This is a genomic window from Paenibacillus kyungheensis (genome assembly GCF_028606985.1).
Taxonomy (GTDB): domain Bacteria; phylum Bacillota; class Bacilli; order Paenibacillales; family Paenibacillaceae; genus Saccharibacillus; species Saccharibacillus kyungheensis.
In genome coordinates, this window is the sequence record NZ_CP117416.1 from 720,001 (window position 1) to 777,671 (window position 57,671).

46 protein-coding genes, 7 tRNA genes, 2 rRNA genes, 1 pseudogene and 1 riboswitch (2 of these 57 only partly in view) are annotated in these 57,671 nt (G+C 39.3%); of the genes and pseudogenes, 53 read left to right on the plus strand and 3 right to left on the minus strand.

Features of this window, described 5'->3' with window-relative positions:
- From PQ456_RS03195 to PQ456_RS03235, 9 genes are all read left to right on the plus strand, one after another.
- A 23S ribosomal RNA gene (locus tag PQ456_RS03195) occupies positions 1–1,621 on the plus strand; it begins 1,302 nt to the left of the window's first position.
- 64 nt (positions 1,622–1,685) lie between these two features.
- Positions 1,686–1,802 (plus strand): 5S ribosomal RNA (gene rrf, locus PQ456_RS03200).
- 101 nt (positions 1,803–1,903) lie between these two features.
- A tRNA-Glu gene (locus tag PQ456_RS03205) sits at positions 1,904–1,975 on the plus strand.
- 16 nt (positions 1,976–1,991) lie between these two features.
- Positions 1,992–2,067 (plus strand) — tRNA-Thr (locus PQ456_RS03210).
- A gap of 30 nt (positions 2,068–2,097) precedes the next feature.
- A tRNA-His gene (locus tag PQ456_RS03215) sits at positions 2,098–2,170 on the plus strand.
- A gap of 98 nt (positions 2,171–2,268) precedes the next feature.
- A tRNA-Lys gene (locus tag PQ456_RS03220) sits at positions 2,269–2,344 on the plus strand.
- 13 nt (positions 2,345–2,357) lie between these two features.
- Positions 2,358–2,439: transfer RNA gene (locus PQ456_RS03225), tRNA-Leu, on the plus strand.
- A gap of 8 nt (positions 2,440–2,447) precedes the next feature.
- Positions 2,448–2,522: transfer RNA gene (locus PQ456_RS03230), tRNA-Gly, on the plus strand.
- Between the two features lie 161 nt (positions 2,523–2,683).
- A tRNA-Gly gene (locus PQ456_RS03235) sits at positions 2,684–2,754 on the plus strand.
- 250 nt (positions 2,755–3,004) lie between these two features.
- On the opposite strand, the gene PQ456_RS03240 is transcribed toward PQ456_RS03235, so the two are convergent.
- Positions 3,005–3,991: a ketoacyl-ACP synthase III gene (locus PQ456_RS03240; protein WP_273616226.1), complete on the minus strand. Its 987-nt coding sequence runs from the start codon at positions 3,989–3,991 to the stop codon at positions 3,005–3,007.
- 516 nt (positions 3,992–4,507) lie between these two features.
- Here PQ456_RS03240 and PQ456_RS03245 point away from each other — a divergent pair.
- Complete coding sequence (locus PQ456_RS03245) at positions 4,508–5,701, plus strand: GNAT family N-acetyltransferase (protein ID WP_273614833.1); 1,194 nt, start codon at positions 4,508–4,510, stop codon at positions 5,699–5,701.
- Positions 5,702–6,183: 482 nt separating this feature from the next.
- Here PQ456_RS03245 and PQ456_RS03250 read toward each other — a convergent pair whose 3' ends face one another.
- Positions 6,184–7,761, minus strand: a complete 1,578-nt coding sequence (locus tag PQ456_RS03250) for an amidase family protein (RefSeq protein ID WP_420540658.1) — start codon at positions 7,759–7,761, stop codon at positions 6,184–6,186.
- Between the two features lie 324 nt (positions 7,762–8,085).
- Between PQ456_RS03250 and PQ456_RS03255 the strand changes: the two genes are divergently transcribed.
- The 4 genes from PQ456_RS03255 to PQ456_RS03270 all read left to right on the plus strand — a co-directional run bounded on the left by PQ456_RS03255 (position 8,086) and on the right by PQ456_RS03270 (position 14,070).
- Positions 8,086–9,147, plus strand: a complete 1,062-nt coding sequence (locus PQ456_RS03255) for a Gfo/Idh/MocA family protein (RefSeq protein ID WP_273614835.1) — start codon at positions 8,086–8,088, stop codon at positions 9,145–9,147.
- 281 nt (positions 9,148–9,428) lie between these two features.
- Positions 9,429–11,588, plus strand: coding sequence for a DNA topoisomerase III (locus PQ456_RS03260; protein WP_273614836.1), 2,160 nt, complete (start codon positions 9,429–9,431; stop codon positions 11,586–11,588).
- A gap of 156 nt (positions 11,589–11,744) precedes the next feature.
- Positions 11,745–13,346, plus strand: coding sequence for a maltose/glucose-specific PTS transporter subunit IIC (locus PQ456_RS03265; protein WP_273614837.1), 1,602 nt, complete (start codon positions 11,745–11,747; stop codon positions 13,344–13,346).
- A 7-nt stretch (positions 13,347–13,353) separates the two neighbouring features.
- A complete protein-coding gene (locus PQ456_RS03270; protein ID WP_273614838.1) occupies positions 13,354–14,070 on the plus strand; it encodes an N-acetylmannosamine-6-phosphate 2-epimerase in 717 nt (238 codons plus the stop codon).
- Positions 14,071–14,169: 99 nt separating this feature from the next.
- On the opposite strand, the gene PQ456_RS03275 is transcribed toward PQ456_RS03270, so the two are convergent.
- Entirely contained in the window at positions 14,170–14,979 is an 810-nt protein-coding gene (locus tag PQ456_RS03275) for a MurR/RpiR family transcriptional regulator (protein ID WP_273614839.1), read from the minus strand.
- A 292-nt stretch (positions 14,980–15,271) separates the two neighbouring features.
- On the opposite strand from PQ456_RS03275, the gene PQ456_RS03280 reads away from it, so the two are divergent.
- The 39 genes and pseudogenes from PQ456_RS03280 to PQ456_RS03470 form a co-directional block, all read left to right on the plus strand.
- Complete coding sequence (locus PQ456_RS03280; RefSeq protein ID WP_273614840.1) at positions 15,272–17,476, plus strand: alpha-galactosidase; 2,205 nt, start codon at positions 15,272–15,274, stop codon at positions 17,474–17,476.
- Positions 17,477–17,519: 43 nt separating this feature from the next.
- On the plus strand, positions 17,520–17,801 hold the full coding sequence (locus PQ456_RS03285) for a DUF1294 domain-containing protein (protein WP_273614841.1): 282 nt from the start codon (positions 17,520–17,522) through the stop codon (positions 17,799–17,801).
- A gap of 264 nt (positions 17,802–18,065) precedes the next feature.
- On the plus strand, positions 18,066–18,506 hold the full coding sequence (locus PQ456_RS03290) for a universal stress protein (RefSeq protein WP_204825660.1): 441 nt from the start codon (positions 18,066–18,068) through the stop codon (positions 18,504–18,506).
- Positions 18,507–18,749: 243 nt separating this feature from the next.
- Positions 18,750–18,851, plus strand: a riboswitch (purine riboswitch).
- A gap of 264 nt (positions 18,852–19,115) precedes the next feature.
- Positions 19,116–19,601, plus strand: a complete 486-nt coding sequence (purE, locus tag PQ456_RS03295; RefSeq protein WP_273614842.1) for a 5-(carboxyamino)imidazole ribonucleotide mutase — start codon at positions 19,116–19,118, stop codon at positions 19,599–19,601.
- Positions 19,598–20,767, plus strand: a complete 1,170-nt coding sequence (gene purK, locus PQ456_RS03300) for a 5-(carboxyamino)imidazole ribonucleotide synthase (protein WP_273614843.1) — start codon at positions 19,598–19,600, stop codon at positions 20,765–20,767. Before purE ends, purK begins: the two co-directional genes overlap by 4 nt.
- A gap of 4 nt (positions 20,768–20,771) precedes the next feature.
- A complete protein-coding gene (purB, locus tag PQ456_RS03305) occupies positions 20,772–22,067 on the plus strand; it encodes an adenylosuccinate lyase (RefSeq protein WP_204825657.1) in 1,296 nt (431 codons plus the stop codon).
- A 19-nt stretch (positions 22,068–22,086) separates the two neighbouring features.
- Positions 22,087–22,980 (plus strand): phosphoribosylaminoimidazolesuccinocarboxamide synthase, encoded by an 894-nt coding sequence (locus tag PQ456_RS03310; protein ID WP_273614844.1) that lies wholly within the window; start codon positions 22,087–22,089, stop codon positions 22,978–22,980.
- 702 nt (positions 22,981–23,682) lie between these two features.
- On the plus strand, positions 23,683–23,928 hold the full coding sequence (purS, locus tag PQ456_RS03315; protein ID WP_069328921.1) for a phosphoribosylformylglycinamidine synthase subunit PurS: 246 nt from the start codon (positions 23,683–23,685) through the stop codon (positions 23,926–23,928).
- A gap of 4 nt (positions 23,929–23,932) precedes the next feature.
- Positions 23,933–24,622: a phosphoribosylformylglycinamidine synthase subunit PurQ gene (purQ, locus tag PQ456_RS03320; RefSeq protein WP_204825655.1), complete on the plus strand. Its 690-nt coding sequence runs from the start codon at positions 23,933–23,935 to the stop codon at positions 24,620–24,622.
- Positions 24,600–26,846, plus strand: coding sequence for a phosphoribosylformylglycinamidine synthase subunit PurL (gene purL / locus PQ456_RS03325; RefSeq protein ID WP_273614845.1), 2,247 nt, complete (start codon positions 24,600–24,602; stop codon positions 26,844–26,846). Before purQ ends, purL begins: the two co-directional genes overlap by 23 nt.
- Complete coding sequence (gene purF, locus PQ456_RS03330; RefSeq protein WP_069328924.1) at positions 26,831–28,309, plus strand: amidophosphoribosyltransferase; 1,479 nt, start codon at positions 26,831–26,833, stop codon at positions 28,307–28,309. The genes purL and purF overlap by 16 nt, the downstream gene beginning before the upstream one ends.
- 1,132 nt (positions 28,310–29,441) lie before the next feature.
- On the plus strand, positions 29,442–30,485 hold the full coding sequence (gene purM, locus PQ456_RS03335; RefSeq protein WP_273614846.1) for a phosphoribosylformylglycinamidine cyclo-ligase: 1,044 nt from the start codon (positions 29,442–29,444) through the stop codon (positions 30,483–30,485).
- Positions 30,485–31,108 carry a phosphoribosylglycinamide formyltransferase gene (purN, locus tag PQ456_RS03340; RefSeq protein WP_273614847.1) on the plus strand — a complete coding sequence of 208 codons (624 nt, stop codon included), beginning with the start codon at positions 30,485–30,487 and terminating at the stop codon, positions 31,106–31,108. Before purM ends, purN begins: the two co-directional genes overlap by 1 nt.
- Before the next feature lie 35 nt (positions 31,109–31,143).
- Entirely contained in the window at positions 31,144–32,691 is a 1,548-nt protein-coding gene (purH, locus tag PQ456_RS03345; protein WP_273614848.1) for a bifunctional phosphoribosylaminoimidazolecarboxamide formyltransferase/IMP cyclohydrolase, read from the plus strand.
- A 339-nt stretch (positions 32,692–33,030) separates the two neighbouring features.
- Entirely contained in the window at positions 33,031–34,305 is a 1,275-nt protein-coding gene (purD, locus tag PQ456_RS03350) for a phosphoribosylamine--glycine ligase (protein WP_273614849.1), read from the plus strand.
- A 326-nt stretch (positions 34,306–34,631) separates the two neighbouring features.
- Positions 34,632–35,390 (plus strand): RHS repeat domain-containing protein, encoded by a 759-nt coding sequence (locus PQ456_RS03355; RefSeq protein ID WP_273614850.1) that lies wholly within the window; start codon positions 34,632–34,634, stop codon positions 35,388–35,390.
- On the plus strand, positions 35,390–43,951 hold the full coding sequence (locus tag PQ456_RS03360) for an RHS repeat-associated core domain-containing protein (protein WP_273614851.1): 8,562 nt from the start codon (positions 35,390–35,392) through the stop codon (positions 43,949–43,951). The genes PQ456_RS03355 and PQ456_RS03360 overlap by 1 nt, the downstream gene beginning before the upstream one ends.
- An 11-nt stretch (positions 43,952–43,962) precedes the next feature.
- Positions 43,963–44,565: a hypothetical protein gene (locus tag PQ456_RS03365; protein WP_273614852.1), complete on the plus strand. Its 603-nt coding sequence runs from the start codon at positions 43,963–43,965 to the stop codon at positions 44,563–44,565.
- A gap of 1,114 nt (positions 44,566–45,679) precedes the next feature.
- Positions 45,680–46,144, plus strand: a pseudogene (locus PQ456_RS03370) (zincin-like metallopeptidase toxin domain-containing protein).
- A 12-nt stretch (positions 46,145–46,156) separates the two neighbouring features.
- Entirely contained in the window at positions 46,157–46,336 is a 180-nt protein-coding gene (locus PQ456_RS03375; protein WP_273614853.1) for a hypothetical protein, read from the plus strand.
- 47 nt (positions 46,337–46,383) lie between these two features.
- Positions 46,384–46,554 (plus strand): hypothetical protein, encoded by a 171-nt coding sequence (locus PQ456_RS03380; RefSeq protein WP_273614854.1) that lies wholly within the window; start codon positions 46,384–46,386, stop codon positions 46,552–46,554.
- A 328-nt stretch (positions 46,555–46,882) separates the two neighbouring features.
- A complete protein-coding gene (locus tag PQ456_RS03385) occupies positions 46,883–47,161 on the plus strand; it encodes a pre-toxin TG domain-containing protein (protein WP_273614855.1) in 279 nt (92 codons plus the stop codon).
- 157 nt (positions 47,162–47,318) lie between these two features.
- Positions 47,319–47,609, plus strand: a complete 291-nt coding sequence (locus PQ456_RS03390; RefSeq protein ID WP_273614856.1) for a hypothetical protein — start codon at positions 47,319–47,321, stop codon at positions 47,607–47,609.
- 26 nt (positions 47,610–47,635) lie between these two features.
- Positions 47,636–48,028 (plus strand): hypothetical protein, encoded by a 393-nt coding sequence (locus PQ456_RS03395; protein WP_273616227.1) that lies wholly within the window; start codon positions 47,636–47,638, stop codon positions 48,026–48,028.
- A gap of 387 nt (positions 48,029–48,415) precedes the next feature.
- Positions 48,416–48,937 carry a pre-toxin TG domain-containing protein gene (locus PQ456_RS03400; RefSeq protein ID WP_273614857.1) on the plus strand — a complete coding sequence of 174 codons (522 nt, stop codon included), beginning with the start codon at positions 48,416–48,418 and terminating at the stop codon, positions 48,935–48,937.
- Between the two features lie 377 nt (positions 48,938–49,314).
- Entirely contained in the window at positions 49,315–49,824 is a 510-nt protein-coding gene (locus tag PQ456_RS03405) for a ubiquitin-activating E1 family protein (protein WP_273614858.1), read from the plus strand.
- Positions 49,825–50,014: 190 nt separating this feature from the next.
- Entirely contained in the window at positions 50,015–50,587 is a 573-nt protein-coding gene (locus PQ456_RS03410) for a hypothetical protein (RefSeq protein WP_273614859.1), read from the plus strand.
- Positions 50,588–50,599: 12 nt separating this feature from the next.
- Complete coding sequence (locus PQ456_RS03415; RefSeq protein WP_273614860.1) at positions 50,600–50,821, plus strand: hypothetical protein; 222 nt, start codon at positions 50,600–50,602, stop codon at positions 50,819–50,821.
- 307 nt (positions 50,822–51,128) lie between these two features.
- Complete coding sequence (locus PQ456_RS03420) at positions 51,129–51,599, plus strand: hypothetical protein (RefSeq protein WP_273614861.1); 471 nt, start codon at positions 51,129–51,131, stop codon at positions 51,597–51,599.
- A 157-nt stretch (positions 51,600–51,756) separates the two neighbouring features.
- A complete protein-coding gene (locus PQ456_RS03425) occupies positions 51,757–52,707 on the plus strand; it encodes an RHS repeat-associated core domain-containing protein (protein WP_273616228.1) in 951 nt (316 codons plus the stop codon).
- A gap of 14 nt (positions 52,708–52,721) precedes the next feature.
- The gene (locus tag PQ456_RS03430) at positions 52,722–53,093 is read left to right on the plus strand and encodes a hypothetical protein (RefSeq protein ID WP_273614862.1); all 372 of its coding nucleotides are present in this window, start codon (positions 52,722–52,724) and stop codon (positions 53,091–53,093) included.
- Between the two features lie 194 nt (positions 53,094–53,287).
- A complete protein-coding gene (locus tag PQ456_RS03435; protein ID WP_273614863.1) occupies positions 53,288–54,142 on the plus strand; it encodes an RHS repeat-associated core domain-containing protein in 855 nt (284 codons plus the stop codon).
- A 338-nt stretch (positions 54,143–54,480) separates the two neighbouring features.
- Positions 54,481–54,687: a hypothetical protein gene (locus PQ456_RS03440; RefSeq protein WP_273614864.1), complete on the plus strand. Its 207-nt coding sequence runs from the start codon at positions 54,481–54,483 to the stop codon at positions 54,685–54,687.
- 269 nt (positions 54,688–54,956) lie between these two features.
- Positions 54,957–55,277: an RHS repeat-associated core domain-containing protein gene (locus tag PQ456_RS03445; RefSeq protein WP_273614865.1), complete on the plus strand. Its 321-nt coding sequence runs from the start codon at positions 54,957–54,959 to the stop codon at positions 55,275–55,277.
- 75 nt (positions 55,278–55,352) lie between these two features.
- Positions 55,353–55,703, plus strand: a complete 351-nt coding sequence (locus PQ456_RS03450; protein WP_273614866.1) for a CdiA family toxin C-terminal domain-containing protein — start codon at positions 55,353–55,355, stop codon at positions 55,701–55,703.
- Between the two features lie 57 nt (positions 55,704–55,760).
- Positions 55,761–55,940, plus strand: coding sequence for a hypothetical protein (locus tag PQ456_RS03455; protein WP_273614867.1), 180 nt, complete (start codon positions 55,761–55,763; stop codon positions 55,938–55,940).
- A gap of 135 nt (positions 55,941–56,075) precedes the next feature.
- On the plus strand, positions 56,076–56,546 hold the full coding sequence (locus tag PQ456_RS03460) for a hypothetical protein (RefSeq protein WP_273614868.1): 471 nt from the start codon (positions 56,076–56,078) through the stop codon (positions 56,544–56,546).
- Positions 56,547–56,601: 55 nt separating this feature from the next.
- Positions 56,602–57,102: a hypothetical protein gene (locus tag PQ456_RS03465; protein ID WP_273614869.1), complete on the plus strand. Its 501-nt coding sequence runs from the start codon at positions 56,602–56,604 to the stop codon at positions 57,100–57,102.
- A 92-nt stretch (positions 57,103–57,194) separates the two neighbouring features.
- Positions 57,195–57,671: the 5' portion of a GNAT family N-acetyltransferase gene (locus tag PQ456_RS03470; RefSeq protein ID WP_273614870.1), read on the plus strand. Its footprint extends 63 nt past the window's final position; the window shows 477 of its 540 coding nt (coding positions 1–477); it begins with the start codon at positions 57,195–57,197; its stop codon lies off the right edge, out of view.

Genomic DNA, 57,671 nt, shown 5'->3' on the forward strand with positions numbered 1-57,671 from the left:
TATGAGTAACGAAAAGATCAGTGAGAATCTGATCCGCCGAAAACCCAAGGATTCCTGAGGAAGGCTCGTCCTCTCAGGGTAAGTCGGGACCTAAGGCGAGGCCGAAAGGCGTAGTCGACGGACAACAGGTTGAAATTCCTGTACCACCGAAAGCCGTTATGAGCAATGGGATGACGCAGGAGGATAGTGACGCGGACTGATGGATGTCCGTTCAAGCAGTGAGGCTGGTATGTAGGCAAATCCGCATACCCCAAGGCCAGGCTGTGATGAGGAGCGAAAATTATAGTAGCGAAGGTCATGATTTCACACTGCCAAGAAAAGTCTCTAGCCAGGAAGCAGGTGCCCGTACCGCAAACCGACACAGGTGGGTGAGAAGAGAATTCTAAGGCGCGCGGAAGAACTCTCGTTAAGGAACTCGGCAAAATGACCCCGTAACTTCGGGAGAAGGGGTGCCCCGGTAGTGTGAATAGCACGAGGGGGCCGCAGTGAAAAGGCCCAAGCGACTGTTTAGCAAAAACACAGGTCTGTGCGAAGCCGCAAGGCGAAGTATACGGGCTGACGCCTGCCCGGTGCTGGAAGGTTAAGGGGAGTGGTTAGCGCAAGCGAAGCTATGAACCGAAGCCCCAGTAAACGGCGGCCGTAACTATAACGGTCCTAAGGTAGCGAAATTCCTTGTCAGGTAAATTCTGACCCGCACGAATGGCGTAACGATTTGGGCGCTGTCTCAACGAGAGATCCGGTGAAATTTTAATACCTGTGAAGATGCAGGTTACCCGCGACAAGACGGAAAGACCCCATGGAGCTTTACTGCAACTTGATATTGAACTGGGGTGCGATTTGTACAGGATAGGTGGGAGCCGTAGACATCGGAGCGCAAGCTTCGGTTGAGGCGCCGTTGGGATACCACCCTGATCGCATTTGAGTTCTAACCTCGTACCGTGATCCGGTACAGGGACCGTGTCAGGTGGGCAGTTTGACTGGGGCGGTCGCCTCCTAAAGTGTAACGGAGGCGCCCTAAGGTTCCCTCAGAATGGTTGGAAATCATTCGAAGAGTGTAAAGGCATAAGGGAGCTTGACTGCGAGACAGACACGTCGAGCAGGGACGAAAGTCGGGCTTAGTGATCCGGTGGTACCGCATGGAAGGGCCATCGCTCAACGGATAAAAGCTACCCTGGGGATAACAGGCTTATCTCCCCCAAGAGTCCACATCGACGGGGAGGTTTGGCACCTCGATGTCGGCTCATCGCATCCTGGGGCTGAAGTAGGTCCCAAGGGTTGGGCTGTTCGCCCATTAAAGCGGTACGCGAGCTGGGTTCAGAACGTCGTGAGACAGTTCGGTCCCTATCTGTCGTGGGCGTAGGAAATTTGAGAGGAGCTGTCCTTAGTACGAGAGGACCGGGATGGACGCACCGCTGGTGTACCAGTTGTTCCGCCAGGAGCATCGCTGGGTAGCTACGTGCGGAAGGGATAAGCGCTGAAAGCATCTAAGCGTGAAGCCCCCCTCAAGATGAGATTTCCCAGTATGTAAGACCCCTTGTAGACGACGAGGTTGATAGGTTGGGGGTGGAAGTGCCGCAAGGCATGGAGCTGACCAATACTAATCGGTCGAGGGCTTATCCAAATAAGCTAACACGCGATGGTTTTCGTTTTCGGATTCAGTTTTCAGGGAGCAACACACCTGCCTGTTTGGTAATGATGGCGGAGGGGTTCCACACGTACCCATCCCGAACACGACCGTTAAGCCCTCCAGCGCCGATGGTACTTGGACCGCAGGGTCCTGGGAGAGTAGGACGTTGCCAAGCAAAATAGTTTTATCCCTTCGGGGTTTTTTTTTCGCCGAAGGGTTAAGATTGATTTTAATAGGTTGAAGCGTATGAAAAGTTACGCTGTTACTTTTTTAAGCGGCCCGTTGGTCAAGTGGTTAAGACACCTCCCTTTCACGGAGGTAACAGGGGTTCGAGTCCCCTACGGGTCATTAACATATACACTATGCCGGTGTAGCTCAGTTGGTAGAGCAACTGACTTGTAATCAGTAGGTCGGGGGTTCAAATCCTCTCGCCGGCACCATTTATTTTTAATATTAATTTGATTGCTATGGCGGTCGTGGCGAAGGGGTTAACGCACCGGACTGTGACTCCGGCATTCGTGGGTTCAAGTCCCATCGGTCGCCCTTTATAATCTTATAAAGAATTAGCTTGATATTAGTATTAAAATGATGTAAAATGTAATATGTATGTTAAATCAATACTATTACTGCCTAAATTGTATGAGTCATTAGCTCAGTCGGTAGAGCACCTGACTTTTAATCAGGGTGTCGAAGGTTCGAGCCCTTCATGACTCACCATTTTTCTTAATATGCGCGTGTGGCGGAATTGGCAGACGCACTAGACTTAGGATCTAGCGTCTCACGACGTGGGGGTTCAAGTCCCTCCACGCGCATAGATTTTGCGGACGTGGCTCAGCGGTAGAGCATCGCCTTGCCAAGGCGAGGGTCGTGGGTTCGATTCCCATCGTCCGCTCCAATCTTTATTCAGTGTAGAGCGTATATATTATATACGTTTTTATTCTACGCTTTAATTCATATAACAACTATATTTGTTTATAGTTGGCATGTGTAAGATTTGATTAACATGGTTATTCAGGTTTTATAATATACCTGATGTTAACCATATCCTCTTAATCCGCGGGTGTAGTTCAATGGTAGAACTTCAGCCTTCCAAGCTGATAGCGTGGGTTCGATTCCCATCACCCGCTTTATAAAAAAGGATGTCTGCATTGTGCAGGCATCCTTTTTAGTTTTCTATTAATTTAATAGGCTAAAGAATGCGATAAGTGATAAAGGATTATGGATATAGGTTGAATAGTATTGGATAAAAAAGAAACAGCACAGAAGTAACTCTTATTCTGTACTGTTTCTTTTTATATTACTTTGTTTTTTTATATTGCTTTGTATGCATTTCAAATATATTTTAAACATATTTAGCTAGGTATTAGTTTTAAAAGATTATTTTAAATTCCAGCGTAAAATCATACCCATTTGGGTGAGTCCTGCACCAAAACCATATAGTAATACGGTATTTCCATTTTTTAATTTATGATCATCTCTTCCTAATTGCAAAGCTAGAGGAATTGAAGCAGAAGAAGTGTTGCCGTACCATTCAGCACTGGTAAGTGTATGGTCTAGAGAAAATCCTGTTTTTTCGCAAATCGAATCGATCATTTTGAGATTAGCGCTATGTGGAACGAACCAATTAATATCGGTAAGGGATTGATTGGTCTGATCTAAAAGGTTTTGAATACCTTTTGGTACTGTACGTACAGCCCATTTATAGACTTCACGACCATTTTGTACGATTTTTCCATTGCCAAGCATCGCTTGATTATTGATTTGATCGGATAATCCGGTGCGGTATACATGTTCTCCACCAGAACCATCGCTATCCATAAAAGTTCCTAGAAAGCTAGGTTGTTCTGGATCGTATTCGACTAAGGCTGCACCGGCACCATCACCGAATAAAATACATGTGCTGCGATCGGTATAATCTGTTATTTTGCTCATCGTTTCACTAGCAATCACTAGAATTTTGCGATGAAGACCTGATGTGATAAAGCTATTGGCTACATGAAGTGCATATACAAAGCCAGCACAAGTAGCATTGAGATCTAGTGCACCAGCACCTTTGATATTGAAATAAGATTGAATTTGAGTAGCTGTACTTGGAAATACATAATCTGAAGTTGTGGTAGCCACAATAATGAGTTCTACATCTTCCAAAGTACCTGGATAAGTTTTCTGTAGATTTTTGACTGCTTCTATTCCGAGTGTAGATGTGAATTGTTGCTCATTAGCAATACGGCGTTCTCTTATCCCTGTACGTTGAACAATCCATTCGTCAGATGTATCGACTAGCTGTTCAAGATCAGTGTTAGTTAAACGTTTGTCGGGGACATAAGTTCCTAATGCTGTAAGACGAGCTGTTGAATGATTGATAAAGATCACCTCTATATATGATTTGAATGATGTGTATATACTGGAGTAGTTGATAATTTGGTAAGATGCTGATTATCTTGTAATACAATGACTATATAAACCGATTGGATTGACAGAGTTAGATTATGATAGGATATTTTATAAAAAGGCAGCATAATGATTGTATTTAATCTTTTTAATACTAGGTTATAGTACCAGGTACTAATTCATTTTAAATATAACCTATTTGAACAATATTGTAAATCGATTATTGATTTTGGGATGACTAAGTGATGTTGATATAGCTCGATTGGTTTTGAGGTAATAGTAAATGTTATAATGGAAGCATATGGAGTTATCATACCATACAGAATCATATTGTTTAAATCATGAGAAAAGTATATTTTAAATGATATGCTTTATTTTGTTTGTATGGACTGTTTTATAATTGAAGTAGTATATAAGTTATACTATGTGGAAAGTGCTAATGATTCAGATCTGACGTAATTTATCATTTTCAGTGAGGTGACTATAGTAATGGATATTAGACAATTAACAGTAGAAGATTTTGATGCACGAGCGGAATTAGGAATGTATGCTTTTCAATATCGCAGATCTGCAGAAGAACTGGAAAAAGAAAAACAAGGTTTTAAACCAGAACGAACATGGGGACTTTTTGAAGAAGAGCAATTGAGTGCTCAACTTACACTTTTACCATTACAGACGTACATACACGGGCAAGTTTTTGATATGGGTGGGATTGCAGGTGTTGCGACCTGGCCTGAGAAAAGAAGACAGGGATTGGTTGCGAAGTTATTAGATCATACACTGCAACAAATGAATGAAGCAGGGCAATCGATATCCTTTTTGCATCCGTTTCATTTTCCATTTTATCGTAAGTTTGGCTGGGAGACTTATATTGAATATCGTCAATATACTATTCCTACGAATAAGCTACCTGCTAAAGTTCAAGTTGAAGGTACAATAAAACGTGGTATTCGTGATTTGGAAATTTTTAATGCTGTTTATGAAAAATATGCTTCTAATTATAATGGAACACTGGTAAGAGATACCGAGCGTTGGGAACGAAAATTAGTACCGAATAGTGATTTGTTTACCGCTGTTTATTATAATCCTCAAGATCAAGCTTGTGGTTATCTTATTTATGAGATCAAAGATCAGAAAATGAATATTAAAGAATTGGTATCTCTTGATGAACGTTCACGCCAAGCACTATGGACTTTTATTTCTAACCACGATTCAATGGTGACTGAAGTCAATGTGCAAGCACCGATCGATGATTCGTTGTCGTATCTGTTGAATGATCCACGTATTGAGCAACAGATTGTTCCTTATTTTATGGCGAGAATAGTTAATGTTAAAACGTTTCTTGAGCAATATCCATTTACGGTTGGTAAAGTAGAATCGTTATCGATCCGGGTGAATGATGCGACAGCAGAGTGGAACAATGGGATCTGGGATGTGCTTATTAATGATGAAGGTAAAGCGAAAGTGAGTCGGCGTGAAGCTTTGCCCGAAGGTTTGCAACAAGATCTCTGGGATCATAGTGATATTGATACAGATATTCAAGCATTAACTGTAGCATTGATGGGGTATAAACGTCCGCTAGCTTTATGTAGTTGGGGGAAATGGAAAGGCAAGTTAGAAGCTGTTCATATTTTGGAATCACGGATTCCTTTTACTACCACACATTTGATGGACTTTTTCTAAGCACATGTGAATGGGTGGAGTATTAGTGATGTACGTATAGAGTGATTTTTTAGAATGAATGCTTTAATTGGTGGAAGTTCTTATAAAACGTGAAAGCAAATGAATAGTGATACTGTAAAGGAATCATACAGTTCAAATCGTAAATATAAACAGTATGATCTTTACAATGATAATTAAGCTGAGAAAGCTTATCTCTCTACTGAAGTGCATTATACACTTTGTAGAGGATAAGCTTTTTTTTGAATATAATTGTGCATTTGCACTATTCGAGTATACTTTTGATGACTGAATGACTGAATGACTGAATGACTGAATGACTGAATGACTGAATGACTGAATGACTGAATGACTGAATGACTGAATGACTGAATGACTGAATGACTGAATGACTGAATGACTGAATGACTGAATGACTGAATGACTGAATGACTGAATGACCGAGTTAGATTATATCGATTATATGAAAAATTTAAAAAAGATAATTATGGTGTTAATGTAGGAGCTTGACGATGATGAGTACCTTGTTCATAGCTATATGCTAATTTGATCAATGTGCTTTCATCAAATGGTCTACCTAAAAATTCAATTCCTACCGGCAATTTCTGATTGGTGAATCCAGCAGGAACTGTAATCGCAGGGAAGCCGGAAAAAGGGCTTAACCGATTATTGTCACCTGATACTTGTTCTTCACCGATCGTAGCTGCTGGTTGGGTAGTCGTCGGATAGATAATCGCATCTAGATTCTGGTCTGCCATTACTTTTAAAAGAGATTCGCGTGTGACCTTAGTACGGTTGAGTACGATATCTTTATATTCTTGAGTATCAAGTGTGGCTACAGTGTTACGTTTTTGCATCGCTTCAGCTTGCTTGGGATCAAATTGATTGGATGCTAGAATTTCGGTCAGATTATGATAAGGTGCATCTTCTCCTAAGCTCGCCAGGTAATCATTGATTTGAAATTTAAATTCGTAACCACTAAGGCTAGGGTATTTCATAATTTGTTGTAAGTTAGGAATTTGGATAGGAACCGGTGTAGCTCCTAATCGCTTTATATCATCGACAGCCGTGTAGACCACTTGGGTGACTGATTTTTCACTGTCTTTTGTATTATTGAACAATTCTGTGGCTATACCGATACGAGCTCCTTGCAGACCATCTGCTTGTAATGAATCGGTATAATTCGCAGGGATATGTCCAACGCTATAAGCTGTAGCAATATCGTCTGCATCATAGCCAGCAGTAGCTTGTAATAATATCGCTGCATCTTCTACTGTGCGTGCGATCGGCCCGCCGACATCTTGAGTAAGAGCGAGTGGAATAATACCATCACGACTGCTTAATCCTACCGTAGGACGAATACCGACCAGATTGTTAAATGCAGATGGAATACGAATAGATCCACCTGTATCTGTTCCTAGACCTGCCGCTGCAAAGTTAGCAGCGATAGCAGCTCCTGTTCCACCGCTCGAACCGCCCGGGTAATGATCGAGTGCATAAGGATTCAGCGTCTGCCCTCCAAGTGAGCTCGAAGTAGTAATTCCAAATGCAAATTCATGCAGATTGGATTTGGCTAAAATGATAGCACCTGCTGCTTTGAGCATAGCGATCTGATCAGCGTCTTGATCTGGAATCGAATTTTGAAGACAGACACAACCTGCTGTTGTAGGCATATCGGCTGTATCGAAATTGTCTTTTACAATAATCGGTATACCATGTAAAGGCCCGCGTGCTCCTGTCGTAGCACGTTCTTTGTCTAATTGAGCTGCAATTTCAAGTGCTTTGGGATTAATCGTAAGAATAGCATTAAGCTTGATCCCTTGATCATCATATTTAGCAATTCGATCTAAGTATTGTTGTACAAGCTGAACAGAAGTCAGACGACCTTCTTTCATAGCTGATTGCATCTGAGCAATCGTTGCTTCTGTAATCACAAAAGGTTCATTGGTTCCTGGAGAGCCAGCAGCTTGAACAGAAGAGGTAACACCGTATGTACTGAATGGAGCAACAATTAACGCAATAACTGTAAACCACATAACAATTACTTTTTGATACTTTTTCATATGTTGGATATTAGACAAATAACTTCACTCCTTTGTAAGATATCATCGATTATTGTTGATACATGTAATTAATTATGTATTTTAGTGTTAAAAAAGATAACATGTCAATACAAAAGATCAAATAGGCTTAGATTAGAATATAAAATAATGATTAAAATGATACATATTTAACTGTTCTTTTAAAGAAAATTCGGTACATTAACAAGGAGCAGATAAAATTAATATTTGTGCAAAAGAAATGTGATGTTGCAGTTAAAAGTTTGGTAGAATAAAATGGTAATGGCTTAAATGGAATTATAATCCAGTATAGAAAGAGGAATCAACATGGCAAACAAGTCGGTATACAATTTGGTCATCGTAGGCTATGGCGGAATGGGAAGTTATCATGGGCAATTGATTGAGAAAGTACCTGCACTTGAAGTAACTGGTGTGTACGATATCGTAGACTATCGGATGGAACTTGCTGGACAACATGGTTATCATGCTTATGAAAGTATGGGAGCGGTTTTATCAGATGAAAATGTTGATATTGTATTGATTGCTACTCCTAACGATGTACATAAAGAATTATCGATTCAGGCTTTACGTGCAGGCAAGCATGTTATTTGTGAGAAACCTGTAACGATCAACAGTGCGGATCTGCTAGACATTGTCAAAGTAGCAGAAGAAACCGGTCAGACATTTACAGTACATCAAAATCGTCGCTGGGATGAAGATTTCTTGATTATTCGTGATATGTTTGAAAAACGGGCTGTTGGAGATGTGTTTCATGTGGAATCACGTGTACAAGGAGCTAATGGTATTCCAGGAGATTGGAGACAGCTCAAAGCTTATGGCGGCGGCATGTTGCTTGATTGGGGAGTGCATTTACTAGATCAGCTATTATTGCTTACCGATAGTAAGATCGAAAGTGTCCATGCTCAGTTGAGTACCATTTTGGATACAGAAGTAGATGATGGATTTACAACAACGATTCGTTTTAAAGATGGGTTAACAGCAGTTGTAGAAGTCGGTACAACTAACTATGTTAAATTACCACGCTGGTATGTAAAAGGAACCGAAGGAACAGCAATTATTCAAGATTGGGATCTAAGCGGGGAGATCGTTACCCGTAATACAGAAGTGGAAAAAGTAGAACCCAAACCGATTCAAGCAGGTCGTGGATTGACCAAAACGATGGCTCCACCTTCTGAAGAGTCTACAATTCGTAAATCGATTGAACCGATCCAAAACCCGCCAGAAGAGTTCTATGTGAACTTTTTGTCTGTGATCGAAGGCTCTGCGCAATCGGCTGTACCTAATGAACAAGTACATCGAGTGTTAGTGCTGATCGAGACGATTTTTGAAGCGGCTGAAAAAGATGCAGTGATTCATAAAGAATTTTAAAAATAGATAGGTAGAAATGAATTACACAAAAAGCGGGTATTCTATAGTGAAATATAGATATCGGCTTTTTTGTGATATCCAAGTGGACTGTACATATAGTGTTCTATCATAAGAATTGGATCAGCACATAAGGTCGTGTAATAACCTTAATATTTATTTGAAAAGTGTTACAATATATAGATGTGTATATCGACGTCTGATTGCAACGAATACACAGGAGAAAAATAACCGTAAATAAATGATACACAAATATATACAAGAAAGTGAAAGGAATGAATTATATGAAGCAAGTGGTATTAGCTGAAAAGCCTTCAGTTGCAAGAGAAATCGCGCGTGTGATGGGAAGCCATCAGAAACATAAAGGGTATATGGAAGGCCCTAAATATATAGTAACCTGGGCGCTTGGACATCTAGTCGGTCTAGCAGAGCCGGAAGATTATGATACTCGTTATCAGAAATGGAATCTAGACGATTTGCCGATTTTGCCGCAAAAGATGACGTTAAAAGTACTGCGAGAAAGTAGTCATCAATACAAAATTGTACAGCATCTTCTGAGACGAAATGATGTGCAAGGATTGATCGTAGCTACCGATGCTGCACGTGAAGGAGAATTGTTAGCACGCTGGATTATTCAGATGGCAAAATGGAATAAACCTTTTCAAAGATTATGGATATCTTCTCAGACTGACAAAGCGATCCGTGAAGGATTTGCAAAATTGCGTCCGGGTAAAGAATTTGACCGTCTGTACGAATCGGCTCGTTGCCGGGCAGAAGCCGATTGGATGGTTGGTCTGAATATTACCAGAGCATTAACTTGTAAATTCGATGCTCAATTATCAGCAGGACGTGTGCAGACACCGTCACTGGGGATGATGATGAAGCGTGAGAATGAGATTAAAGATTTTCGCTCTCAAGATTATCATACATTGCAGATTGATCTAGGTGATCTACAAGCAGAATGGCGGAATGCTCAAGGAGACGGACGAATTTTTGAACAACAGAATGTACAGCAGTTAGAGCAGTCTTTGGCAGGCAAGCAAGCGAAGATTGTATCGGTCAAAAAGAATGAACGCCAAGAACCTCATCCACTAGCGTATGATCTGACAGAGTTACAGCGTGATGCGAATAAAAAATATGGATTTTCTGCTAAGCATACGTCTAATGTATTGCAAAAGTTATATGAGCAACACAAAATCGTCACGTATCCGCGTACCGATTCACGTTATTTGTCTTCAGATATGACAGATACATTCAAAGAACGTTTATCCAGTGTAGCGGTAGGTCCATATGCGCCACTAGCACGTCCTTTATTACGTAATGCACTTAAAATTGATAAACGGATTGTAGATGATAGCAAAATTAGTGATCATCATGCGATTATCCCTACAGAAGAAATAGTATCTTTGAACGCACTTACAACCGATGAGCGTAAATTGTATGATCTGATTGCGCGCCGTTTTATCAGTTTATTTTATTCACCTGCTACTTATGATACGGTTCAAGTGATTATTGAAGCCGCAGGAGAGCAGTTTTATGCCAAAGGGGTTACGATCAAAGATTCAGGTTGGCGTGTTGTATATGGTGATCAGTGGAATGAAGAAGATGAGGATGAAGAAACCGATTCACATCATCGTTCATCAGAGCGTGGAGCAGATCACCGGGGAACGCAGAAATTGCCTGAACTCAAACAAGGGGAATCGAAAATGATTGCTCGCTGTATTGTTAAAGCAGGTCGTACGATGCCTCCTAAACGATATACAGAAGCCGCTCTGTTATCACAAATGGAAAAACATAGTCTGGGTACGCCAGCAACTAGAGCAGATATTATTGAAAAATTAGTTTCTTCCGATACGATCGAACGCAAAGGCAATCATCTGCATCCTACAGGAAAAGGCGCACAATTGATCGAATTGGTGTCGCCTGAACTGCGGACGCCTGAATTGACAGCACGTTGGGAACAGCAGTTAGAAAAAATTGCTCGTGGACAAGGGCAACCGGCTCCATTTTTACAAGAGATTCGTCAGATGGCGCAATCGATGGTCGATGGTGTGAAAAAGAGTGATGTGAATTATAAGCCACACAATGTCTCTTCCAGTCATTGCCCTGAATGTGGAACACGAATGTTAGAGAAAAAATCGAAACGTGGCACATTCCTGATCTGTCCAAGTGAAGATTGTAGTTATCGTCGTTCGACTGAAAAGCAGTTATCAAATCGTCGCTGTCCACAGTGTCATAAAAAAATGGAAATCAAAGACGGCAAAGCTGGAAAGTATGTACAATGTCTCGGTTGTGGAATTACCGAAACGTTAAATAAAGACGGCGGTCGCCCGGTTAACAAACGTGAACAGCAAAAGTTAGTGAAGCAATTTGAAAAGAAAGAATCGTTTGGTTCAAGTCTAGGTGATTTGCTAAAAGCCGCTTTGGAAGAGAAAAAAGAATAGAGATAACCTAATAACACAATTGAGAGCTCTTTAGCCGTAACATTAGCTAAAGAGCTTTTTGGTATGCAATGGCAACTATTTTCTTAAAATAATCGTTGACGAAAATATTTTCATAATCTATATTTAAAAGAAAATATTTTCAGGTGGTGTAACTAAATGAAAACTTTTTTCGAGAAGGCACAACGGTTTGGTAAATCTTTTATGCTCCCAATTGCTGTATTACCAGCAGCAGGATTACTGCTAGGCATAGGGGGAGCACTCTCTAATCCGAATACAGTGAGTACATATCCTGTACTACAGATTAGCTGGTTGCAGTATATTTTCAAAGTGATGAGTAGTGCAGGAGATATTACGTTTAGCAATCTAGCATTGATTTTTGCGATCGGGGTAGCGGTTGGACTGGCACGCTCGGATAAAGGAACAGCAGGGTTGGCAGCGGCACTGGCGTATCTAGTGATGAATGCTTCGATCAATGCGATGTTGATCAATAGTAATCAACTGGTTACTGAAAATATGGCGGCAGCCGGTCAAGGTATGATTCTAGGGATACAATCGTTACAGACAGGTGTGCTAGGCGGTATTATTATCGGCTTGGTGACAGCAGGTCTTCATAATCGATATAACAAAATTGAGTTACCTCAATTTCTAGGATTTTTCGGTGGTTCTCGGTTTATCCCGATCGTTTCTTCATTTGCAGCAATATTTGTAGGATTGTTGTTATTTCTAGTATGGCCAACAATTCAATTAGGGATTACCAAGTTAGGTGGAATCGTAGATGCGACCGGATATGTAGGCACATTATTTTATGGATTCTTTCTACGGATGTTAGGGCCGCTTGGATTGCATCATATTTTTTACCTCCCTTTCTGGCAAACCGGACTTGGTGGTACAATGGAAGTATCTGGTAAGATAGTGGAAGGAACCCAGAACATTTTCTTTGCTCAATTAGGTGACCCTTCGACTGAAAAATATTTCTCAGGTACATCGCGCTTTATGTCAGGACGCTTTATTACAATGATGTTCGGATTGTTGGGAGCTGCATTAGCGATCTATCATACTGCACGTCCAGAACGCAAAAAGGTTGTCGGTGGATTAATGTTATCAGCGGCGTTGACGTCTTTTTTGACAGGAATTACGGAACCATTGGAATTTGCCTTTTTGTTTGTAGCTCCATTCTTGTATGTTATTCATGCTGTGTTTGATGGATTTGCTTTTATGCTGGCACATATATTTCAGATTACGATTGGTCAGACATTTTCCGGTGGCTTAATTGACTTTATTTTATTCGGTATTTTACAGGGAAATGCCAAAACCAACTGGATCTATGTGCCGATAATCGGGGTGGTGTGGTTCGCTCTGTACTATTTCACATTCCGCTTCTTAATCGTCAAATTCAATCTCAAAACACCGGGGCGTGAAGATGAGACTGTAGCAGATACGAACGAAAATACAACAGGTGGAACAGGGTCAACCACACCGATAACCGATGCTGTAGCCACAGATCGTAGTGAAGTTGATACTTCTCGTCCGGCTGTGATACTTAGTGCATTAGGTGGCAAAGAAAATATTAAAGATCTGGATTGTTGTGCAACCCGTCTACGGATATCAGTCTATCAACCAGATCAAGTATCACAGGATCGCTTGAAACATTCAGGTGCCAAAGGTGTGCTGATTAATGGTAACGGTGTGCAAGTGATCTATGGTCCGCAAGTGAGTGTTATTAAAAATGAGATCGAGGAATATATGGAAATGGAGTGAATGCAATATGGATTTGGATTCATTGGGATTACAGCAGGGGTTAATCGTATCGTGTCAGGCATTAGAACATGAACCTTTGCATAGTTCTTTTATTATGGGAAAAATGGCAGTTGCCGCTCAAGAAGGTGGAGCTGTAGGAATTCGAGCGAATACTGCGCAAGATATTAAAGAAATCAAACAACAAGTATCATTGCCTGTGATTGGAATCGTCAAACGTAATTATGGAGACCATCCTGTATTTATTACGCCGACGATAACCGAAATTCATGAATTAGCAGAGTCTGGTTGTGAAATTATAGCGTTAGATGCGACTACACGTCCTCGTCCTGATGGTGTCACATTGGCTGATCTGGTCAAACAAATTCGTCTGCTATATCCTGAACTGTTATTGATGGCAGATGTATCGACTGTAGAAGAAGGCGTGGTTGCTGAACAGTTAGGATTTGATCTGGTATCGGCTACGCTGGTAGGTTATACAGAATATACAGCTCATCAGAAAGTGTATGAAAATGATTTTGAGATTCTAAAAGAAATGGTTCGTCAGATCAAGACTCCTATTGTAGCTGAAGGAAATATTATGACACCAGAGATGGCGGCACGTTGTCTGGAACTCGGTGTATACAGCGTGGTAGTAGGCGGAGCGATCACACGTCCGCAACAGATTACAGCACGTTTTATGGACAAAATGAAACAAGTTCGTCCTGCATCGATTGCAACAGAATAGACTTGTGCTACACATTCTATGTTATAAACATCAATCATAGTAATGTCAAAAAAAGAACCGAAAATGATTATCGGTTCTTTTCTTTGTCTGGAATTGGCATTATGAATGATCTTGTTTGTACAAAGCATGAAGCGTACGCTGACGTGCAGATAATCGTTCTTCATTTTGGAGCAATAACATCGAGATCATATCAAGCACATAGATAATCGCTAATTGACTATTGATAAACGGGATATCGCCCATACGCTGTAAGCCGGGTGTAAATAGACATAGATCAGTTGTTTCTGTAAAAGGCGTATGATCGAAATTAGTAATTCCGACAATATGAGCTTGATTTGTTTTGGCAATACGTAGAGCACTATTCACTTCAGTAGTATGACCAGAATTGGATAATCCAATCACCAAATCTTGTTCATCCATCAAAGACGCATTCATCATCATCATATGCGAATCAGTAACAGCATCAATTAAAATATTCATTCGCATTAGACGATACTTGAACTCTAGCGCGGATAAGCCAGAGCTTCCTAATCCGTATACATAGACACGTCTGGCTTGCTGAATCTGCTGAACGACTTCTTCAATCATCTGAGGCTTGATCATATCAGCAGTTGCCATAATAATTTCATTGTATAAATGTCTTGTCTGTGCAAAAAAGTTAAGCTCATCTCGTGGAATATCAATTTCTCGATTCAAGCTTAGCTTAAAATCTATAAAATTACTAAATCCTGCTTTGCGACAAAAACGTGTGATTGTAGACATTGAAGCTTGTGTGCGCTCGGAGAGATCACGAATATTGATATTATGAATAGAATTTTTATGACGCATAATATAATCTGCAATTTCTTTTTCTTTGGCAGATAATTGTTGGTATCGTAATTGTAGTTCGTCGAGTACATTGAGAGCCATAATTCATCCTCCTTAAACGCCTGATCATATAAGCGCGACTCAATTTCTATAAAAAATGATTTTTTATATTCATAGCATATGTTAGATTGCGGTTAGATAGTAGGGAGCGAACAGTTGATTTCTTTCTATTATAGTATAGTTTGAAGAGCGATCTCTATATTATAGGATAGTGCCATCAAATAATGGAATTATGCTATGTGCTTTTGATCATTTTACCGTTACACTAAAAATAAATGCGATAGAATAACTGGATATTCGGTATTGAGCCGATCCATCAGAAAGGGATTATTCCATGTCTATATTTTTCGATACTACTCAATCGACTTTTCATTTACAATCTCGTTCAACGAGTTATGTTATTCAATTAATGAAATCAACTCATTTGGTTCATTTATATTGGGGACCTCGTCTACAAGGAACATCTATTGGTAGTCTGCTACAACAGATAGAACGTGCTTCATTTAGCCCGAATTATCATGCAGATGATCGTACTTTTTCTTTTGATACCTTACCACAAGAATATCCAGGTTATGGTCGTGGCGATTATGGCGAACCTGCTTTTGAAGCTAAACATAGTAATGGCACAACAGTCAACGATCTACATTATGTGAGTCATACTATTACAGCAGGCAAACCGAAACTTCAAGGATTACCAGCTACATATGTAGAGCAGGAGCAGGAAGCAGATACATTGGAAATTGTATTGCGTGATAAATTAACCGGGCTTGAAGCTGTAGTCAGCTATACCGTATTTAACGAATTGAATGCGATTACACGTTCTGTGAAATTCCGTAATGATGGAACCACAACGCTTCATATTCAGCGTGCACTAAGCAGTAGCGTAGATTTGGCAGATGATGAATATCGAATGATGCAATTGTCTGGTGCATGGACTCGTGAACGCCATGTTCATTACCGTACACTTGCTCCAGGATTGCAACGGATCGAAAGTAAACGTGGTTCCAGTAGTCATCAGCAAAATCCATTTATCGCTTTGCTTGGTAAAGATGCGAATGAAGATCAAGGGCAAGTCTATGGTATGAGTCTTGTCTATAGCGGTAACTTTGTCGCTCAAGTCGAAGTCGATCAATTCCATACCACTCGTATGCAGATTGGATTGTCTCCGTTTGATTTTGAATGGAAATTAGAAGCAGGTGATACGTTCCAGACACCGGAGGCGGTACTGGTTCATTCTTCTGAAGGATTGGGAGGAATGTCTCGCACGTATCACAAATTGTATCGTACACGTCTAAGTCGTGGAGAACATCGTGATCAAGTGCGTCCTATTTTGATTAATAACTGGGAAGCGACTTACTTTAACTTTGATGCACCGAAGATCAAATCTATTGCAGCAGCAGGGAAAGAGTTAGGAATTGAGCTGTTTGTATTGGATGATGGTTGGTTCGGTCATCGTGATGATGATCGTACGTCACTTGGGGATTGGGTAGAAGATCGTCGCAAATTACCAGAAGGTCTGGGCAAACTGGCAAAAGAAATTACAGCTACAGGTATGCAATTTGGATTGTGGTTTGAACCAGAAATGGTATCTCCAGATAGCGATCTATATCGCGCTCATCCTGACTGGTGTCTGCATGTGCCGGATCGCAGTCGTACAATGGGACGTGAGCAATTGATTCTGGATTTGTCGCGTCAAGATGTATGTGATTATATTGTAGAGTCGGTCAGCGCTGTGCTATCTTCTGCACCGATTACGTATGTGAAATGGGATATGAACCGCAATATGTCTGAGATTGGTTCTGCTCTGTTGCCAGCGGATCGTCAACGGGAAACAGCACATCGGTATATGCTTGGACTATATAGTGTTTTAGAAAAAATTACTTCTACATTCCCACATATTTTATTTGAAAGTTGCTCTGGTGGTGGAGGTCGATTTGACCCGGGAATGCTATATTATATGCCACAAACATGGACAAGTGATGATACAGATGCAGTTGAGCGTCTGAAAATTCAGTACGGTACCAGTACGGTCTATCCAGCAAGTGCGATGGGCGCGCATGTATCTGATGTACCGAATCACCAAGTCGGACGTATGACTTCATTTACGACTCGCGGTCATGTAGCGATGTCTGGTAATTTTGGTTATGAGCTGGATTTGACCAAGCTTACAGATACAGAAAAGCAAGAAGTTAAAGAACAAGTAGCTCAGTATAAAGAGTTGCGCGAACTGATTCAATTTGGTGAATTTTATCGTTTGCTCAGTCCTTTTGAAAGCAATATTACGTCATGGATGTTCGTCTCGGAAGATCAGCAAGAAGCATTTGCAGGTTATTTCCAAGTGTTAAGTGTGCCTAATGGACCACTTCGTCGTCTGAAATTAAAAGGGCTTGATCCACATCGTCGTTATTCGATGTCTGTCAACGGTGTTACAGATCCTAACACTTATGCAGGTGATGAATTGATGTATCATGGTATTATTGCTCCGTATGCGCAAGAAGATTTCTATAGTGCTTTGTTTGTATTCAAAGCGGTGGAATAGTACACTTACACTGTAGAGATTGAATTAATGGAGGCAGGCAGAAATGGAACAGATATTAGGAGTCTGGCTGCTGATTGTCAATATTGTTGCTTATATCGTAATGGCAACAGACAAAAAACGTGCACAACGTCATCGCAGTCGTGAACGTATACCAGAGAGAACGTTGTTTATCTGGGCGTCTATCGGTGGTGCATTAGGTATTTGGATTGCTATGATGACCAAGCGACACAAAACCAAACATCGTTCATTTGTAATAGGCGTTCCGCTGTTATTGGTTCTGAATATCGTGGTATACGGCTATGTATGGATAACATGGATACGCTAAATAACGTAATAAGTCAAAGACCTGATGAAGATTCGTCAGGTCTTTGTTTCGTTTCACGAAATGAGCATAACGGGTAATAAAGGAGTATACTGAATGTATAACACTTATGATTATCTGGATAAGTGTTACGGATGGATGATATCTTCATTCTGTTGACCAGCTTACATAACAACAGATATCCTACAGAATCCTGATCTCAGAAATCCAGACGCAGCATAATCACACCACCAATGGATACCCACTGGCATAGAGGAGATGGATAATATGTTATTTTCCAAAATTTTATTAGCATACGATGGTTCTAAAGCATCAAACAAAGCGTTAGATCGTGCAGTGGAATTAGCCAAAGCAGCTCCACATGCTGAAATTCATGCTATTCATGTATTTGATTTTCCACGTTATTTTGTAGGCGAAGGGATTGTACCTGTACCGACTACGTCTAACGAAGAATTGTATGAATTAGCTACTCAAACAGCGAAAGAAGCTAAACGTCGTCTAGAAGCAGCTGAAATTAGTAATACGATCAGTGTTGAAATGATTCAGGGTGCAGCAGCACAAAATATCTTAGAATATGCTGAAGCTAATCACTGTGATGTTATTATTATCGGTAGTCGTGGACTAGGCAGTATTCGCGAATTTGTACTGGGTAGTGTAAGTCATAATGTTGTTCAACATGCTAAAATCCCAGTGTTGATTGTGAAGTAAACGCAATACAATCAATACGAACTACAGGTAAAGATGAATAGGTTACCATGATCAAGACGTATGTAATCAATGTCCGAGTGACAATGGTTCTATGCGTCTTTTTTATTTTGATATAGAATAACGCAGAAAAAATCAAAGATGAAAGCCTTTAAATACGAACAATAGAATATTAGCGACATAAAACGTTCGTCTTTAAGTTGACATGATGTGTTGTAGATTGGTACACTAACACATGAAGCTTATTAAACGTATGAAATAATGACTCGTATAAAATCGGGAATATGGCCCGGACGTTTCTACCCGAATACCGTAAATATTCGGACTACGAGAGTAAACAGATAGATCGATGTGATTGCAGTCATTACAGCAGACTATACCTTTGTTTTGAAGTGATACGTCTGTGTAGGCTGATGACCGTATTTTGTCTTTCTGTAAGCTCCTGAAGTCCGAAGAACCTGGAAATGAACATCTTTCTAACAGGATCTGCGGATTTTTTTCGTCTTAAGCGGTTCTAACACTGTGAGAACAAGTGAATGTTATGCTAAATACAATGATAGATTACTTATAGAACACGATAAATTAATTTTATTCTGGAAAGTAGGTTATCACATGTCGGTACAGGTTGCTGTTGTAATGGGCAGTAAATCAGATTGGGAAACGATGCAACATGCTTGTCAGATGCTAGATGAATTAGAAATTGCCTATGAGAAAAAAGTGGTATCTGCTCATCGTACACCGGATTTGATGTTTGAATTTGCAGAACAAGCACAAGAACGAGGTATCAAAGTGATTATTGCAGGTGCAGGCGGAGCGGCACACTTGCCGGGTATGATTGCAGCCAAAACATTACTACCTGTGATTGGTGTACCTGTACAGTCTGCTGCACTGAAAGGTCTGGATTCATTACTATCGATCGTTCAGATGCCTGGTGGAATTCCTGTAGCGACTGTAGCGATTGGCAAAGCAGGTGCAACAAATGCAGGATTGTTAGCGGCACAGATGATCGGTGCTTTTGACCCTGAAGTGATGAAGCGTGCAGAAGCTAGACGGGAACGGATTCGTCTAGAAGTGATCGCTTCGAGTGATTCGCTATGAGTGAGATTCGATCTTCTAAAGTGATTCCACCTGGCTCTACGATCGGTATTCTAGGTGGCGGACAATTAGGACGCATGATGGTATTGCAAGGCGCACCGCTGGGTTATCAATTTATTACACTGGATCCAGCGACGAATGCACCTTGTGGTCAGGTCAGTCAGCAGATTGTAGGACGCTATGATGATCCACAAGCTGCTGAAATGTTAGCCAGTCAAGCCGATGTGATTACGTATGAATTTGAAAATGTAGATGCCGATGTCGCCGCATTATTAGAGCAGAAATCGTATGTACCACAAGGCAGTCAATTGTTATACACGACTCAACACCGCTTGCGTGAAAAGCGTGCGATTGAAGCAGCAGGCGCAACCGTTGCTCCATATATGGAAGTGCGAAGCGCATCCGAAACGTTACAAGCTGTTCAACAGTTCGGAACGCCTTGTGTACTCAAAACAGCGACAGGTGGTTATGATGGCAAAGGACAGTTTGTGATTCGCAGTGAAGAGCAAGCTCAGCAAGCATACGACGAATTAAGCGTCGCAGGCACAGAGTTAGTGGTAGAGCAATTTATTCATTTTCAATGTGAATTGTCTGTGATCGCTGCTCGTAGCTCGAATGGAGAAATCAAGACTTTTCCGGTAGCTGAAAATATTCATATTGATAATATTCTTCATCTCTCGATTGTTCCTGCTCGTGTATCGGAAGCAGTACAGCGCAGAGCAGAACAGATGGCGGCAGATATTGCAGAGTCGATGAATGCAGTAGGATTATTAGCGGTTGAACTGTTTTGTACAGAAGATGGGCAGTTATATGTGAATGAATTAGCACCCCGTCCGCATAATTCTGGTCATTATACGATTGAAGCGTGTGATACTTCGCAGTTTGAACAGCATGTAAGAGCAATCTGCGGATTGCCTTTGGGAAGTACGGCATTACGCTCACCTGTCGTTATGGTCAATATTCTGGGAGAACATATCCCGGCGATTACTGAAAAAATGATGCAGGTTGATCTATCAGCGAATTCATTACATGTGAACCCTAAGTACCATTTATATGGGAAAGAAGAAGCCAAACACAAGCGCAAGATGGGACATATCAATGTGCTGTGTCATAATATAGAAGATGCTCTGGCATGGATAGACCAAACGAATATATGGAGGCACGAATAAACTTATGATCGAACGTTATAGCAGACCTGAAATGAGAAATATCTGGAGTGAAGAAAACAAATTTAAAGCATGGTTAGAAGTGGAAATTTGCGCTTGTGAAGCATGGTCTGAATTAGGAGTTATTCCAAAAGAAGATGTAGAAAAATTACGTGCAGGTGCTTCTTTTGATATGGATCGTATTTATGAAATTGAAAAAGAAACGCGTCATGATGTAATTGCATTTACCCGCGCGGTATCTGAAAGCTTGGGCGAAGAACGTAAATGGGTACATTATGGGTTAACATCGACAGACGTGGTAGATACAGCACTTGGTTATTTATTGCGCCAGGCTAATGAAATCTTAGAACGAGATATTATCAATTTTATCGAAATTTTGAAAGAAAAAGCGATCGCTTATAAAGATACACCGATGATGGGACGGACGCATGGTGTTCATGCTGAACCGACAACATTTGGACTGAAAATGGCACTATGGCATGAAGAAATGAAACGTAACTTGGAGCGCTTCCGTCATGCGGCAGACAATGTACAATACGGTAAAATTTCTGGAGCTGTAGGAACGTATGCGAATATTGATCCATTTGTAGAAGAGTTCGTATGTAACAAACTAGGCACCAAAGCGGCTCCAATCTCTACTCAAACATTGCAACGTGATCGTCATGCTGAATATATGGCAACACTCGCATTGGTAGCGACATCACTTGATAAATTTGCAACCGAAGTACGTGCACTGCAAAAGAGTGAAGTACGTGAAGTAGAAGAAGCTTTTGCTAAAGGTCAAAAAGGTTCATCTGCTATGCCTCACAAACGCAATCCGATCAGCTCTGAAAATATCTCAGGTCTTTCCCGTGTGATTCGTGGTCATATGGTATCGGCATACGAAAATGTGACATTATGGCATGAACGCGATATTTCACATTCATCGGTAGAACGTATTATTTTGCCAGATGCAACGATGTTGTTGAACTACATGCTCAATCGCTTTGGTAACATTATCAAAAACTTGACGGTGTTCCCTGAAAATATGCAACGCAATATTCAACGTACGTATGGAGTTCCTTTCTCCGGTCGTGTGATGACTAAATTGATCGATAAAGGGATCAGTCGTGAGCAAGCGTATGATACGGTTCAACCTCGTGCGATGCAAGCATGGGAAGAACAACGTTCATTTAAAGATATTATTTTGGAGACTCCTGCAATTACAGAACTATTGAATGCTGAAGAAATCGAAGAAGCATTTAATCCATCGTGGCATTTGAAGCACGTTGATACGATTTTCAAAAAACTCGGTCTGGAATAGGAAAGAGGGGACACAACACATGATATCGCAAGCAATCACAACAGCTGTTGATCTGGTCAATACACCGCTGATCTATAAAGGTAAAGTGCGTGAGTTGTATGATCTGGGCGAGCATTACTTGATCGTTGTTACCGATCGCATTTCTGCATTCGATTATGTACTTGATCCACCTGTACCGCACAAAGGGGAAGTGTTGAATCGCTTGAGTGCTTTCTGGTTCGGGCAAACGACTAACCTGATTGATAACCATGTTGTACATATCGATGTTGATCAATTAGGGGACATCGTACGTGATAAAGATGCACTGCGTAACCGTATTATGGTGACACGCAAAGCACAGCGTATCGATATGGAATGTGTAGTACGTGGTTATATTACAGGCGGTGGATGGAGACAATATCAAGAAACCGGTCAGGTGAATGGTATCGATCTGCCAGAAGGCTTGCGTAAAAATGGCGTGTTCCCGAATCCATTGTTCACTCCAGCCGCTAAAAATGATATCGGTCATGATGAAGATATTTCTTTTGACGAAATGAAAAATCGTATCGGTGCAGAGCTTGCGGAAGAGTTGAAAGCGAAAAGTATTCAACTGTACGAATATGCCCGTCACTATTGCGATCAACATGATATTATTTTAGCCGATTGCAAATTCGAATTCGGTCTAATCGATGGCAAAGTAGTGCTTATTGATGAAATTTTCACCCCGGATTCATCACGCTTTTGGGCAAAAAACAACTATGCACTGGATATCGAAATCGACAGCATGGATAAAGAGCCAGTACGGTCTTATCTGGCAGGCACAGATTGGGACAAAAATAGCCAACCTGATCCTTTACCAGACGCAGTCGTTCAAGCCACATCCGACCGCTACCTATCCATATATCAGAAGTTAACGGGGGGGCAATTGGTTTGATCCTTGGGGGACCGCTGCGGGAAAGAAATCATCCTGCCGATCGCTGTTAAGAATGAATATCTGGAATGACTGCTTGGCAGTCGATATTCATTCTTAAAGGCGAACGCTACGCTTCTTACGGATGATTTCTTTCCCTCCGCTCCGCCCGGATCGAGATCAATTGGCGCTCGTTAGGGGTGGGGCAGAAAAGATAAGGATGTCATGGTGTTCACTTTGTGGACTTTTTATATGAAAGTGGTGGATTAAGATTAATTGGTGATGAGTGTTGTCGAGTGATAGTTAATAGTAAGAGACTCGAAAACCTCTATCATCTTACTCAATCATCGTAGCGGTCTACCAGGTAACATTGTCTGCTCACCTCCCCCTTCTGATTGAGATTGCGATCTGATCTATCAACCAGAATTGTAGCTCTTTGCTCTAAACTAAGCATTTACACACTAAGTACAAATAAAGTGATTCTTTGCACCAAGCGAAGGGAACAGAATGATTCTGAAAGTAGCCTTTAAGACTCGGATATCGATCGCCCAGCGGTCGATATCCAATCTTACCAGCGACGATCAGAATAATCCGTGACCATAGCGGTGTATCTAAAGAATCACCAAATCTTGATTTTCAAAGTTCACAATGTAAAGCAATCACCACCCTGATACACCCAGCAATATCAACTCAGCATCACCTAATCTAAGGAGGAACAAAAATAACATGATTAAAGCTACTGTCTACGTGACCATTAAGCAAAGCGTACTTGACCCACAAGGTGTTGCTGTTCAAGGTGCACTTCATTCGTTAGGATTCAATGAAGTCGAGAGTCTTCGCATCGGGAAGTACATGGAGATTGAATTGGATACAGATAATCGTGAAGAAGCAGAAGAACGCCTCAAAGTGATGTGCGAGAAGTTGCTAGCTAATACGGTTGTTGAAAATTACCGTTTCGAACTGGAGGGTTAAATCCATGAAATTTGCAGTCTTGGTATTTCCGGGCTCTAACTGTGATATTGACTGTTTTAAAGCAGTCGAAGATACGTTAGGGGAATCGGTAGAGTATGTATGGCACACAGCGACAGATCTGTCAGCGTATGATTGTATTTTAGTTCCAGGTGGCTTTTCCTATGGAGATTACTTGAGATGTGGAGCGATTTCTCAATTTGCTCCGGTAATGACAGAAGTAGCCAAAGCAGCAGAGCAAGGCAAATATGTGCTCGGCATTTGTAATGGATTCCAGATTCTCACTGAAGCTCGCCTTTTACCAGGTGCTTTACTTCGTAACGAATCAATGAAATTCCGTTGTCATGATACATTGCTTACTGTAGTTAACAATCAGACTCCATTTACTCGTGATTATGCAGATGGTGAAGAAATAACGATTCCAATTGCTCATGGCGAAGGCAACTACTATTGTGATGATGCAACATTGGAACAACTGAAAGCCAACAATCAGATCGTGTTCCAGTACGGACATAATCCGAATGGATCACTACATGATATTGCAGGGATTTGTAATGAACGTGGAAATGTTGTAGGTATGATGCCTCACCCTGAACGTGCAGTGGATGAATTGTTAGGATCAGCAGATGGTAAAAAAATGTTTACATCTATTTTGAAAGCTTGGAGGGATCAACATGACGCAGCAAACATCCGTTAAGGAACCGACGGCGGAGCAAGTCGCAGACCAGCAAATATACAAACAAATGGGTGTATCGGACAGCGAGTATGAGTTGATCTGCGGTTTTCTCGGACGGAAACCGAACTACACAGAAATCGGCGTATTTAGTGTAATGTGGTCGGAACACTGCGCATACAAAAACTCCAAACCGTTACTTCGTCGCTTCCCAACTTCTGGCCCTCGTGTATTAATGGGACCAGGTGAAGGTGCAGGGATTGTAGATATTGGTGATAATCAAGCGGTTGTTTTCAAAATTGAAAGTCATAATCATCCATCTGCGGTAGAACCTTTTCAAGGAGCAGCAACAGGTGTAGGTGGGATTATCCGCGATATTTTCTCTATGGGAGCACGACCTGTAGCAGTATTGAATTCTTTACGCTTCGGTAAGCTCGAAAGTGAACGTGTGAAATATTTGTTCGAGCATGTGGTATCCGGGATTGCAGGTTACGGTAACTGTATCGGGATTCCTACGGTTGGCGGCGAAGTGATGTTCGATGAAAGTTATGACGGAAATCCACTGGTTAATGCAATGTGTGTCGGATTGATCGATCATGACAAAATCCAACGTGGTGTCGCTAAAGGAGTAGGTAATCCGGTATTTTATGTAGGACCTCCTACAGGACGCGACGGGATTCATGGCGCTACATTTGCATCAGAAGAATTAACAGAAGAATCAGAAGCACGTCGTACCGCAGTACAAGTTGGCGATCCATTTATGGAGAAGCTTGTCATGGAATCTTGTCTGGAATTAATTGATTCCGGTATTGTTCTCGGAATTCAAGATATGGGCGCGGCTGGCTTAACGTGTTCTAGTGCAGAAATGGCAAGTAAAGCAGGTAACGGTCTCGAATTGTATCTTGATCAAGTCCCTCAACGTGAAGATGGCATGACAGCTTATGAAATGATGCTTTCGGAATCTCAAGAACGGATGTTGTTCGTAGTAGAGCCAAAAGACGAAGCGCAAGCGATGGAAATCTTTGAACGTTGGGGCGTAATCTGTGCCAAAGTTGGTAAAGTGACAGATGATGGACGCTTGAAATTATTACATCATGGCGAAGTGGTTGGCGATATGCCTGTACATGCACTTGTAGATGAGTGCCCGATCTATGATAAGCCTTCTTCAGTACCTGATTATTATGAGCAACAAGCGAATGTGGATACCAATCGTTATGAAGAAGTCACAGATCTCAATGGTGCGTTAAAATCAATTCTTGCTTCACCAACAGTAGCGAGCAAAGCATGGGTCTATGATCAATATGATTATATGGTTCGTACGAGTACAGTGGTTCGTCCGGGTTCAGATGCAGCAGTCATTACGATTCGTGGTACACGCAAAGCACTGGCTATGACTACAGATTGTAATGGACGTTATGTATATCTTGATCCAGAAGTAGGGGGCAAAATTGCTGTCAGCGAAGCGGCTCGTAATATTGTCTGCTCGGGTGCAGAACCGCTTGCGATCACAGATAACTTGAATTTTGGTAGCCCGGAAAAACCAGATATTTTCTGGCAAATGGAAAAATCAGTAGATGGTATGGCAGAAGCTTGTCGTGTACTGGATACTCCAGTAATCGGTGGTAATGTTAGTCTTTATAATGAAAATACACGTGGAGCGATCTATCCTACACCAGTTGTGGGTATGGTTGGATTGGTACACGATACAGATCATATTACAACGCAAGGTTTCAAAAACGAAGGCGATATTATTTTCGTATTAGGAGATACATTTGCCGAACTAGGTGGTAGTGAATTCCAGAAAGTCGTGCACAATGTGACAGAAGGTCGCCCACCAGCATTAGATTTGGAGATCGAAAAGAAATTGTTAGGTAGCGTACTGAGCGCGATTCAAAGTGGACTGGTACAATCTGCACATGATCTATCTGAAGGTGGATTGTCTGTAGCTTTAGCAGAATCTTGTATTAGTGGTAAATTAGGTGCAAGCGTAGCACTGAACAGCGACAACTTGCGTCATGATCTATTGTTATTCAGCGAAAGCCAATCTCGTATTTTGTTATCAGCGACTCCTGCGCAAGCAGATGCGTTGGAAAGTCATATTCAATCTCAAGGTGTGCCTGTACGTCGTATCGGTCAAGTGCAAGGAACAGAACTTCAAATCCAAGTGGACGGCAAACAAGTCTTGGCAGAGCAGGTGAACAATCTGCGTCAAGTCTGGGAGGATGCGATTCCATGTCTGATGAATTAAACAAACAGACGTTATGGACAGGTGATTACTATAATCAAGGCACCGGTCCAAATGATATTTTTGATACGTTAAAAGAAGAATGCGGCGTTTTCGGAGTCTACGGACATTCCGAAGCCGCTTCCCTTTCTTATTATGGATTACATGCGCTTCAACATCGTGGTGAAGAAAGCGCAGGCTTGTGTGTGAGTGATCGCAACCAGTTTCATTACCATCGGGGTATGGGTCTGGTCAAAGAAGTCTTTGATAAAGATACATTAGGTTCATTAACAGGTGATATTTCAATTGGTCATGTTCGTTATTCCACCAGTGGAGATAGTCGTCTGACCAATGCACAACCATTGGTATTCCGTTATCGTGCAGGTGAATTAGCACTGGCAACCAACGGTAATATCGTCAATGCACCGCAGATTCGACGTGAATTGGAAGAAGCGGGTTCTATTTTTCAAACGACCAGTGATACAGAAGTAGTTGCTCACTTAATCGCACGTTCAAACAAGCCTCTAGTCGAAGCGGCAAAAGATGCATTTCGACAAATTGTAGGCGGTTTTGCTTTTATGATTATGACCAATGAGCAATTGATAGTGGCTTCTGATCCTAACGGATTGCGTCCGATCACAATGGGTCGTCTGGGTGAAGCGTATATTTTTGCTTCAGAGACCTGTGCTCTTGAAACGATCGGAGCAGAGTTAGTACGAGATGTTCAACCAGGAGAATTACTGATTTTGGATCAACATGGTTTGATCGAAGATCGTTATATCGAACCGCAACGTAAAGCGCTTTGTTCGATGGAATATATTTATTTTGCAAGACCGGATAGTGATATGAATGGTGCCAATCTACATGCCGCTCGCAAACGGATGGGTTCTGTGATGGCTCAGGAATCATTTATCGATGCTGATCTAGTGACAGGTGTACCGGATTCCAGTATTTCAGCAGCGATCGGATTTGCTGAACAAACGGGTATCCCGTATGAACTTGGGATGATCAAAAATAAATACACCGGGCGTACATTTATCCAACCGAGTCAGGAACTACGTGAGCAAGGTGTGAAAATGAAACTCAGTGCTGTACGCCGCGTGGTGGAAGGTAAACGTGTCGTCATGATCGATGATTCGATTGTACGTGGAACAACATCACGCCGAATCGTTAATATGTTACGTGATGCAGGAGCAACAGAAGTGCATGTACGGATTACATCGCCTCCTTTTAAAAATCCATGCTTCTATGGTATTGATACACCGGATCGACGCGAATTGATTGCATCAACGATGTCGATTGAAGAAATGCGCAAAGAACTAAATGCTGATTCACTCACCTTTTTGAGCTTTGAAGGGTTAATCAAAGCTGTCGGTGGCGACAACAGCACAGACTACAAAGGTGGCATGTGTATGGCATGCTTCGACAACGACTATCCAACACAAACCGACTTCGGCGGCGAAGAGCAATTCGGATGTGGGTGTTAGTCGAAGGCTTTGTATCTTGGAAAAGGTAGCGGGCGTTTGAGTGGGGGACCGCTATGGGACAGGAATGATCTTCCCGATCGCTTGTTGTAGATGGATTTTTTGAACAACCGCTGTGCGGTTAAAATCCATCTACAAAGGCGAACGCTACGCTTCTCACAGATTCATTCCTGTCCCGTCGCTCCGCCGCTCAAAAGCCACCATTCCAGAGTGATATAAAGTTCGATCTAGTGGGGGTGGCAGGGTAGATCAGAATGATCTACAGCAGTGGGCTTTCATGCTCTCTTTTAGTGGGAGTGTAGAAGGATGGTAGAGCACTGTATTGTCCTGTCGTCCTTACAGTAGGGATTTTTGGAGCTTCTTGGATGTGTAGAATGATGGATTTAAGGAAGATATCTATTTGTATGATAGGTATAGTGTTATGGAGTTCTAAGCATTTTGCATGGGATTATGTTTAGTATGATTTGGGCATAGATGAAGTAGAATATTTAAGAAAAGTATGCTTTTGAATTGTATGAAAAATATTGTTTACTCTGAGTATTCGTTCCATTTTTATTGGGTATCGTGAAATCTATTTTAAATAGCGATATATGCTCTAGAAAAAATGAATATAAGTTCCCACTATAGATAGCTATTTTTAAAAAAATATAACTTTATCTATATAAAAAGATAAAATTAGTCAGCAAAGAGCAAAGAGCAAAGAGCAAAGAGCAAAGAGCAAAGAGCAAAGAGCAAAGAGCAAAGAGCAAAGAGCAAAGAGCAAAGAGCAAAGAGCAAAGAGCAAAGAGCAAAGAGCAAAGAGCAAAAAGCAAGCCCCACAGAATCAATACGAACTAATATCCAATACAACCAGCGATTACGAAGTAGAGCCTCAACCAACTAGACTACCAAAACAACCTTAGAGAATTAGGGTGTGCTTTAGAAAAGTTGAACCACGCTCAAGCGGAGAGAAAAAGGATTGTTCGAAAGAGCGAAGCGCTCGCCTTTAAGGTTGGATATCGACTGCCCAGCAGTCCATCAAGATATCCAATCTTAACAGCGACGACAGAACAACCTTTTCCTCGCAGCGCTGTAGCTCCCAACCTCTTTCTACCACACCCCATTTCCTAAGCCCAAACGAAAGGTGCGATGTACAGTGTCAGAAGCCTATAAAAGTGCCGGGGTCGATATCGCGGCAGGGAATGAAGCAGTAGAACGTATGAAAAAGCACGTTAAAACAACGTTTCGCCCGGAAGTGATGACAGAACTTGGTGGTTTCGGTGCATTGTTTGGCCTGAACAAAGATAAATACGATGAGCCTGTACTCGTATCCGGTACAGATGGTGTCGGTACGAAGCTGAAGCTAGCATTTGCGATGGATAAGCACGATACAATCGGTATTGATGCTGTTGCGATGTGTGTTAACGACATTGTAGTACAAGGCGCAGAACCGTTATTTTTCCTTGATTATCTAGCATGTGATCGTGTCATTCCTGAAAAGATTGAAGCGATCGTATCAGGTATTGCAGATGGTTGTCGTCAAGCAGGATGTGCATTGATCGGTGGCGAGACAGCTGAAATGCCTGGGATGTATTCCGAAGGTGAATATGATATTGCTGGATTTACAGTAGGTATCGTAGATAAAGCTAAAGTGATCACAGGCAGTGAAATTGCAGCAGGTGATGTAGTGCTAGGACTAGCTTCAAGTGGTATTCACAGTAATGGATTTTCACTAGTACGTAAATTATTGCTTGAAGATGCTGGATATGATCTCAAAGATACTGTAGCAGAACTGGATAATGCCGTGCTAGGTGATGTATTGCTAGAGCCTACTAAAATTTATGTTAAGTCTACACTTGCGCTACAAGAAGCCGTTAAAGTCAAAGGAATGGCACATATTACAGGCGGCGGATTTATCGAAAATATTCCACGGATGTTGCCTGAACATGTAAATGTAGATATTGAGTACGGAAACTGGCCGATTTTGCCGATTTTCCAATTGATGCAAGCTAAAGGCGGTATCAGCCATAAAGATATGTTCACTACGTTCAACATGGGAATCGGTATGGTCATTGTAGTTCCTGCGGATCAAGCAGAACAAGCGTTGACATTACTAGCAGAACAAGGTGAAACTGCGTATCAAATAGGTACAGTGCAAGAAGGAAATAAAGTGGTAACATTTACCGGAGTCGATGTGTAATGAAGCCTTTTCGAATTGCTGTGTTCGCTTCAGGCGAAGGCACTAATTTTCAAGCAATGGTCGATGCATGGCAAGATGGATATTTCGGTGAACCAGATGCGACTACGATCGAATTGTTAGTATCTGATAAGCCGCAGGCTCCTGTAGTTCAGCGTGCGATTCAGGCAGGTGTAGATACGTATGTATTTCATCCCAAAGAATATAGCAGTCGTGAACAATATGAACTGGAAATCGTAGCAGAATTGCAACGCCGCGAGATTGATCTGATTGTGTTAGCAGGATATATGCGCCTACTTACGCCAACCATTGTAGATCCATATATGGGTCGGATGATTAATGTACATCCATCATTGTTGCCTGCTTTTCCTGGAAAAGATGCGTTAGGTCAGGCGTTATCTTATGGTGTGAAAGTAACTGGAATTACTGTTCATTTTGTCGATAATGGTATGGATACAGGGCCGATTATTGCGCAACAATCGATCGAAGTACAGCAACAAGATACAGCAGAGACATTAGCAGAACGGATCCATGATATTGAACGGAAATTGTATCCGCTGGTTGTAGCTCAGATTGCTAAAGGCAAAGTAACACTTGAAGGACGACAGGTGATTGTGGAAGCTTAAATTCTTTTTAAAATTGAAGGAGGAATAAATCCATCATGAGTATCAAAAGAGCGCTAGTAAGCGTGTCCGACAAAGCAGGTGTGGTTGATTTTTGCCGCGAGTTGTCTCAATTGGGTGTAGAAATTATTTCGACTGGTGGTACTAAAAATCTGCTTGCTGAAGCAGGTGTACCGGTTATTGGCATTTCAGATGTTACTGGATTTCCAGAAATTCTAGATGGTCGTGTCAAAACGTTACATCCGGCAGTACATAGTGGTCTGTTGGCGGTTCGAGATAGCGCAGAACACCAGCAACAAATGAAAGATTTGGAACTCGGATATATCGACCTTGTCGTTGTTAATTTATATCCTTTCCAGGAAACGATCTCCAAACCAGACGTTGCATATGAAGATGCAATCGAAAATATTGATATCGGTGGGCCGACAATGCTACGCAGTGCAGCTAAAAATCATGCATTTGTTAGTGTAGTCGTTGATTCTAGCGATTATGCCAAAGTATTAGAAGAAGTACGTGCAGAAGGCGATACGACACTGGATACACGTAAACGTCTAGCGGCTAAAGTATTCCGTCATACAGCGGCTTACGATGCATTGATTTCTGATTACTTATGTGAAGTTTTGGGTGATCCTTTGCCAGAGCGTTATACGGTCACTTATGAGAAAATTCAAGATCTTCGTTATGGTGAAAATCCGCATCAAGCGGCGGCATTTTATCGTAAACCAATGGCTCCAGCAGGTACATTAACAACGGCTGAACAATTACATGGTAAAGAACTATCTTATAACAATATCAACGATGCAAATGCGGCTTTGCAAATTGTAAAAGAATTTACAGAGCCTGCTGTTGTGGCTGTCAAACATATGAACCCTTGCGGAGTCGGTGTAGGCGAGACGATTGCTGAAGCATATAACAAAGCATACAATGCAGATCCAACCTCTATTTTCGGTGGAATTGTAGCAGCAAATCGTACAATCGATGCAGCAACAGCGCAACCTTTAAGCGAAATTTTCTTAGAGATCGTATTAGCACCTGACTTTACACCTGAAGCGTTAGAAATTTTGACGAAAAAGAAAAATATTCGTTTGCTTAAAATGGGTGAACTGACTTCATCGGAAGAACGTACAGCACAGCATGTGGTGACTACGATTGAAGGCGGTATGGTTGTACAAGAAAGCGATGTACATTCGATTACAACAGACGATCTAAAAGTCGTGACTGACCGCTCTCCTTCTGGCGAAGAATTAAAACAATTGTTATTCGGATGGAAAGTCGTCAAACATGTAAAATCCAATGCAATCGTACTAGCAGCCGATGATATGACTGTAGGTGTAGGTGCAGGGCAGATGAATCGTGTCGGAGCAGCCAAAATTGCAATCGAACAAGCAGGGGACAAAGCAAACGGAGCGATTTTGGCATCAGATGCCTTTTTCCCAATGGGCGATACGGTTGAATTAGCAGCCAAAGCAGGGATCAAAGCTATTATTCAACCGGGCGGATCAATCAAAGATGAAGAATCGATCAAAATGGCAAATGAATACGGAATCGCTATGGTATTCACAGGCGTACGTCATTTCAAACACTAATTATCAGCATATGATTTTGCAAAAATGGAGATAGGTTCACTGAGAGAGTGTGAAATGCGTTAACAGTTATGCACTTCAAGATAGTATTTAGAAAGAGTGCAAAAATGTAGATGATAGATCGTGATCAATAATGCTTGGTATTTCTATAAATCCACTTGCAATAAGCAACAAAACAGACCGAATATTTCTTGTTCGGTCTGTTGCTTTGTTAGTTGGGTGCATTTGCTTAATGTACTCGATGTAGAGCGTTATTATGCTAGTTTGAGACTTTTGTAAAAGTGAAATAATGCTATCAAAATAGTTGGGAAAATCCTTCTCTATTCAAAGGAGCGTGACGTTATGGATATTTTAGTTGTTGGTGGTGGCGGACGTGAGCATGCAATCATCTGGTCGCTTGCCAAAAGCGCAAAAGCAGACAAAATCTACTGTGCACCTGGTAATGCAGGGATTGCACAATTAGCAGAATGTGTTCCGATTCAAGTGAATGAATTTGAAAAGTTAGCTGATTTTGCGACTGAGAAAAAAGTAGGTTTGGTCGTGATCGGCCCGGATGATCCATTAGCTGATGGAATTGTCGATGTTTTTGAAAATCGTCAAATTCCAGTATACGGGCCTCGTAAGAATGCAGCACTTATCGAAGGTAGCAAAACATTTATGAAAGACTTGCTTCATAAATACAATATTCCAACTGCTGCGTATGCGAAGTTCGACGATTATGAGTCTGCACTCACCTATCTACAGCAACAATCTACACCTATCGTTATCAAAGCCGATGGACTTGCCGCAGGTAAAGGGGTAACTGTCGCTCATGATATGGATGAAGCAATCGATGCGTTACAGTCCATTATGCAAGATAAAGTATTTGGCGAAGCCGGTAGCAAAGTGGTTATCGAGGAATTTCTAGCCGGACAAGAAATGTCGATTTTGGCTTTTGTCGATGGAGAAACAGTTCGTCCCATGCCTGCTGCGCAAGATCACAAGCCAGCATACGATAATGATCTAGGTCCAAATACAGGTGGAATGGGAACCTATTCACCATTACCACATATCAAGCAAAGTATTATTGATCAAGCGATCGAGACAATTATTGTACCAACAGCTAAAGCGATGGTTGCTGAAGGACGTTCATTTAGCGGAGTATTATTTGCCGGGCTAATGATCTCACCAGATGGTACTCCAAAAACGATTGAATTTAACGCGCGCTTTGGTGATCCGGAGACGCAAGTGGTATTACCGCGTCTAGAAAGTGATTTACTTGAGATTTTTCTAGCGACAGTTAACGGTACACTTGCAGATATCGAGATCAAGTGGAGCGAGGAAGCCGCAGTATGTGTGATTTTGGCTTCAGGTGGGTATCCAGCGGCTTACGCTAAAGGATTGCCAATCAGCGGACTACAGCATACCGATGAACAAGCACTTGTTTTTCACGCAGGTACAGCGCAAGGTCAGAACAGTGAAGTGATTACGAATGGTGGACGTGTACTGGGTGTAGTTGGCTTAGGAGCAGATATCGCTTCAGCCCGCACCAAAGCGTATGAACAAGCCGCAAAAATTACATTTGAAGGTAAGCATCAACGTAGTGATATTGCAGCCAAAGCTATGTTAGAGGTATAAAATCAGCAAGCCGTCTGGGTAAAAACAGACGGCTTTTTGTGTTGATATGATCTTTGAAGTTAGACAGCTAAGTAAGCGTATGAGATATAAAATGACGTAAAAAAATATTTTACAGAAAATTTACGGTTATTTTCCAGAATTATGTTGACTGATTTCCCATATATTGATTAGATAGTAAGGACTATTCTTTTTAAGGAAAGAATGATCTAACGGTGAAAAAGATTGTCATTACAGAGGAGGCGAACATCAAATATAGTAAATGTCTAACATTTGCTAACTAAGTTGTATGAGTCAATGATATTCAAAAGGGAGAGGAATTTAATAAAATGAGAAAGATTAGCACGATGATAGTACTCAGTATGATTAGCATGTTACTCACAGCTCCACTCATGTATGCAGCAGAGTATCAATACGATGATCTAGGTCGGGTCACATCAGTCACCAAAGATGGCAAGCAAACGATATATACGTATGATCAGGGTGGGAACTTGTTAAGTGTCACCTCCAATACTAATAGTAAATCGTTACGGCAAGCTACTAACGTTCTTGCAGGTTGGACAGCTTATACCACGAAAGGAATTAAAGCAAGTTATCGTACAGCAACAGAAGATGTATATGCACCTATAGCAAATATGACACCTCAATCAGTTGTACATAATGTGTATAGCGACACTACCGTAGCAAGCGATGTATACCATTCCTCTTCTTCTATGATGAACACACAATGGATCGATGTATCGTCCAAACGCACAGGCGGAGCTAATATTTACCGCGATATTCCTGTCAAAGCAGGGCAAACCTACTCTTATAACGGCTGGGTGCAGAGTAACAATGTAAAAGATGCTGTCGTGCAAGTCATTATTAATTATTATGATAAAAACAATAAATTAGTACGTTACAATAACATTTTGAATCTCAAGCAAAATTCGGACTGGCATACATATGGTGCTAACTTAAAAGCTCCAGCGAAAGCAGTCAAAGCCAGAGTTCATTTACAGATTGTTCTTCTCAAATCAAAGGGTACAGCACAAGCAGGATTTGCTGATCGTACATTTGAACAGACAACACAGGAGGATAACCGTTAATGAAAAATAAATATGTACGGTTGGCCTTTCTTGTTGTTGTCTTATTGGCTATCTTTGTAGGTTTTAAAATGCATTCTGCTTCTGCGGCAACAGGTGTATATTCACTTGGCTCAGGGCAAAGTGTAGACATTACGCATGGTTATTCTACTTCCGCAACAGTATATGTTACAGGTAATAATTACGATTATGTAAAATATTTATCCAATGGAGATGTATCTCTGTATGATACTAAAACAGCATATGCTCCTATTACTTTGGCAATTAATCAGAAACTACGTTTAACTAATAATTCACCCTCACCATTAACTATAGATATGAAGAGTAAAACATTCACAGTATTAACGACTGCTGGACAAGCTTTAAGTCGATTTAATTTATTACCAGGTAACAGTGTTTTCGTACAAAATTTGAATCCAGATTATTCACAGCCGATTGATATTGGTGGAATTAATGCCAATATTCATTATGGAGCAGACGGAGAATTATCATCTCCTACATTTACACGTAAAAAAGCTAAAGGTTCAGAAACTGTAGCGAAAAATGGATCAATGATTGTAACAAATCGTGACACAGTAGCATATGATGTTGTTGCTCCTGCATTTCCTATTAATTTTTTGGGTTCTACTGAACCAGCAGATTTTCGTTATAACGTTCCTATTGGTGGATCGTTTCAAGCAACAAACCAACTAAGTAAGCCTTTTTATGTCTATATTGACAATGGAGGGACTTACGAATTCACATTGTACAACGAAGATGGTTCTGTAAGTTCAACAGGTACAACCAAAACAGTGACCAAGTATGTTGGTGCTGGTGAGACATTGATTGTGACCAATGTCGATGGGCCTTCTATGCTAGTCAGTGGAGCATATGGAGCATTCTATACCACGACTCAAGTTGAACCGCCGATGATAACCAAAACATTAGCACCCGGCAAAAGTATTAAAGTGCTCAACAACTCTGGCGATACCATGAAACTGTTAACTGATAACGGAGATAAAGGTTTCCAGATTGCCGAGTACAAGTCCAATGGGGCTGTAGATAGTTATGATATTTTAAATACAAGTGCTAGCTACATTATGGGAATTGGTAACTATGTTGTTATTACCAACCCTGCTTACAATGGACAAGCGATTAAAATTAAAATTCCTAAAGTGAATTCAGTGATATCCGATTCAACTAATCCTGCTTTACTGGAACAGAATATCTCTCCAGGTAATTCGGTAGAAGTGAAGAACGTATCTCCTACCAAAACAGGTTTGTTTGTGACAGGTGAATTTGACTATGCTCTATATGATAGTGCGGGTATTAATGATTATGCACCTAACGTAGGATCTTCACATGTATACCCTGATCCAGGTGAAAGAGTAGCAATAACCAACACAAGCAAAGGCAATGTTACGATGAGTATCAACGGGCCTTATGAAGCATTTGTAGCGACTGCTCGTACACAGCCAGTGACATTTAATCGTGTACTGAATGTAGGCGAAACGTTAAAAACGATCAATACGTCTAACTATTCATTTTATATTACGGCAAGTGGACAACACCATTATGCTGTCTACAAAAAAGAGAACAACAAAGTGGATGATTTTGATAATCCAATCGTAAGTGCAAGACATCTAATTAGTAAAGATGAGAAAATAATCACCACCAATAGTGGTAATCAAGCGATGACGGTATCTGGTCCTTATGATGCATTTGATATCAGTAGTCGCGCCGAACCTGCTCTGTACAAAGGATATCTTAATGCAGGGCAAAGTGTGAAATTAACAAACACCAGTCCGGCGATGTTCAGTATGTATACAGATGGTATGTATGATCAAGCGAGTTATCGTGCAGATGACACATTACGCTCACTAGACCATGACCGTGTCGCCAAGTCACTCCCTTTTTATAATGGAGAACGAGTGACACTAACGAATTCTGGAAGTAGTCAGCTTGTGGTGTTGAGTCCGTATGATGTAACAACAGCTCAATCGAGTAGCGATCCTGCACTAATTGTGAAACAATTAGCGATCAATCAGAGTGCCGAGTTTATCAACAAAGATAAATCAAACGAAATGGTTTATTTTACAGGTAAACATGACTTGATGGATTATGATACCGCAGATCAGCCTAACAGCTATTATCGTGGTACAGCGACAACATATCGTTCTGTAGATCCTAATCAGCGCTTAGCTGTTATGAACACAGATGTCAAAACAATAGATGCGTACGCCGCATTTGAATTATTTACAGGGAAAGATCGTATCAATCCAGTAACCTTTAAGAAAACATTATCTACAAAACAAAGTCTGGATTTTACGAATAAAACAAGCAAAACATTCTTTGTCTATCCAACAGGAACATACGATTTTGCAGAGTATCAAGCAGGGCAATCTATAGATATGGGCAAAAATGAGACAAGTTCTACCAAAAGTATCCCTACATCTAATAGAATGTCGATTACAAATACGATCTCTACCGATCTCACAGTAGAAGGCCCTTATGATGCTTTTACTATTCAAGCACGTACGAATCCTGCTCTAGTAGAATATAGTCTAGCTCCACGTCAAAGTGTAGAAGCAGAATACACAGGAGTAAAATCAGGACAAATACGTCTGACCGTTGATTATGATTCAGCCTTATTTACCAATAACGTATTAAATGTATATAGCCGCAACCATATCAGTTCTACTGCACAAATAGTAGAGAATGGTGAACGTCTAGCTGTGCAAAATATGGCTGAGATCAATGGATTGATGTATGGAGCATATGACACATTCAAAGTCACTTCACGTACCAATCCAGTTACATTCCAGAAGGTACTGAATACCGATGAGAGTGTAGATATTACCAATACACAACCTGCGAAGTCATTTAACGTGTATCTCAACGCTGTAGATAATATCTACGATTATGTCAAACGAGATGCAAACGGTGGAATTGATGCAGTAGCACGAGCAGCAACAAGCGGAGTTGAACTTCTAGAGCATGGAGAGCGTATTGCGATTACAGCACCAACAGCACATTCAGTAATGATTGAAGGTTCTTATGATGCACTTAAGATCGCGAACCGTACGAATCCCGCTTTGGTGAAAAAAGCACTAGCACCAGGTCAAAGTCTAGAAGCGACCAATATAGACAGTATTCCTTCTCAATTAACGATTGAGCAAATCTATGATATGGCGACTTATGACAGTACAGGAGCTTTAAAACAATATAGTTTTGGATTAAGTGGAACACCTAGACAAACGTTAGATCCTAACGCCAAAATAGCGATTCAAAATAGTGATGACATGTACAATGTGGTCTATGGTCCTTTCGAATCGTTTAAGTTCGTCGACCGAAGCAATCCAGTCACATTTATCAAAACGTTATCTACGAATGATTCTATGGCGTTTGAACAAAATGCACTAAATCAAATGTTTTTATATTTCAATGGGAATCCTTATGATTACGCACAGTACAAAGCGAATAAAGAAGTGCGTGAGTATGGTTGGGGAGTACTTTCTTCACAAGCGATGACCAAAGGAGATCGTATTGTTGTTGCAGCATCAGGTACAGCTAACGTAACGGTTCAAGGTTCGTACGATGCATACAAAATCGCAACAGTGAGCGGTAAACCGGTAACGATCAAAACGCTTGAAATCGGTGAAAGCTATTCAATCCGTAATATTTCACCAGGAAGCTTTTTCGTCAAATTAGCAGGTAATCATAGTTATCAACTGTACAATGCGAATGGCACATTAACCACTTCGAGTACAGGAACAACAGCTAGTTATCATGCTGTTCCTGCTTCATCACGTCTGGTAGTGACTAATGTCGATGTAGCACCGATTACAGTCTATGCACCAACTGAAGCGATCAAAGTCACACAAGGTGATGATCTGTTAGTCAAAACATTGACTATGGATCAGACGATGAAAGCTACTAATACATCAAGTAGTTCAGCTACATTATCTGTAGATGGTAAATACGATGTGGCTGTATACGATGCTTCAGGCAAACCTGTAAATGTTGATCGCAAGTCAACCGGTAATTCGGTATCTGTTCCAGCAGGTGGTTATGCGATTCTTACAGGGCAACAAGCTGACAATACACTGGTGAATGGAAATAAAGACAATTTTAATTTTGAAGATCAAGTGAATCCTGCACTATCGCTGTATACATTAGCACCGAATGCGCTGGTCAAAGCAACCAATGTACATGATCATGCACGTACGCTTAATGTAGGTAGTAAGTTCAGTTACTGGACAGAGCAAGGAGAAGAACAGACAGGTTCAGGTACTGTTAATATCGGAGCGGGTAATACGACTGTTATTCGTAATACAGGAACAACGACGTATGAATTGTACAGCCCATACGGATCGTTCCAAATGGAAGCTACAACAACGATTCCAGTTCCTGTTCCACCTGTAGTAAATCCTTCTGTCGGTACGATCGATCCAGCCGATTATGATCAACAGACGTATTATGCTGATCCAGTCGATACTTCTACAGGAGCACAAATCATTAACAAAACGATGATGGTGGCTCATGGAACTGTAGATATTCCTTTCCAAGCTCAGTACTATGCGCTTTTACAAGGCAATGGTGGGTTGGGTAAAGGATGGAGTCATAACTTTGAAATACGTTTGAGTAAAAACAATACAACAGGTCAGATGACCGTGTATTGGAATGCTTTCCGCACAAATAACTTTACGCTCAATAGCGACAAAGCAACCTATACACCTGTAGAACGTGCAATCCGTAATGACCAATTGCAAAAAAATGCAAATGGCACATACACCTTGACGCGTTACGATGGAACGCATTATATTTTCGCTGCTAACGGAACGCTGCAATCAATGGGTGAACGTGGCGGAATTACGATGACGATGCAGTACGATAATGCAGGTAAGTTACTATCTGTGACTGAACCTACCAGTGGAGCGAAGTTAGTCTTAACGTATAACGCTATCGGTAAAGTAGCGACTGTTGCAGATCAAGCGGGTCGTACATCTACGTTTACTTATGACGATACTGGTCGATTGATTACACTAACAGACCCGGGTAGTCACAAGACGACGTATACGTATAATAAGAACAATCAAATTTTGACAGGTTCACTAGATGGCAAGCTTGTATTCTCAAATGCTTATGATGGCAAAGGCAGAATACTACGTCAAAATGATGGAATCACAGCTCATCAACCAACAACATTTGCTTATAGTAATGCAGACGGAATGCTCACCACGACGATTACAGATCGCAACGGTGATATTCAAAAACGTGTGCATAATATCAATTATCAATTGGTTGAAGTGCAAGATGGGAATAATGGCAAAACAAGTTATACCTATGATGCTCAAGGTAATCGTACAAGTATTACGAATGCGCTAGGTCAGACAGCGAAGTTCGAATACGATAGCAAAGGAAATTTGACCAAAAATACCGATCCATCCGGTCTATCGATGACATTGACTTATGATGCGAAAGGGAACTTGCTCAAAGCAACAGGGCCTGATGGCAATAGTATTACAAGCACGTATGATGCCAATAGTCGCCTACTCAGTACAACCGATACCGAAGGTTATAAAGTATCGTATGAGTACAATGACAAAGGCATGCTAACCGCTGCAACCGATCCACGTGGTGGCAAAACGATCTATAGCTACAATGGATACAAGTTAGATACAGTCACTGCTTCTACAGGCGAGATGATGAAAGTAGGTTATGATGCCGCAGGTCGCATGACCACGCAAAGCGATGCAGAAGGCAACCTTTCACAAGCTGTATATAATGATAATGATCAATTAATCACTATGATTGATCCGCTCAAAAATAAAGTAAGTTACACCTATGATCGTCAAGACAATCTAGCAAGTGTCACTGATGCACGTGGCAACACTACAAGCTACAGTTATGATGCCAATGGGCAGTTAACATCGGTTCGTAATGCACTGGGTGGTACACTCTCGATCACTTATGATAGCGAAGGCAATATGACCGCTGTCACTGATCCACTTGGTCGTAAGAGTTCATTTACGTATGATGCAGCTGGTCGCCTAATGACAGAGACAAATGCCGCAGGCGCTACTGTAAAATATGCATACGACAAGCTAGGTCGTCCGATTGAAGCCTATGATGCACTCAATCACAAAATGTATACAGTAGAGTACGATACCGCAGGTAATCCGGTCAAAATGACAGATGCGCTAGGGTATACGTACACAAGCACGTACAACGATTTGAATCAGTTAACACAATCAGTCGATCCATTAAAACGCACAACCACTTATGGATATGATCGTAAAAACCAATTAACATCAGTCAAAGATGCGATTCAAGGCAGTACATCGCAGACGATTGATGCGTTTAGCCAGATTACTCAAATGGTCGATGCCAACGGTAATCGCGCCAAATATCAGTACGATCTGCTTGGACGTCTGACTGCAGAGCAAGACGAAGCAGGAGGCAACCATAGCTACACGTACAACAATGTAGGATTGCTAGGTAGCGATACCGATAAAAATGGTCGTCACAGTCAATATAGCTATGATGCCGCAGGGAACTTGAGCCAATTTACCGATGAAGCAGGCAGTGTATCGTACGACTACGATGCTAATGGCAATATCACTTCGGTTAAAGGTAGCAATGGTGAAGTACTGGTTCGTAACTACGACCCATTGAACCGCGTCGAATCGTTCACTAACGGAGATGGACAGACCATTTCGTATAGTTACGATGCCGCAGGACAATTAACAGCACTTACGTATCCAGATGGCAAAAAAGTAGCATATACGTACCATGCCAACGGTCGATTGTCGACAGTAACAGACTGGGCAGGACGTCAAACATCTTATACGTATGATGCGAATAGTCGCTTGTTATCGACAACCCGTCCAGATGGAACGAAAGAAGTTCGTACGTATGATGCCGCAGGACAAGTATTAACGTTGAAAGACCTGCAAGCGGATGGAACGGTATTGTACGAATACAATTACACCTACGATCAAGTAGGACAAGTGACGAATGAAGACGGTGGCGAAATCACCACTGATCTGACTGGCGTTACTTCAGATGTCTATGGTCCTGGATTATCACCATCACTTGAAGATGTGATGATTCAAAGCGAAGGATTGCCACAAACCACAGACAATGTATCATCAGATGTTCAAACCGATGTATACACACAGCCATCCAGTGTAACCGCAGATGTCTATGGCACAGGCGATATGACGATGACCTATAGTGCAGACAATCGTCTGGCTACTGTCAATGGCGAAGCTGTGAAATACGATGCCGAAGGGAATATGCTAGTCGGCCCACTTGCTGGACAAATGCAAAACTATACCTTTGATGCACGTAACCGTCTGGTAGAAGCCGGTGGGGTACAATACGGATACGATAACGAAAATCACCGTACTTCTGTAACTGTTAACGGAACAACAACGAAGTATGTGATTAATCCCGAAGCTGTGTTGTCTCAAGTACTGATGGAAACCGATGCATCAGGCAAACCGACAGCATGGTATGTGTACGGTAACGGCTTAATTGGACGCCAAGACGCAAACGGAGCGTACCAAAGCTACCACTACGACCGTCGCGGAAGTACAATAGCGTTAACGGATGCCAAAGGACAACTGACCGATACGTACAGCTACGGCACCTACGGAGAATCTTTAGGACACGAAGGTACCACCGAGCAACCGTTCCAATACAACGGACGCGATGGAGTCATGACCGATCCGAACGGGTTGTACCAGATGCGAGCAAGGTACTACAACCCAGAGATCAAACGCTTTGTGAATCGAGATGTCCTGAGTGGCAGTATTGACGATGGACTGACGATGAACCGCTATGCGTATGTGAATGGGAACCCGATTTCGTATATTGATCCGTTTGGATTGAGTGCGGATAGTGACGAGATGTTGAAAACGGTTGGCAGTTTCTTAGCAGATGCTGTGCCAGGATTAGGTACACTTAAAGGACTGCAAGAAATATTTACCGGAGTCAACTATGTGACAGGAGATCAATTATCAGTTGCAGATCGAGTAGCCAATGGAGGAGGAGTTCTTTTAAGTTGGGTACCTGGAGGCAAAATTGCAGGGAAAGCCCTAACTAAAGGAGCTATTGATGGCGGTAGTTGGGTTATAGCTAGAGTGGCTAAAACACCTGGTAAATATTTAGAATCACCTGCTGAGATAAATGGAATGTTAAATATTGGTGCAAGAGGAAAGCCTATAGAGGGAACATACAATATTGATATAGATCCTAAATCTCAAGGTGTTCATTATGGAGATGCGACTCAGCTTACTAATATAAAAACAGGAAGTCAGAACAAAATAATTATAGAAAACCCTTATGGGTATGATCCATTAAACTCTGAAATACTAAGGGTTTTATCTAAAGATGGTGAAATTATAATTACCGGATCACGTTCCAATATGAAAAAAATATTAAGACAATTAGAGGAGAAAGGATTACAAGTAAAAGGAGAACGACGTGATGTTGCCAATGATGGTACTTATTTAACAACAGATGGAGAAATAATCAAATCGGAATTTTTAGATCAATATATATTTGTTAGAAAGTGAGGTTAGATAAAATGATTCTTACTATTGATATAGGAGATGAAGAGTTTGATAGTATTGTAGATAGTAGTGGAGAATTTCAACCAATTATTTTTTTGAATTTTGCTAGCGATATAAAAGGACTATACGAATTTGAACTTGCAAATACAGTAATTAATATTTTTGACTTTGAAGATCAATTACAAATGCAAGGCTTTTTCAGTAAAGAAGATTCTTTATTTGTATTTGGAAAGCTAAAAGTTCAAATTGATGGAGTCAAAGGTGCAAATTTAAAATGGAGTAAAGATAAGTCTTTAAAAAAAGAAAGCGAAAAGTATTACAATTGGCCATATACTATTAATAAGGACGATAGAGTTTGTTATTGTGGAGGGTATTTATCATTTTTAACAGATTATTATGCAACATTAATGATTGTTACTGGTAGTAAATATAAAATTAAATTAACATTTGATTTAAAAGAATCAATACCATTTAACTCTATGGACAATAATAGTTTACAACAAGCAAAACTAAAACAATTTCAATATAAAAATGAGAATTTTCAAGGGAAATTGTTTGATAATGACTTTTTTAAAGAATATTTTTTGACTGGTAGAAAAGCGATTAAAGATGAATAATTAATAACAATATTTAATTAACTTGAGTTTTACTAAAGAATAAGCTAATTATAATGAATAATTATGATTAGCTTATTCTTATTTAGTTATCAGAAAGCTATCACTTCAAATAGAATGAATAATAGATCTTAACAAGGTACAGCGCCTAACGGTCTGAAATTTGAAAGATAGTTTAATGGAACTGAATCAATGAAAAATCTTTATCCGATTATAAATTTCTAATTAGGAGCTGAGATTTTGACATTTAGAATATTTAGAAAAGAAGTCGAAAATAATTTATTGCCAGCAATTGATTTCTTCAATGCTATTCCAAACCATTGATTTGTTGAAGTAGTAACCTTTTTATCTAAAGGTATAGGATATACTATTGAATATTGTAGTTGCAATTTTTCAGATGATTTAGATCCATAGGAAGAGCCTTTTGAGGGAATACAGTTTGTTAACTCTGCTTTGGATATATAGAGCATTCTTGATTACGAAATTGTTCAAGAACTTCTAATAGAGTCGAGTTATTCTTTTTTGAAAGAACGTCCAGAATACATGGATGCTATTAATCAATCCTTATTTGATTTTTCACAAAAGTATAATTTGCTATTTAAGAAATTATAGTTTTGAGCCACAATCGGAAATCTTCATTAGGAGGAGTTGATTACTATGACCAAAAGAAGTAGAAAAGAAATTTTAGAAGAGATTTAAGAGATGCATTTATTGCGAAAAAAGGTAATGAGTGGAGAGAAAATACCTTGTCCCAAATGTGGAGAATATTTAATTTTCTATGGCAAAAATAGTGGTAAACATCCCGGTATTTTTTGTCCTAATAATGACTTTGAAATTCTTATTGAATATAGTAATCATTTTTTAAAAAAATGATTACTATATTCAATAAGAATTAAAGGTAAAATAACCATTAATTTATAAAATTGTTGATGAATGGTTATTTTATTGAAAAATAATAAGTATAAATTGCAATAAATTTTATACTTAAAAGATATTTATGAAGTTTTTTAAAAATGGATTATAAAACAGGTCAGAAAATGTCTGTGAGAGACTAGATAAATAGTATATTATGAAAATTTTGTCAGTAAAAAAGCAACTAAAAGTTATATTGATGGTCATGTTTAGGTTATTCGTAATTTTAGTAAAAAATAGTGCTGATAAGGTTCTGAGTGAAAGCATAGATTACAGAAATGTACAAAAGCTACAAAATAGTAGAAAAGAGACATTGGTTCTTAGAAAGGAAATTAGACAGTTTAAGCAATACTGGGGTCAATATGGAATTAATGTCAAAGTGGATAAGAAAGGAAAAGTACTTCGAGGTGAGCTTGAAGCAGGCTTTGACTAGGGTAGCGGAGAAATTTGGATTAAGAAAAATCCAAGCTTAATTAATTTGTATCATGAAGGATATCATGCAGAGCAATGGTTAGCACTAGGCAAAGATTCGTATATGAATCTCAGTAGATTAGAACGGGAAGAATATGTATTTTCGAGAGTGATGCAAAATGAACATTTATTTGATACACCATCCATTAATCATTCAAAAGAATATATTGATAGACTACGTTCAAAATATGATAATTAGAAGGTGAATAAATTGAGAAGATATAATAGAACTAAAGAAGAATTAAAAGAAATACTTGAGGAAGTAAATCGAAATTTTCCAAGACATCATTGTAAAGTAGAAGAGATTACTGTAGAGACTGTATTAAAGCCAGAAGAAGCAATAGAAATTGCTAAAAATTATCTTCAAGAAAAAAAATGGTTGGAACAGTAGATGAACAAATTTAAAATATATATTTTGATGAAGGATATACATTTAAAGTGGATCCTAAAAGTAAAGATAATGATAATATCCGACCAGCATGGAGAGTAACAGTCGATTTGCCACCAAGTACGTTTACTTTTGAAGACTACACGTTAATTGTATCGGATCGAGATAAAAAAGTACTAGGCATTTTAGATGCAAATGGTCATCCAGCTAATTTAAGATAATTATAAATCAAGCTATACAAAAGAAACATGAGATGACTATTAGTCATTTCATGTTTCTTTTTCTTTCTCAGTTTATTAGAAATTAATAAGGAAATTTCAAAAAAATGATAGTATCTTTTGAAGTGAATGTAAAATCTAATAAGTATGGAAAATGAATATGGCCTATGAAATTATGTATGGTAGTATTGTTAAATCACATTTATAGATAATCCAATAACCTTATTGTAAAACTTTAATGCGTTTAGTAATTTTCAAGTAGATAAAAGTACTATCTAGTTTTGATATTAACGTTTTGTAGACCGATATGGCATGAGTAGCAGTATCGACGATGAACTGGTATATGAATGGGTATCCGATTTCATATATTAATGCGTTTGGACTGAGTGCGGATGGAGATTCTTGGTTAACTACAGGATTGAGCTACGGAGCCGATGCTGTTCCTATTTTGGGAACGGTAAAAGGTTTCAAAGAAACGATTACCGGAGTCAACTACATTACAGGTGAGCAATTGTCTGTAGCTGACCGAGTTGCCAATGGAATTGATTCCATTCCCAGGAACGAAGTATGTTGGAAAATATGGAACCGAAGCGACAATCGATGCTGGTAGTTAAGTTGTTAAGTAGTTTGGGAAGAATGAAACCAAGCAAGTAGCGAGTAAGTTACCATTGAAAATAAACTTATAGTTATTTGCAGGCAAGAAAGATGATGATTTTGCTAAAGAACCGTTCCTACCTGGTGAGTATTACGAGAATAATTATGCCCCTATGCAAGGAACTCCTGGGGCTAGATTTGATTTTAGTAGATTAGGTTCAAGTGGTCAGATAGAAAATTCCAGAGTGATTTATGACAAAGCAGGTAAGCAAAAATATAGAATTGATTATTCTGACCATGGAAATTTTGCTCATCATACAGACCCACATATTCACGAGTACATCTATCAAGATGCAGGAAAAAGTGTTAAAACGGAAATAAAATATTTTAGGGACTTTTCTACAGGTAGACTGAGACAAAGCATAATTAATAAAGTGAAAAATGAAATAGAATTTATTGATTAGTAAAGGAGGTACGCAATTTGAAACATATGAAGAATTATCATATCGTAACTAAAAAGCTAAATGCTTTAGGCTCTTGGGCGTATGAAGGGATAATTGGAATCAACTATGATGTAGATATTGATTTTGAAGATAGTTATTTCACAATACTTCATCTCTATTTCCATGTCTCAGTGATAAAAACAAGACAACGATTCAAGTTAAAAGTCAGGTATAATAATGTTTCAGACCTTAGTTTAAGAAAGGTTACAAATTTATATCTGACAGATAGTTTGATAATTCATGACAAAAAAGAGTTAGGATGGGATACGAGTCAACGATATCATGTTCATGATGACAGTGGGTATGGTGAGAACGATGGGTACAATTTTATTGAGTTTTACTGCAGTTCTATTGAAGTTATCTCACTGGAAGAATTCTAATTCCTTATACCTTGATTGGCTTTGTGCCTATCAAGGTTTCTTTTTTTTGAAGGGGATGAGTAAAGAGAGGACCCAACATTCACCCAATAACATATCCAACCTATGTAATACCCAAATAAAGATTTCGTCATTTCGTTTGTATGCATAAGAAAAGTTTGAATATTATCCCTTAAATAACGGTATTCCGATACATCAAACAGTTCGATATGGGCAGAAACGACCACGATTGATCTGTTTTTTGTTCTCTTCATTTTCTTGCAGTTTTTTCAAAACAAACTGATTCACTTAGTCATAGAATAAGTTACTAATGTCCAAGCTGATGTGTATATGCAGCAAGTGTAACCAAAAATGTGTATGTCACAGGCGATCTAAATATTACCTACCGGTTTGTACAAGATGCAAGCAAGGTACTACAATCTAGAGATCAAACGCTTTTTGAATCGAGGTGTTCTGAGTGGAAGTATTGACGATGGATTGACGATGAATCGGTACGCGTATGTGAATGGGAACCCAATTTCGTATATTGATCCGTTTGGACTGAGTGCGGATGGAGATTCTTGGGTAACGACAGGATTGAGCTACGGAGCCGATGCGATTCCTTATGTAGGAACGGTAAAAGGAATTCAAGAAACGATTACCGGAGTCAACTACATTACAGGAGAACAATTGTCTGTAGGGGATCGCGTTGCCAATGGTGTTGGTTCATTAACAGGCTTGATTCCAATTCCCGGGGCAAAATATGTTGGGAAATATGGAACAGAAGCGACCATTGATGCGGGTAGTTGGGTTGTTAAGCAGTTTGGGAAGAATGAAACAAAACAAGTAACGAATAATTATCAATTAAAAATGGATTTACAGCTATTTGCTAAAGAATCAAGTAATATTGAAAAAGGTATAGGAATTGTATAATCTAGAATCAATATTGCAAAAGGAAGAGCTCGTTTTACACCTTTAAGGCCAAGTTCAAACCAGCCTGTTTCAGCAGGTTGGAATCATGTAGTAGATGGACATTTTAATGTTCCTTTATCTAATAGTAGATCTGTTTTCTCAATTTCTGAGAATAAACTGAAGAATATATTGCAAAGTGTAGATAGTGTAACATCCCCAGTTAAATTTGTAGAAGGAGGACAATATGTTAGAACAGTTGATACAGGAGAAATTGTTGGAAACACTGCTCTTAAATTTGGAGGATATCAAACTAGCTGGATAAAAATTTTTACAGATCAAGCAGGCAACTTGATAACAGTTTATCCTGTTCCTGGGCCAAAATAAAAGGAGAAAGCTAAATGGATTCTACTATTTGGAAAGATTTTATTAATGTTTTAAATAATCCTCTTACTACTAAGGATTATATTAATTATTATAAAATTATAACTTCATGGATTCAGAGCCATCGAAATAATTTTAAATCAGAAACATTAAGTGAAAATAGATTAAATCTACTTAGTAAACTTAATCCTGATGTATACGTTGTTGAAACGCCTGGCTTTTTACTAGATAATGAAAAAAAAAGATTTGAAAAAAATGAACCTGATAATTTCGATAATTTTGCTATGATATTAGGAAATAGACTTTGGGATATGGTCACAAATAGAGGTAAAGAATGTCCAAATTGTGAGGGTGATGAAATGAGATATCTTATAACGAAAGAAGAGAATTGCTCTGAAATTATTCTTGAATGCAATAGTTGTGGATGGACAGAGACGTTAAATGGAGAAAAATGGAGAAGAGGAATAATAGAAACTTTGCCGGCAAATCGAAAAGATTTACAAAGATTTAATATAGTTTTAAATTGATTTGCATTCTAAAAAGAGCTACTTACGATATATTATATATCGTAAGTAGCTCTTTTAATTTAAATTTTTAAAAAAAATTGAACTGCTATACATATATGATTACGAATCAAATCTCTTGTACTAATTCTTTCCTGAGTGTAGGTAGTAATGAAATATTAAAAGAAAGATCAGAATTTTCTTAAGCGATTTTGTGCCGGAATTAGGCACGTTAGTTAGCCTTTTCCCTAGTGGGAAAGTGGTTGTAAAGACAGCGACTAAAGGTGCTATTGATGGTGGTAGCTGGCTTATTGGGAAATTTAATAAACAATTACGATATGCCAAACCTTCTGATTTATTCAAAGAAAATACGTATGTTCCTTTTGGACAAAGAATTGCTCCTAAAAATCTCTATCGTGAGTTGAATAGATCTCAAGTAGGACAAGAAACTATTAGATTGATACAAAGTAATGGTACAAAAATCACATTAGATTATGGGGAATTACCAACTGATATGATAGGTAACCAGATATTAGGAACAGCAAACATGCGTAACAATACTGCTACAATTTATGTGAGAGGAACCGAGTATACTATTAAAACGGCTCAAACGATCATTCATGAGGTTACGCATACTTCACTTCAAAATCCTATATATACTCAGCGTGAAGAAGTGATTGCTTTCATGAGAGAAGCTAAACATTCGAGAGATAATCTTTCTTACACACAAATAAAAGCGATTATTCAGGAAGTGAAGTCTCTTTATCCAACTATACCTTATAGATAAGGGAGAACTGATATGAATTCAAAAGAAGAAAACTCAGACATTGATAAAAGAGTTTTAAAAGGTGAACAAGTACCGTGTCCTTATTGTGGTAAAATTTTAATATATCAAAATATGGAAACAGGAAAACATCCAGCTATTATTTGTATCAACGGAGATTATTATGTTTTATTGGAAACTAAAAGAAGTAGTATATTAGATGATTTAGGATTGACAAAAAGAAAAAGCAAAAATTGAATAATAAAAAAACCTGAAAGAATTAAATTCTTTCAGGTTTTTTTAAATTAGTTTATAGGAGACTGAATAGTTGATAACGAAATTATTACAATAACATCATCCGAAAAGTATGGAACAATAAATGTTACTGAGTATGTAGAAGCACAAAAATTTGATTACCATACTATTTATTCTAATGATAAGTATATCTATGATCCTCGATTTAGTGATCAACCCATTACTACTAAAGATTATATAGATATATTAAAGGAGCTAAATGGTAGGAAAATATCTATAAGTAGACATTCTTTAAAGTAGGTGAAAAGAAATGGTTCCTAATAGTATTTATTTTAAAAAAAATGGAAAATTGGCAGATTTTGAATTGATGGCTTATACTATTTCAAAACTAGGATCATTTGAATGGCATCGGACATCAATGTATAATCCTGGTAATATTTATGAGCGTCCAGCAGGTTTTTATTTCAGATTTCATAATGAGAATGAAATGTATTCACAGTTACAGAAATGTATTCATATGTTTAAAGGTAACCTTAAATGGGGTATGAATATCAGTCATCATACTCGTCATAGGAATTATATCATCGAGCCAACTCAGGTTCATGAAGCTAAGTTGAGTGATAAATATGCTGTTAGTTATGACTTAAAGGAGATTCTAAAAGATGATTATGAAAGTTTGTGTGAAAAGGCAATATTAGATATCCCGTCTTTATGTAGTCATATTGAAGTCTGGTTTGAACTAGAAAAGAAACGTCCTTTTTTGCCAACTATACCAGAGTAGTTTAAAGATAATACTTCAATATCATAAGTAGTTAATGATGTTGAATAAACCTTTTATTTGTTCAACATGTATCAGTTATTCTAAACTCCTTTCTTTTTATAAAAACCAAGTCAATTAGAGTTAGATAATAATTGACTTGGTTTTTTTTACGTAGAAAATTTTAAGGTTTACTCCAAATTATGATTATAACGGACGCAACGGAGTCATGAACGATCCGAACGGGTTGTACCAGATGCGAGCAAGGTACTATAATCCAGAGATCAAACGCTTTGTGAACCGAGATGTTCTGAGTGGCAGTATTGACGATGGACTGACGATGAACCGCTATGCGTATGTGAATGGCAACCCAATTTCGTATATTGATCCGTTTGGACTGAGTGCGGATGGAGATTCTTGGGTAACGACAGGATTGAGCTACGGAGCCGATGCGATTCCTTATGTAGGAACGGTAAAAAGGATTCAAGAAACGATCACAGGAGTCAACTATATTACAGGCGAACAATTGTCTGTAGCTGACCGAGTCGCCCCAGGAATTGGTTCATTAACAAGTTTGATTCCAATTCCTGGGGCGAAATATGTTGGGAAGTATGGAACCGAAGCGGCGATTGATGCAGGTAGTTGGGTTGTTAAGCAGTTCGGGAAGAATGAAACCAAGCAAGTAGCGAGTAAGTTACCACTAAAAGTTAATTTGCAGTTATTTGCAGGAAATAGATCTAGTTTAAGAGTGATGATTGAAAATAATGCTCAATTACAGCTCTCAAGAATGGAGTCATCTACTAATGGAGCTCAATATTATTCTAGACATGGTGCACAAACTACGCTTCAACAACAGTATTTGAGAGCAACTACTGGATATACCCCAGATGGCTATGCGGGTCGTATAGGAGATGCTTCTAAATTTTTAAGCAATCAAATACAGCTAAATGCTGCTCAGAGGGCAGAAACAATTTATAACCAAACAGGAAGGAACAGTTTCAGCTTCGATAGGGGTGAAAATATAGGTGAAGGGTACTTAAGGGGCGGACAAAATTTAGTTTCTTCTTCTAAAGTAACTGCAGTTTTTAGAAATGGGAAATTATATACCTTATATCCTAAATTAAGAAATTGAGAGGTGTTATATTAGTGATTATTATAAATTCCGATCTACTAGATTTATTTTTAGCTCCAATTACTGGATTAGGAGATGATAATGAATCAGTTGAATATTATCGAAAATTAAAAATTCAAGATAAGAATGATTATAAAAAAATAATCAATGAAATTATTGTAGAAGAATTTGAAGAATTAAACGAACAGCAAAAACTAAATGCAAAATTAGTCTTAAGCTATTATTTAACAAGTAATGCTATTGATTTTGAGAGAGTTTTTGAATCAGTTTTGCCACCATTTGATCCACCTTATCCAGTAAGAAATTTCTTCTTATGGATTTGGGAGTGTATTTTTCTAAATGAAAGTTATGAGTTTACAGAAGAGTATTATAAAATAATTAAATAATTTATAGTATGTAAGCAATCTACTTTTTGATGAAAGTAGATTGCTTTTTTTATCTTAATTCACAAATTGACTAAACTATAATGATTAGTAATTATACTAGTTTAGAAAATGAAAAACTCTTCGATGCATGTAACCGTCTGGTAGAAGCCGGTGGGGTACAATACGGATAGGATAACGAAAATCATCGCACGTCGATGACCGTTAACGGAACCACAACGAAATATGTCGTCAATCCAGAAGCTGTTTTGTCTCAAGTGCTGATGGAAACTGATGCATCGGGCAAACCGACAGCATGGTATGTGTACGGTAACGGCTTAATTGGACGCCAAGACGCAAACGGAGCGTACCAAAGCTATCACTACGACCGTCGCGGAAGTACAATAGCGTTAACGGATGCCAAAGGACAACTGACCGATACGTGCAGCTACGGCACCTATGGTGAATCGTTAGGACACGAAGGCACCATCGAGCAACCGTTCCAATACAACGGACGCGACGGAGTGATGACCGATCCGAACGGGTTGTACCAGATGCGAGCAAGGTACTACAATCCAGAGATCAAACGTTTTGTGAACCGAGATGTCCTGAGTGGCAGTATCGACGATGGATTGACCATAAACCGGTATGCGTATGTGAATGGGAATCCGATTTCGTATATTGATCCATTTGGACTCAGTGCGGATAGTGATGAGATGTTCAAAACGGTTGGAAGTTTCTTAGCAGATGCTGTGCCTATTGTGGGAGCGGTAAAAGGTGTACAGGAAGTCTTTACAGGAACAGATTATGTGACAGGTCAACAACTTTCTGTAGGAGACCGAGTTGCTACTGGAGTAGGTACATTAGTCAGCTTTGTCCTTGGCGGGAAAGTGGTTGGGAAGACAGCGACTAAAGGTGCTATTGATGGTGGTAGCTGGCTATTTGGTAAACTCTCAAAACAAGTACGTTTAGCTAAACCATCAGATTTATTTAAGAATGATTTTGCTAAAATGGTCAGAGAATTTCTCCTAAAAATTTGTATCGTGAACTTAAAAAATCTGAGATCGGCTTAGAAACGTTAGATATTATTAGAAATAATAGTATTAGAGTAGATTTAGATTATAGTAAACAAGATGGACTTTATGGATTAGCTATAGAAGATTATAGATCTATTATTTATGTACAAAATACTCAGTCCAAGAAGAAAACTGCTCAAATTATAATTCATGAAGTTACTCATAATATGCTAAATACTTCTGTCTACACTCAGAGAGAAGAAGTAATAGCTCATATTAGAGAAGCAAAGCATCTTAACCCAAATTTAAGCATAGGTGAAATCAGAAGGATTATAAAAAATGTCGAAAGTCTATACCCGGAACTTCCGTATCAATAATAATGAGGAGGATTACGTATGGAAAATGAATTCAAAAAAAAATCTACTCATGATATAAATTCTATAATTGCTAGAGTTATCAATGGAGAAAATGTCGATTGTCCTAAATGTGGATCTGTTCTCATCTTTAATGATGTAAATAGCGGTAAACATCCTGGCATTTTTTGTCCTAATAACGATTTTAGAATTATGATGGATTTTAAGAGAAATGATATTGGTAAATAAATTATTAAAGGGAGTAGGGACTTAAATTAATTTGAATTACATTGATCTAATTTATTAGAGAGTTATTCTACAAAAGATAAAATAATTTTAAAGCATAAGCTGTATATTTTACAGCTTATGCTTTTTATATTAATGCTATGCTACTTATAGACATGATAACTTACATGATAAAATCGTGGAGCAAATGATCAAAACTAAAAATCATATTATAAATTAATACAGATTGCCCAATGATGACTCAAAATAAATAACTACATGGACTGTACCAGATGCGAGCAAGGTACTACAATCCAGAAATCAAGCGCTTTGTGAACCGAGATGTGCTGAGCGGCAGTATCGATGATGGACTGACGATGAATCGGTACGCGTATGTGAATGGAAATCCGATTTCGTATATCGATCCATTTGGACTGAGTGCGGATAGCGACGAGATGTTGAAAACGGTTGGAAGTTTCTTAGCGGATGCTGTGCCAGGATTAGGTACACTCAAAGGGTTACAAGAAATATTTACCAGAGTCAACTATGTCACAGGAGATCAATTATCAGTTGCAGATCGAGTAGCCAATGGAGGCGGAGTTCTCTTAAGCTAGGTACCTGAAGGCAAGATTGCAGGAAAAGCCCTAACTAAAGGAGCTATTGATGGCGGTAGTTGGGTTATAGCCAGAGTGGCTAAGAGTACAAACAGTTTTAAATACTTGTCTAATTTTGAAGATCATGTAATTAATGCTCAAGGTATTGTTAGAAAAGGGAATAAAGGAGTTGTTGGAGGACACAATTTACAGAGCTTTGAAAAAATTATAACAGACCAAGGTTGGAACCTAGACGATATCATTGTCTCAAGAACTCTACATCCTAAAGTTACTGGTATTTACGAAATAGAGTATAGACTTCCTACATTAGATAGGGAATTGAAGGTAGTGCCTGGTCAATATAAAAATATCTCTCAACCAAAAACAGTCTATGATCCTAGTGTGATTTCAAATGAACAAATCATTACATGGGGAAAAGAAGCATAGTGGAAATTTATTAAAATATTATTATATTTTATAATTTTATAAAATGAGGATGATAATATGGAACTTGCATCATATCAATATTTATGGGAAACTAATGAATATTTTTTGGAAGAAATGAGCGAAGGTTATTTAATTATGAAGAAAAATAATAACAATGCAGTACTTCTAGAAGATGATAGCTTATACGATAAAATTGTAGAGCAAATGATTAAAATGAAATGTGAAATTAGATATTAACTCATAAGTGATAATTAATTTAGAACACTAAATGAAGATTAAAAGAAAAGATTTACTTTGGATTGAGATTACAAGTCGTTCTTTGCTTTCAGTCTTTCAAAATGACACATAAAGTCATCAAAAGGAGAGCATAAATTGAATGATAATGATTTAAAAAAATCCACATTTCTACTTAGACTCCATGAAAGGCATTTTAAAAGTGAGATCAATTGTTTAGGAGAACAACTTGTTGAAATCATAAATTGTATTAGAGAGGAAACTTCTGATCTTATTTGGTTTGCATTCGATGTATTTGGGAGTAGTGACCGAGCATTTGCAGAATTATTTTCAAATGCCTATTCGGAATTTCTAAGTACAGACGAATTAATTGAAAAGGCAAGTGGGGTTATTCAGTTCTATTCAGGAGTATTTATAGGCATCAAGAAAGGCAGACATGTAGAATGGAACTTTGATAGGTTACCAGATACAGAAGAAAATGAAGGATTACAGCATCCTGAAGCCGAAATCGAAATTCGACCATTTGATACTTCCTATTTTGAAATCTATGGTATGGATAGGATTATTGAGAGTAAAATAAAATCGCATTTTATGGTATCCGATCAATAATATGTTGTAAATGAAAACTAACGAAAAGCACATGTTAGATAAAGGAGAAGAAAAATTGAAGACGCAGCCGAAGTATGCAGAAAATATAATCGTTTTAGTTCAATATATGGATTCTTACCGATGGTTTGTGACAGATAAGGAGATATGGTTTTTAGATTTCAAAAAGTTAATTGCTGCTTATGTTGAGAAGGGGTTTCATGTTCCGAAACCAAATGATTTTTCAGAAAGATTTAATATTCCCGTAGTTAATGAAGATACAGCAAAAGCATTTTTGGAGAACATTGCAGACGACGAAGTTGAAGTAGAAGAACTCAAACATATATTGAAGCAAACTACATATCAAGACACCTATATAGATATTTCAGATATGTACCCTTCTTTATATATAAATTTCGATCATAAAGAATTGATATCTTACTATCCTGAACCTGCCTCTTACGAATTATATGTGCCCGACGGATGGATTGGATATTATAAAAATTCTGTTGAAGATATCCCTGAGAAATATTGGTATTGGATAGTAGATGGGCAAAATTTATTTGTACAAACAAGCTAGATAAGATTTCTATAAGATCATCAGTATAGAGAGTTGTACTACATATAACTATAATATCTCAATACAATAACAATAAAACGGAGGAATTATATATGCAACTGGAAACACAGCGACTGCTTATTCGTGAAATACAACATAGTGATTGGGAAGCGATTCATACCTATACGCAATTGCCAGAGGTGACCCAACATACTGCATGGGGGCCTAATACTGAAGCAGATACTAAGGCGTATGTTGAAGAGGCCATCGCTCAGCAACAGCAATCTTCTCGTCAAGATTATGAATTCGCTATTTGCTTGAAAGATGAAGGGGTATTGATGGGTGGGATTGGTATCCATGTCCACAACACTAATGCTGAAATAGGTTACGTGCTGAATCCTGATTACCAGGGCAACGGTTATGTAACAGAAGCTGCGCGTGCTATATTGGCTTATGGATTTGAGACATTGGATGTACATCGAATCTATGCTACCTGTCGCCCGACTAATATCGCTTCAGAGAAAGTGATGCAGAAGATTGGAATGACACGCGAAGGCATTATGCGTGAACACTGGTATTATAAAGGCGAA

Excerpts from the sequence above, each read along its gene's own strand:
- PQ456_RS03395 (WP_273616227.1), top strand. The coding sequence starts at position 47,636 with ATGAAGAATTATCATATCGTAACTAAAAAGCTAAATGCTTTAGGCTCT.
- purE (WP_273614842.1), top strand. The coding sequence starts at position 19,116 with ATGTCGGTACAGGTTGCTGTTGTAATGGGCAGTAAATCAGATTGGGAA.
- PQ456_RS03285 (WP_273614841.1), top strand. The coding sequence starts at position 17,520 with ATGGAACAGATATTAGGAGTCTGGCTGCTGATTGTCAATATTGTTGCT.
- PQ456_RS03455 (WP_273614867.1), top strand. The coding sequence starts at position 55,761 with ATGGAACTTGCATCATATCAATATTTATGGGAAACTAATGAATATTTT.
- PQ456_RS03245 (WP_273614833.1), top strand. The coding sequence starts at position 4,508 with ATGGATATTAGACAATTAACAGTAGAAGATTTTGATGCACGAGCGGAA.
- purN (WP_273614847.1), top strand. The coding sequence starts at position 30,485 with ATGAAGCCTTTTCGAATTGCTGTGTTCGCTTCAGGCGAAGGCACTAAT.
- purQ (WP_204825655.1), top strand. The coding sequence starts at position 23,933 with ATGAAATTTGCAGTCTTGGTATTTCCGGGCTCTAACTGTGATATTGAC.
- PQ456_RS03385 (WP_273614855.1), top strand. The coding sequence starts at position 46,883 with ATGAACTGGTATATGAATGGGTATCCGATTTCATATATTAATGCGTTT.
- purK (WP_273614843.1), top strand. The coding sequence starts at position 19,598 with ATGAGTGAGATTCGATCTTCTAAAGTGATTCCACCTGGCTCTACGATC.
- PQ456_RS03355 (WP_273614850.1), top strand. The coding sequence starts at position 34,632 with ATGAGAAAGATTAGCACGATGATAGTACTCAGTATGATTAGCATGTTA.
- PQ456_RS03360 (WP_273614851.1), top strand. The coding sequence starts at position 35,390 with ATGAAAAATAAATATGTACGGTTGGCCTTTCTTGTTGTTGTCTTATTG.
- PQ456_RS03390 (WP_273614856.1), top strand. The coding sequence starts at position 47,319 with ATGCAAGGAACTCCTGGGGCTAGATTTGATTTTAGTAGATTAGGTTCA.
- PQ456_RS03415 (WP_273614860.1), top strand. The coding sequence starts at position 50,600 with ATGAATTCAAAAGAAGAAAACTCAGACATTGATAAAAGAGTTTTAAAA.
- PQ456_RS03440 (WP_273614864.1), top strand. The coding sequence starts at position 54,481 with ATGGAAAATGAATTCAAAAAAAAATCTACTCATGATATAAATTCTATA.
- PQ456_RS03270 (WP_273614838.1), top strand. The coding sequence starts at position 13,354 with ATGGATTTGGATTCATTGGGATTACAGCAGGGGTTAATCGTATCGTGT.
- PQ456_RS03290 (WP_204825660.1), top strand. The coding sequence starts at position 18,066 with ATGTTATTTTCCAAAATTTTATTAGCATACGATGGTTCTAAAGCATCA.
- PQ456_RS03405 (WP_273614858.1), top strand. The coding sequence starts at position 49,315 with ATGGATTCTACTATTTGGAAAGATTTTATTAATGTTTTAAATAATCCT.
- PQ456_RS03265 (WP_273614837.1), top strand. The coding sequence starts at position 11,745 with ATGAAAACTTTTTTCGAGAAGGCACAACGGTTTGGTAAATCTTTTATG.
- purF (WP_069328924.1), top strand. The coding sequence starts at position 26,831 with ATGTCTGATGAATTAAACAAACAGACGTTATGGACAGGTGATTACTAT.
- PQ456_RS03310 (WP_273614844.1), top strand. The coding sequence starts at position 22,087 with ATGATATCGCAAGCAATCACAACAGCTGTTGATCTGGTCAATACACCG.
- PQ456_RS03255 (WP_273614835.1), top strand. The coding sequence starts at position 8,086 with ATGGCAAACAAGTCGGTATACAATTTGGTCATCGTAGGCTATGGCGGA.
- PQ456_RS03420 (WP_273614861.1), top strand. The coding sequence starts at position 51,129 with ATGGTTCCTAATAGTATTTATTTTAAAAAAAATGGAAAATTGGCAGAT.
- purL (WP_273614845.1), top strand. The coding sequence starts at position 24,600 with ATGACGCAGCAAACATCCGTTAAGGAACCGACGGCGGAGCAAGTCGCA.
- PQ456_RS03435 (WP_273614863.1), top strand. The coding sequence starts at position 53,288 with ATGACCGTTAACGGAACCACAACGAAATATGTCGTCAATCCAGAAGCT.
- PQ456_RS03365 (WP_273614852.1), top strand. The coding sequence starts at position 43,963 with ATGATTCTTACTATTGATATAGGAGATGAAGAGTTTGATAGTATTGTA.
- PQ456_RS03250 (WP_420540658.1), bottom strand. The coding sequence starts at position 7,761 with ATGAAAAAGTATCAAAAAGTAATTGTTATGTGGTTTACAGTTATTGCG.
- purD (WP_273614849.1), top strand. The coding sequence starts at position 33,031 with ATGGATATTTTAGTTGTTGGTGGTGGCGGACGTGAGCATGCAATCATC.
- PQ456_RS03260 (WP_273614836.1), top strand. The coding sequence starts at position 9,429 with ATGAAGCAAGTGGTATTAGCTGAAAAGCCTTCAGTTGCAAGAGAAATC.
- PQ456_RS03445 (WP_273614865.1), top strand. The coding sequence starts at position 54,957 with ATGCGAGCAAGGTACTACAATCCAGAAATCAAGCGCTTTGTGAACCGA.
- purH (WP_273614848.1), top strand. The coding sequence starts at position 31,144 with ATGAGTATCAAAAGAGCGCTAGTAAGCGTGTCCGACAAAGCAGGTGTG.
- purS (WP_069328921.1), top strand. The coding sequence starts at position 23,683 with ATGATTAAAGCTACTGTCTACGTGACCATTAAGCAAAGCGTACTTGAC.
- PQ456_RS03280 (WP_273614840.1), top strand. The coding sequence starts at position 15,272 with ATGTCTATATTTTTCGATACTACTCAATCGACTTTTCATTTACAATCT.
- PQ456_RS03275 (WP_273614839.1), bottom strand. The coding sequence starts at position 14,979 with ATGGCTCTCAATGTACTCGACGAACTACAATTACGATACCAACAATTA.
- purB (WP_204825657.1), top strand. The coding sequence starts at position 20,772 with ATGATCGAACGTTATAGCAGACCTGAAATGAGAAATATCTGGAGTGAA.